Annotated in this window: 57 protein-coding genes (2 of these 57 running past the window's edge); 33 read left to right on the plus strand and 24 right to left on the minus strand. The window is 70.0% G+C overall.

Annotation, left to right across the window (positions count from 1 at the left end; translation table 11 throughout):
- The 7 genes in view from OG883_RS11470 to OG883_RS11500 are tightly spaced (each overlapping or abutting the next) and all read left to right on the plus strand, a layout consistent with a single transcriptional unit that may run on beyond the window.
- Positions 1–29, plus strand: the 3' portion of a protein-coding gene (locus OG883_RS11470; RefSeq protein ID WP_266538601.1) for an HAD family hydrolase. Its footprint begins 1,891 nt before the window's first position; only the last 29 of its 1,920 coding nucleotides appear in the window; its start codon lies beyond the left edge, outside the window; it ends in the stop codon at positions 27–29.
- Positions 8–235, plus strand: a complete 228-nt coding sequence (locus OG883_RS11475) for a phosphopantetheine-binding protein (protein WP_266538604.1) — start codon at positions 8–10, stop codon at positions 233–235. Before OG883_RS11470 ends, OG883_RS11475 begins: the two co-directional genes overlap by 22 nt.
- Entirely contained in the window at positions 232–1,083 is an 852-nt protein-coding gene (locus OG883_RS11480) for a 2-oxo acid dehydrogenase subunit E2 (RefSeq protein WP_266538607.1), read from the plus strand. The genes OG883_RS11475 and OG883_RS11480 overlap by 4 nt, the downstream gene beginning before the upstream one ends.
- Positions 980–1,846 (plus strand): 4'-phosphopantetheinyl transferase superfamily protein, encoded by an 867-nt coding sequence (locus OG883_RS11485; protein ID WP_266538609.1) that lies wholly within the window; start codon positions 980–982, stop codon positions 1,844–1,846. Before OG883_RS11480 ends, OG883_RS11485 begins: the two co-directional genes overlap by 104 nt.
- Positions 1,843–3,093 carry an FAD-dependent monooxygenase gene (locus OG883_RS11490; RefSeq protein ID WP_266538612.1) on the plus strand — a complete coding sequence of 417 codons (1,251 nt, stop codon included), beginning with the start codon at positions 1,843–1,845 and terminating at the stop codon, positions 3,091–3,093. Before OG883_RS11485 ends, OG883_RS11490 begins: the two co-directional genes overlap by 4 nt.
- Positions 3,090–4,208 (plus strand): alpha/beta hydrolase, encoded by a 1,119-nt coding sequence (locus OG883_RS11495; protein WP_266538616.1) that lies wholly within the window; start codon positions 3,090–3,092, stop codon positions 4,206–4,208. Before OG883_RS11490 ends, OG883_RS11495 begins: the two co-directional genes overlap by 4 nt.
- Positions 4,205–4,708 (plus strand): DUF4260 family protein, encoded by a 504-nt coding sequence (locus OG883_RS11500; RefSeq protein WP_266538622.1) that lies wholly within the window; start codon positions 4,205–4,207, stop codon positions 4,706–4,708. Before OG883_RS11495 ends, OG883_RS11500 begins: the two co-directional genes overlap by 4 nt.
- Positions 4,709–4,720: 12 nt before the next feature.
- Here OG883_RS11500 and OG883_RS11505 read toward each other — a convergent pair whose 3' ends face one another.
- Entirely contained in the window at positions 4,721–5,920 is a 1,200-nt protein-coding gene (locus tag OG883_RS11505) for a cytochrome P450 (RefSeq protein WP_266538625.1), read from the minus strand.
- Between the two features lie 135 nt (positions 5,921–6,055).
- On the opposite strand from OG883_RS11505, the gene OG883_RS11510 reads away from it, so the two are divergent.
- On the plus strand, positions 6,056–6,661 hold the full coding sequence (locus tag OG883_RS11510; RefSeq protein ID WP_266541437.1) for a DNA-binding response regulator: 606 nt from the start codon (positions 6,056–6,058) through the stop codon (positions 6,659–6,661).
- 12 nt (positions 6,662–6,673) lie between these two features.
- Here OG883_RS11510 and OG883_RS11515 read toward each other — a convergent pair whose 3' ends face one another.
- The 3 genes from OG883_RS11515 to OG883_RS11525 all read right to left on the minus strand — a co-directional run bounded on the left by OG883_RS11515 (position 6,674) and on the right by OG883_RS11525 (position 10,656).
- Entirely contained in the window at positions 6,674–7,918 is a 1,245-nt protein-coding gene (locus OG883_RS11515) for a sensor histidine kinase (protein WP_266538628.1), read from the minus strand.
- 97 nt (positions 7,919–8,015) lie between these two features.
- Positions 8,016–10,289: a TOMM precursor leader peptide-binding protein gene (locus OG883_RS11520; RefSeq protein WP_266538631.1), complete on the minus strand. Its 2,274-nt coding sequence runs from the start codon at positions 10,287–10,289 to the stop codon at positions 8,016–8,018.
- 7 nt (positions 10,290–10,296) lie between these two features.
- Positions 10,297–10,656 carry a hypothetical protein gene (locus OG883_RS11525; protein ID WP_266538634.1) on the minus strand — a complete coding sequence of 120 codons (360 nt, stop codon included), beginning with the start codon at positions 10,654–10,656 and terminating at the stop codon, positions 10,297–10,299.
- 277 nt (positions 10,657–10,933) lie between these two features.
- Between OG883_RS11525 and OG883_RS11530 the strand changes: the two genes are divergently transcribed.
- The 3 genes from OG883_RS11530 (at position 10,934) to OG883_RS11540 (ending at position 13,550) form a co-directional block, all read left to right on the plus strand.
- The gene (locus OG883_RS11530; RefSeq protein ID WP_323180897.1) at positions 10,934–11,776 is read left to right on the plus strand and encodes an AfsR/SARP family transcriptional regulator; all 843 of its coding nucleotides are present in this window, start codon (positions 10,934–10,936) and stop codon (positions 11,774–11,776) included.
- Between the two features lie 116 nt (positions 11,777–11,892).
- Positions 11,893–12,660, plus strand: a complete 768-nt coding sequence (locus OG883_RS11535; protein ID WP_266538637.1) for a thioesterase II family protein — start codon at positions 11,893–11,895, stop codon at positions 12,658–12,660.
- Positions 12,661–12,695: 35 nt separating this feature from the next.
- Positions 12,696–13,550 (plus strand): AfsR/SARP family transcriptional regulator, encoded by an 855-nt coding sequence (locus OG883_RS11540; RefSeq protein ID WP_266538640.1) that lies wholly within the window; start codon positions 12,696–12,698, stop codon positions 13,548–13,550.
- A 73-nt stretch (positions 13,551–13,623) separates the two neighbouring features.
- Here the strand turns inward: OG883_RS11540 and OG883_RS11545 are convergent, their stop codons facing one another.
- Together OG883_RS11545 and OG883_RS11550 are read right to left on the minus strand one after the other, a co-directional pair.
- Positions 13,624–14,862 carry a hypothetical protein gene (locus OG883_RS11545; RefSeq protein WP_266538643.1) on the minus strand — a complete coding sequence of 413 codons (1,239 nt, stop codon included), beginning with the start codon at positions 14,860–14,862 and terminating at the stop codon, positions 13,624–13,626.
- Positions 14,863–15,061: 199 nt separating this feature from the next.
- Entirely contained in the window at positions 15,062–16,141 is a 1,080-nt protein-coding gene (locus tag OG883_RS11550; protein WP_266538647.1) for an IS110 family transposase, read from the minus strand.
- A 480-nt stretch (positions 16,142–16,621) separates the two neighbouring features.
- Between OG883_RS11550 and OG883_RS11555 the strand changes: the two genes are divergently transcribed.
- The 6 genes from OG883_RS11555 (at position 16,622) to OG883_RS11580 (ending at position 20,230) form a co-directional block, all read left to right on the plus strand.
- Entirely contained in the window at positions 16,622–17,875 is a 1,254-nt protein-coding gene (locus OG883_RS11555; protein ID WP_266538650.1) for an aldehyde dehydrogenase family protein, read from the plus strand.
- Positions 17,876–18,035: 160 nt separating this feature from the next.
- The gene (locus OG883_RS11560) at positions 18,036–18,374 is read left to right on the plus strand and encodes a TcmI family type II polyketide cyclase (RefSeq protein ID WP_266538653.1); all 339 of its coding nucleotides are present in this window, start codon (positions 18,036–18,038) and stop codon (positions 18,372–18,374) included.
- Positions 18,371–18,631: an acyl carrier protein gene (locus OG883_RS11565; RefSeq protein ID WP_266538656.1), complete on the plus strand. Its 261-nt coding sequence runs from the start codon at positions 18,371–18,373 to the stop codon at positions 18,629–18,631. The genes OG883_RS11560 and OG883_RS11565 overlap by 4 nt, the downstream gene beginning before the upstream one ends.
- Complete coding sequence (locus tag OG883_RS11570) at positions 18,628–19,389, plus strand: SDR family NAD(P)-dependent oxidoreductase (protein ID WP_266538659.1); 762 nt, start codon at positions 18,628–18,630, stop codon at positions 19,387–19,389. The genes OG883_RS11565 and OG883_RS11570 overlap by 4 nt, the downstream gene beginning before the upstream one ends.
- Positions 19,389–19,769, plus strand: a complete 381-nt coding sequence (locus OG883_RS11575; RefSeq protein ID WP_266538663.1) for a SchA/CurD-like domain-containing protein — start codon at positions 19,389–19,391, stop codon at positions 19,767–19,769. The genes OG883_RS11570 and OG883_RS11575 overlap by 1 nt, the downstream gene beginning before the upstream one ends.
- Before the next feature lie 5 nt (positions 19,770–19,774).
- Entirely contained in the window at positions 19,775–20,230 is a 456-nt protein-coding gene (locus tag OG883_RS11580) for a DUF1772 domain-containing protein (RefSeq protein ID WP_266538666.1), read from the plus strand.
- 124 nt (positions 20,231–20,354) lie between these two features.
- Here OG883_RS11580 and OG883_RS11585 read toward each other — a convergent pair whose 3' ends face one another.
- Both OG883_RS11585 and OG883_RS11590 read right to left on the minus strand, forming a co-directional pair.
- Positions 20,355–21,773 carry a multicopper oxidase family protein gene (locus OG883_RS11585; RefSeq protein WP_266538668.1) on the minus strand — a complete coding sequence of 473 codons (1,419 nt, stop codon included), beginning with the start codon at positions 21,771–21,773 and terminating at the stop codon, positions 20,355–20,357.
- Positions 21,774–21,783: 10 nt separating this feature from the next.
- Positions 21,784–22,170 carry a SchA/CurD-like domain-containing protein gene (locus OG883_RS11590; RefSeq protein ID WP_266538671.1) on the minus strand — a complete coding sequence of 129 codons (387 nt, stop codon included), beginning with the start codon at positions 22,168–22,170 and terminating at the stop codon, positions 21,784–21,786.
- A gap of 183 nt (positions 22,171–22,353) precedes the next feature.
- Between OG883_RS11590 and OG883_RS11595 the strand changes: the two genes are divergently transcribed.
- From OG883_RS11595 to OG883_RS11645, 11 genes are all read left to right on the plus strand, one after another.
- A complete protein-coding gene (locus tag OG883_RS11595; protein WP_266538673.1) occupies positions 22,354–22,788 on the plus strand; it encodes a cupin domain-containing protein in 435 nt (144 codons plus the stop codon).
- Positions 22,785–24,062: a beta-ketoacyl synthase gene (locus OG883_RS11600; RefSeq protein WP_266538676.1), complete on the plus strand. Its 1,278-nt coding sequence runs from the start codon at positions 22,785–22,787 to the stop codon at positions 24,060–24,062. The genes OG883_RS11595 and OG883_RS11600 overlap by 4 nt, the downstream gene beginning before the upstream one ends.
- Positions 24,063–24,064: 2 nt before the next feature.
- Positions 24,065–25,300, plus strand: coding sequence for a ketosynthase chain-length factor (locus OG883_RS11605; RefSeq protein WP_266538679.1), 1,236 nt, complete (start codon positions 24,065–24,067; stop codon positions 25,298–25,300).
- A 36-nt stretch (positions 25,301–25,336) separates the two neighbouring features.
- Complete coding sequence (locus OG883_RS11610; protein WP_266538682.1) at positions 25,337–25,810, plus strand: SRPBCC family protein; 474 nt, start codon at positions 25,337–25,339, stop codon at positions 25,808–25,810.
- A 4-nt stretch (positions 25,811–25,814) separates the two neighbouring features.
- The gene (locus tag OG883_RS11615) at positions 25,815–26,276 is read left to right on the plus strand and encodes a DUF1772 domain-containing protein (RefSeq protein WP_266538685.1); all 462 of its coding nucleotides are present in this window, start codon (positions 25,815–25,817) and stop codon (positions 26,274–26,276) included.
- 19 nt (positions 26,277–26,295) lie between these two features.
- Positions 26,296–27,048, plus strand: a complete 753-nt coding sequence (locus OG883_RS11620) for an SDR family NAD(P)-dependent oxidoreductase (protein ID WP_266538688.1) — start codon at positions 26,296–26,298, stop codon at positions 27,046–27,048.
- A complete protein-coding gene (locus tag OG883_RS11625; protein WP_266538690.1) occupies positions 27,048–27,392 on the plus strand; it encodes an antibiotic biosynthesis monooxygenase in 345 nt (114 codons plus the stop codon). The genes OG883_RS11620 and OG883_RS11625 overlap by 1 nt, the downstream gene beginning before the upstream one ends.
- Positions 27,382–27,693: an antibiotic biosynthesis monooxygenase gene (locus OG883_RS11630; RefSeq protein WP_266538693.1), complete on the plus strand. Its 312-nt coding sequence runs from the start codon at positions 27,382–27,384 to the stop codon at positions 27,691–27,693. The genes OG883_RS11625 and OG883_RS11630 overlap by 11 nt, the downstream gene beginning before the upstream one ends.
- Before the next feature lie 182 nt (positions 27,694–27,875).
- The gene (accA, locus tag OG883_RS11635; protein WP_266538696.1) at positions 27,876–29,573 is read left to right on the plus strand and encodes an acetyl-CoA carboxylase carboxyl transferase subunit alpha; all 1,698 of its coding nucleotides are present in this window, start codon (positions 27,876–27,878) and stop codon (positions 29,571–29,573) included.
- A gap of 41 nt (positions 29,574–29,614) precedes the next feature.
- Positions 29,615–30,142 (plus strand): biotin/lipoyl-containing protein, encoded by a 528-nt coding sequence (locus tag OG883_RS11640; RefSeq protein ID WP_266538699.1) that lies wholly within the window; start codon positions 29,615–29,617, stop codon positions 30,140–30,142.
- Entirely contained in the window at positions 30,139–31,488 is a 1,350-nt protein-coding gene (locus OG883_RS11645) for an acetyl/propionyl/methylcrotonyl-CoA carboxylase subunit alpha (RefSeq protein WP_266538702.1), read from the plus strand. Before OG883_RS11640 ends, OG883_RS11645 begins: the two co-directional genes overlap by 4 nt.
- Positions 31,489–31,596: 108 nt before the next feature.
- On the opposite strand, the gene OG883_RS11650 is transcribed toward OG883_RS11645, so the two are convergent.
- From OG883_RS11650 to OG883_RS11660, 3 genes are all read right to left on the minus strand, one after another.
- Positions 31,597–32,283 carry an SDR family NAD(P)-dependent oxidoreductase gene (locus OG883_RS11650; RefSeq protein WP_266538705.1) on the minus strand — a complete coding sequence of 229 codons (687 nt, stop codon included), beginning with the start codon at positions 32,281–32,283 and terminating at the stop codon, positions 31,597–31,599.
- A gap of 149 nt (positions 32,284–32,432) precedes the next feature.
- Positions 32,433–34,031, minus strand: a complete 1,599-nt coding sequence (locus OG883_RS11655) for an FAD-dependent monooxygenase (protein WP_266538707.1) — start codon at positions 34,029–34,031, stop codon at positions 32,433–32,435.
- A gap of 45 nt (positions 34,032–34,076) precedes the next feature.
- A complete protein-coding gene (locus tag OG883_RS11660; RefSeq protein ID WP_266538710.1) occupies positions 34,077–35,093 on the minus strand; it encodes a methyltransferase in 1,017 nt (338 codons plus the stop codon).
- Positions 35,094–35,301: 208 nt separating this feature from the next.
- On the opposite strand from OG883_RS11660, the gene OG883_RS11665 reads away from it, so the two are divergent.
- Together OG883_RS11665 and OG883_RS11670 are read left to right on the plus strand one after the other, a co-directional pair.
- Positions 35,302–36,921, plus strand: coding sequence for an FAD-dependent monooxygenase (locus OG883_RS11665; protein ID WP_266538713.1), 1,620 nt, complete (start codon positions 35,302–35,304; stop codon positions 36,919–36,921).
- A gap of 14 nt (positions 36,922–36,935) precedes the next feature.
- Entirely contained in the window at positions 36,936–37,967 is a 1,032-nt protein-coding gene (locus tag OG883_RS11670) for a methyltransferase (RefSeq protein WP_266538716.1), read from the plus strand.
- 15 nt (positions 37,968–37,982) lie between these two features.
- Here OG883_RS11670 and OG883_RS11675 read toward each other — a convergent pair whose 3' ends face one another.
- A complete protein-coding gene (locus OG883_RS11675) occupies positions 37,983–38,444 on the minus strand; it encodes a MarR family winged helix-turn-helix transcriptional regulator (RefSeq protein WP_266538719.1) in 462 nt (153 codons plus the stop codon).
- A gap of 114 nt (positions 38,445–38,558) precedes the next feature.
- Between OG883_RS11675 and OG883_RS11680 the strand changes: the two genes are divergently transcribed.
- Together OG883_RS11680 and OG883_RS11685 are read left to right on the plus strand one after the other, a co-directional pair.
- On the plus strand, positions 38,559–39,089 hold the full coding sequence (locus tag OG883_RS11680; RefSeq protein ID WP_266538722.1) for a hypothetical protein: 531 nt from the start codon (positions 38,559–38,561) through the stop codon (positions 39,087–39,089).
- A 94-nt stretch (positions 39,090–39,183) separates the two neighbouring features.
- Entirely contained in the window at positions 39,184–40,497 is a 1,314-nt protein-coding gene (locus OG883_RS11685; RefSeq protein WP_266538725.1) for a cation:proton antiporter, read from the plus strand.
- A gap of 106 nt (positions 40,498–40,603) precedes the next feature.
- Here OG883_RS11685 and OG883_RS11690 read toward each other — a convergent pair whose 3' ends face one another.
- The 5 genes from OG883_RS11690 to OG883_RS11710 form a co-directional block, all read right to left on the minus strand.
- Complete coding sequence (locus OG883_RS11690; protein WP_266538728.1) at positions 40,604–41,461, minus strand: LLM class flavin-dependent oxidoreductase; 858 nt, start codon at positions 41,459–41,461, stop codon at positions 40,604–40,606.
- 176 nt (positions 41,462–41,637) lie between these two features.
- The gene (locus OG883_RS11695) at positions 41,638–42,657 is read right to left on the minus strand and encodes a methyltransferase (protein ID WP_266538730.1); all 1,020 of its coding nucleotides are present in this window, start codon (positions 42,655–42,657) and stop codon (positions 41,638–41,640) included.
- The gene (locus OG883_RS11700) at positions 42,654–44,204 is read right to left on the minus strand and encodes a peptide MFS transporter (RefSeq protein ID WP_266538733.1); all 1,551 of its coding nucleotides are present in this window, start codon (positions 44,202–44,204) and stop codon (positions 42,654–42,656) included. Before OG883_RS11700 ends, OG883_RS11695 begins: the two co-directional genes overlap by 4 nt.
- The gene (locus OG883_RS11705; RefSeq protein WP_266538736.1) at positions 44,201–45,604 is read right to left on the minus strand and encodes an NAD(P)/FAD-dependent oxidoreductase; all 1,404 of its coding nucleotides are present in this window, start codon (positions 45,602–45,604) and stop codon (positions 44,201–44,203) included. Before OG883_RS11705 ends, OG883_RS11700 begins: the two co-directional genes overlap by 4 nt.
- 113 nt (positions 45,605–45,717) lie before the next feature.
- Entirely contained in the window at positions 45,718–46,008 is a 291-nt protein-coding gene (locus tag OG883_RS11710) for a hypothetical protein (RefSeq protein ID WP_266538737.1), read from the minus strand.
- Between the two features lie 279 nt (positions 46,009–46,287).
- Here OG883_RS11710 and OG883_RS11715 point away from each other — a divergent pair, with 279 nt between their 5' ends.
- The gene (locus tag OG883_RS11715; protein WP_266538740.1) at positions 46,288–46,824 is read left to right on the plus strand and encodes a glyoxalase/bleomycin resistance/extradiol dioxygenase family protein; all 537 of its coding nucleotides are present in this window, start codon (positions 46,288–46,290) and stop codon (positions 46,822–46,824) included.
- A gap of 56 nt (positions 46,825–46,880) precedes the next feature.
- Here OG883_RS11715 and OG883_RS11720 read toward each other — a convergent pair whose 3' ends face one another.
- From OG883_RS11720 to OG883_RS11750, 7 genes are all read right to left on the minus strand, one after another.
- Complete coding sequence (locus OG883_RS11720) at positions 46,881–48,095, minus strand: FAD-dependent monooxygenase (protein WP_266538743.1); 1,215 nt, start codon at positions 48,093–48,095, stop codon at positions 46,881–46,883.
- Positions 48,096–48,220: 125 nt separating this feature from the next.
- The gene (locus tag OG883_RS11725) at positions 48,221–50,350 is read right to left on the minus strand and encodes an MMPL family transporter (protein ID WP_266538745.1); all 2,130 of its coding nucleotides are present in this window, start codon (positions 50,348–50,350) and stop codon (positions 48,221–48,223) included.
- The gene (locus OG883_RS11730) at positions 50,347–50,574 is read right to left on the minus strand and encodes a ferredoxin (protein WP_266538747.1); all 228 of its coding nucleotides are present in this window, start codon (positions 50,572–50,574) and stop codon (positions 50,347–50,349) included. The genes OG883_RS11725 and OG883_RS11730 overlap by 4 nt, the downstream gene beginning before the upstream one ends.
- Before the next feature lie 10 nt (positions 50,575–50,584).
- Positions 50,585–51,787: a cytochrome P450 gene (locus tag OG883_RS11735; RefSeq protein ID WP_266538750.1), complete on the minus strand. Its 1,203-nt coding sequence runs from the start codon at positions 51,785–51,787 to the stop codon at positions 50,585–50,587.
- A gap of 40 nt (positions 51,788–51,827) precedes the next feature.
- Positions 51,828–52,496, minus strand: a complete 669-nt coding sequence (locus OG883_RS11740) for a TenA family protein (protein WP_266538753.1) — start codon at positions 52,494–52,496, stop codon at positions 51,828–51,830.
- A 15-nt stretch (positions 52,497–52,511) separates the two neighbouring features.
- Complete coding sequence (gene asnB / locus OG883_RS11745; protein ID WP_266538756.1) at positions 52,512–54,362, minus strand: asparagine synthase (glutamine-hydrolyzing); 1,851 nt, start codon at positions 54,360–54,362, stop codon at positions 52,512–52,514.
- A protein-coding gene (locus OG883_RS11750; protein WP_266538759.1) for a nucleotide disphospho-sugar-binding domain-containing protein crosses the window boundary here: on the minus strand, positions 54,350–55,458 show its 3' portion. It continues 79 nt past the right edge of the window; the window shows 1,109 of its 1,188 coding nt (coding positions 80–1,188); its start codon lies beyond the right edge, outside the window; its stop codon occupies positions 54,350–54,352. The genes asnB and OG883_RS11750 overlap by 13 nt, the downstream gene beginning before the upstream one ends.

Here is a 55,458-nt window from a genome sequence, read left to right on the forward strand (position 1 = left end):
TGGAGGAATGCATACCGTCGTCGATCTGATCTCTCTCGCCAACGAACATCTGGGCACCGATCTGGAGCCCGGCGACGCGGCACGCGACCTGGCCGAGGTCCCTTGCTGGGACTCGGTCCATCTGCTGCGTCTGGTCTCCCTGCTGGAGAGCGAGCTGGGCCGGCCGGTGCCGGTCGCCGAGGTGCTCGAGGCGCGCAGCCTCGACGAGATCTGGACCGCAGCGGTGGGGGCATGACCATGTCCGGGGACCGGGCCAGGCGCCATACGCGCTACTTCCTGAACTGGGCGCGCGCGGCAGCCCCCGTACATCTGGGCGCCGATGTCGACATGACCCGCGTCGAGGAGCACCGGGCCGCAGGGCGCGAAGCGGGCCGGCGGTTCTCGGTCGTGAGCTATCTGCTGTACGCCGCCGGGCGGGTCGTCGCCCTGCACCCCCAGGCCCGGGCCATGGCACGGGGCGGCCTGTGGCCGCGCACCGCGCCGCTGGCGCATGTGGCGGCCAAGCTTGCCCTCGACCGCAGGGCCACGGGCGGCGAGCGTGTGGTGCTCACCGCCGTACTGCCGCGCATGGACACGGCGACGCTGACCGACATCCAGGATGTGGTGGACCTGTGCCGCGAGAGCGACCCGTACGACCTTCCCGGTGCCGCGGCGGTGCGGCTGCTCAATCGGCTTCCGCCACCCCTCGGGGAGTTGGCCTTCCGGCTCGGAGTACGCAGTCCGGGCACCAGGGACCGACGGCTGGGCACCTTCGCGGTGAGCTCGCTGGGGCACCGTGCCGTCGATGTCTTCCACTCCTACGGCGGCACGGCGGTCACCTTCTGCGCGGGGCGGGTGGCCGACCGTGCCGTGGTGCGTGGAGGGCGGGTGGCGGCAGCGCCGGTCATGCGCCTCGGGCTGACCTTCGATCACAGAGTGCTCGACGGAGCTGCCGCGGCGGACGTACTCGACGCAGTGGTGAAGCGGCTGGAGGACTGGCATGGTGATCTTTCCGGGACCCGTGGCGAACCCCGCGACGGAGCAGGGATTCGCCCGGCCCGTACGGGTGACCGGCCCCGAGGGACCCTGGGAACAGGTCCGTGACGCGGTACGGGAGTACGGCAGCGTGGTCGTCCACGCCCAGCTCGACGACTGGCTGCCCGGCGACCTGGACGCGCCGGAGCTGCGCCCGCTGCTGGGCCGCGACTACCCCCGCTTCGCCGCCATGACGCACTATCAGATCCGGTCCCGTTTCGTGGCGTCCCGGCTGCTGCTCAAGCATGTCGCGTGCGCGGTCATCGAAGCCTCCCCGCAGAGCGTCGAGCTCGCCTACAAGCCGGGCGGCCGCCCCTACCTGCGCGGCCTCGACCAGATCGACATCAGCCTCAGCCACACCGAGACGCTGCTGCTGGTCGGGCTGACCCGCAAGGGCTGGATCGGTGTGGACGCCGAACTCCGCGACCGGCCGATGCTCGGACTCGGCACCGAGAACCAGGTCTGTACGCCGCACGAGCGTCATGCCCTCGCACAGATCGCCGACGAACGGCGCAACGGCGCACTGGTGCGGCTCTGGACGCTGAAGGAGGCGTACAGCAAAGCGATCGGGCAGGGCATGCGGTTCCGTTTCACCGAGTTCGGCTTCGGGCCGCAGGAGCGCCGGGTGCAGGTCCTCAGACCGGACGGATCGCGGGGGACCGGCGACGAATGGACCTTCCACACCTGCCTGGTGGACCGCCGGTACACGGTGAGCGTGGCGCTGTTCGACGCGGGCTTCGGGGACACCAGCGACACCGCGGCCTCCACCATGCTCGACGCCGGCCTCCTGGAGGCGCTGGCGAACACCGGACAGGACGAGGCGCCGAAATGACGATCACCACGGAGGTCTGCGTGGTGGGAGGCGGGCCCGGCGGCCGGGCACTGGCCCTCGCGCTGGTACGCCTGGGACGCCGGGTGGTGCTGCTGGAGCAGCGCACCGGCGGCGCCCGCGCCTTCCGCGGCGAGTCCGTCTCGCCCGACGGGGTGCGTCTGCTCGCCGGACTGGACGTCCTGGAGCAGGTACGGGAACACACCCACGAGGTGCACCGGCTGGAGATCGCCGACGGGGGCGCGCGTGTCCTGGACGTCCGCTTCGACACCTTCCCGTACACTTACCGCCATCCCGTGGAACTCGCCCAGCCCGTGCTGCTGTCCGCGCTGGCCGAGGCCGCCGAGAAGCACGGCGGCTGCACCGTCCTCGAACCCGCCACCGCGGTCGAGCTGCTCCTGGACGGCGGCATGGTCCGCGGAGTGCGCGCCAGGACCCCCGACGGGCCGGTCGGGATACGCGCCGAGGTGACCGTCGGCGCGGACGGCCGCTACAGCTCCGTACGCCGCCTGTCCGGCACCGGCCACGGCGCCCGGCGCACCCCGCTCGAGCGGGACGTGATCTGGATGCGGCTGCCCTTCCCGGCTGCCTGGGACCGGCGCGCCTATCGCGTACGGATCAGCTCCGGACGTCACGGTCTCTTCCTGCCCAGCACCGACGGCACCCTGCGGGTGGGTCTCAACATCCCCAAGGGCGGCCTGCGCGAACTGCGTTCACGCGGTCTGGGGCAGCTGCACGCCCGGCTCGCCGAACTCGCTCCGGAACTGGAGAAGGAGGCGGCCGAGGGCATCCGCAGCTGGTCCGACACCACCCTCCTGGACATCTTCACCACCGATGTACGGCGCTGGTCGGCCCCCGGAGTCGTCCTGATCGGGGATGCCGCGCACACCCTCTCGCCCATCCTCGGCCAGGGCGTCAACCACGCCCTGGCGGACGCGGTCGCCCTCGCCCCGCTGCTCGCCCGCGCCCTCGAAGCACCTCGCGGCGGCCGCCCGGCAGCGCTGGCCGCCGCCGTGCTCGCCTTCCAGCAGTCGAGGGAAGGGGCGGTACGGCGCTCGCGCGCTCTGCAGCTGCGCCAGGAACGGATGTTCAGCCTCTCCGCACCGCCGGCGGCCGCGCTGCGGCGCACCGTGTACCGCGCGCTGAACGCGAGCCCCGCACTGCAGCGCCGGGTACTCGCCCCCGCCTACTTCCCCGGCCGGCGCTCCGAGCCGGCCGCCGGCCCCGGCAGAACGGAGCAGCGGACATGAGCGAGGGGCCAGGACCCTCACTGGACGAGCTGCGCCGGTACGCGCGGCTGCACGCCCGTGCCCAGGGACTCGCCCCCGCCCGGTGCCGGGAACTGCTGGCCAAGGTGGCGGTCGCGCACGGGGACGGCCGCGACTCCTGGGCCACGGTCTGGAGCCGTGCGGGGGACGGTCTCGCCGGGCGCGGCAGACATCTGGAGGCGTGCCGCCACTACGGCCTCGCCCGATTCCCGTATGCCGCGGACGGCGACGCCGTACGTATCCGTGCCGGCCGGCGGTGCGTCGAGACCTTCGACCGGTGGCGCCGGCAGCAGCGCGGCATCCAGCGGCTCGAACTCTCCCTGCCCGACGGCCGCTTCGCCTGCTGGACAGCCGGGCTGTCCGCCCGCGAACCACGCCCGCTGATCGTCGTCATGGGCGGCATCGTCAGCGTCAAGGAACAGTGGGCGCCGATCCTGGCGCGTGCCGACGCGCTCGGGGTGGCGCTGGCCGTGACCGAGATGCCCGGGGTGGGCGAGAACACCCTGCCCTACCGCGCGGACAGCCACCGCATGCTCAGTGCGGTGCTCGACCAGGTGGCGGACCGCGCCGACACCGGGCGGACCAGCGCGATCGCCCTCAGCTTCGGCGGTCATCTGGCCCTGCGCGCCGCCCTCGTCGACGACCGGGTCCGGGGCGTGGCCACGGTGGGTGCCCCGCTGCGCCACTTCTTCCTCGACGGGAACTGGCAGCGCCGGGTGCCGGACACCACCGTCCTCACCCTCGCGCACCTCATCGGCTGCAAGCGGGACGACGTCTTCGACGAGGTACGCGCATGGGCGCTGAGCGAGCGCGAGTTGAGGCGGCTGCACATCCCGGTGACGTACGCCGCGGCGCTGCGCGACGACATCGTGCCGCTCACCGAGACGGGCGAGCTGCTGCGTGACCCGGCGGCCCTGCGGGAGGTGCTGCTGCTCGACGACGAACACGGCGCTCCGGCCGAACTCGCGCGGGTGCGCGTGGCGCTGCTCCGCGCCGCGCTCCGCGCGGTGGGCGCGCATCCCGTGCGCAGAGGCCTGCTGGCCGCTGCGAGCGGCACGCAGCGCCTGCTGAGCCGGAGAGGACGGCTGGCTGTATGAACCTCATGAAGCCCATCAACCCGATGAACCGCATGGACCGCCTCGACTTCACGGACCCCGTCGACTTCACGGGCGGAGTCCGGGGGAGAGCGGGGCGCGGGGCCCCGGGTGGAGCCCCGATCGCGGAGAGGACGCCGGGCTGGAGCTACCACCACCCCTGCGGGCGGGCCCTCAGCGGTGTCGTCGGCGCGGCCGCCCTCGTCGTCGGCGCACGGATCGGCGGGGCCCGCAGCCGGGTGCTATGGACCACGGCGTTACTCCCCGACATCGCCCTGCTGTACGGCATCGCCGCCGCACCCGGCTTCGAGCGCCTGCCCTCCTACGCCGTACGTCCCTACAACGTGCTGCACTCGCCCGCCGTACCCGCCGCGCTGCTCGCCCTCGCGGCCGTCATCCGCAGCCGGCGCACCGCCGTGGCCGGGCTCGGCTGGCTCGGGCACATCGCCGTCGACCGCGCCTTCGGGTACGGGCCCCGCAGGCCCGACGGGCTGCGCTACTGAACTGCCGCCCTGTCAGGACCAGTTCACCGGCAGCGACTCCAGCCGGTTGACGAGCAGCCCGGTGCGCATCCGGACCTCTTCCACCGGCACGGCAAGGCGCAGCGACGGGAAGCGACGGGCCAGCGCGGACAGTGCGATCTGCAGCTCGGCCCGTGCCAGGGGCGCACCCAGGCAGTAGTGCGGGCCGTGCCCGAAGGCCAGATGCGGGGCGCCCCGCCGCCCCGGCTCGAAGCGGTCCGGGTCCGGGAAGCGGCTCTCGTCCCGGTTGGCGGAGCAGATCGCACCGATCACCGCGCTGCCCGCCGGAACGGCGGTGCCCGCCACCTCGATCCCCGCCGTGGTGACCCTGAGCGGGCCGCCGTCCCCGATGGGGTTGATCCGCAGCAACTCCTCGACGGCAGCCGCCAGTTGCTCCGGTTCGTCCGGCACGAGGCCCATGCCGCCGTTGTGCCGCAGCAGGGTGAACACCGAGGTCCCCAGCACCCCGACCGTCGTCTCGTGCCCGGCGATCAGCAGCGTCATCGCCATGGTGATCAGCTCGTGTTCGGTCAGCGGTCCTTCCTCGTCCCGGACCCGGACGAGCGCGCTGAGCAGATCGTCACCCGGCTGCTTGCGCTTCTCCGCGACGAGTTGCTGGAGATGGCCGACGAGCGCCAGCTTGCGCTCCAGCATCTGCTCCGGGGTGTGCGCGGTGAGCGAGAGGACCGCGTCGGACCACTCCCGGAACATCTCCCGGTCCGCGAAGGGCACGCCCAGCAGCTCGCAGATGACGGCGACGGGATAGGGGAACGCGAAGGCGTCGTTGAAGTCGACCGGCCCGCCCCCCTGCGCCATGTCCTCCAGCAGAGTGTCCGCAAGCTCCTGGATGCGCGGTCGCAGCAGCTCCACACGGCGGGCGGTGAAGGCGCTCGAGACGAGTGAACGCAGCCGGGTGTGCCCGGGCGGGTCCATGGTGAACAGGCCGCCCGCGTCGAAGGGCACGGCGGTGAGCTTCGGCGACTCGGGCAGCACCGTCGCCGCCCTGCTGCAACGGGCGTCGGCGAGCACCGTACGGACATCGTCGTAGCGGCTGAAGAGGTACGCTCCGTCGCCGCTCGGCATGACGACCTCCGTCACCGGGGCTTCACTGCGCAGCCTCGCGTAGTCCTCGGGGAGTTCGGTCGCCGAGCGGCGAGGGGGCGGATAGCTGCGCACGGCGGATTCCTGAGGCATGACGACACCGTCCGACCTGCTGCTCGGGTTGTGGTCGAGCGGGTGTCCAGAGTCACAGAGGGAGGTATTCTCGCCTTCCGCCGACACGGGGTAGGCGTGCAGGGGAGGGGCCGGGTGTCAGGGGGAGCGTCACGCATCATTCGGGTGGTTCTGGCCGAGGACATGCATCTGGTCCGGGGCGCGCTGGTCGCCTTGCTGAACCTCGAACGTGACATAGAGATCGTGGCGGACGTCGGCTCGGGGGACGGCATTCTCCCCGCGGTTCTCGAACACTCTCCCGATGTGGCGGTCGTCGACATCGATCTGCCGGGAGTCGACGGTCTGACCGCCGCCGCCCAGGTGCACGCGCGGAGACCGCAGTGCCGGACGCTGATCCTCACCGGCCTCGGCCGGCCGGGAAATCTGCGCCGCGCGCTCGAGGCACAAGTGTCGGGCTTCATCCTCAAGGACGCGCCGCCGAGCCAGCTCGCCGACGCGATACGCCGCGTGGTCGCCGGCGAGCGGGTGATCGACCCCCAGCTCGCACTGGACGCCTGGTCGGCGAGGGACAATCCGCTCACCGCCCGGGAGGCCGAGGTGCTGCGGATGGCGGCGGACGGCGCGGAGGCGCCGGACATCGCAGCCCAGCTCTATCTGACCGTGGGCACCGTACGGAACTATCTGACGATGGTGGTCACCAAGCTGGGCGCGCGGAACCGGGTCGACGCCATCCGCATCGCCAGGGAGCAGGGCTGGCTCTGAGGGGGCCTGCGTTCAGACGGCGCTGCGTGCGCCGTCGGGTCGGTCCACCTCGCGTGCGATCCGCAGCGGACGCACCGGTTCCGGGCCCTGCGCACGGAGCGGCACCTCGGCCACCAGATGGAAACGGCCGTCCTTCCGCACACCCGCGACCAGCCTGCCGCCGACCGCGGAAATACGGGTGCAGAGATTTCCGATTCCGGAGCCGCCGTCCACAGAATGCGGACGAGAGCTGTCGTCCACCCCGTCATTGACGACATGAAGTACCGCGGTGCCGTTGTCCGTCTTCTTTGCGGTGACGGTGCAGTGGCGTACGGCGCTGTGCCGGAGGATATTGGTGATTCCTTCTCGCAGCACTGTGGCGAACACCGTGCTCACCTGCTCCGGCAGTTCCTCCAGGGTGGATTTCACCTCGATATGAATGCCGGCGGCGTGGAATACGGATTTCGCTGATTCGAGCTCGGTGGGGAAGGAGAGATCGCGGTAGCTGCGGGCCACCGCGCGCACATCGGCCAGGGCCTGGCGGGAGATTTCCAGAACGGTGGAGAGTTCTTCCGCGGCCCGGCCCGGCTGCTGGTCGATCAGGCGCAGGGTCAGCTCGCCGCGCAGGGTGATCGCCGACAGGCTGTAGCCCAGCAGATCGTGCAGATCGCGGGCGAAGCGCAGCCGCTCCTTCTCCACGGCGAGCCGGGCGATCTCCCGCTGCGCGGAGCGGAGTTGTACCACCATCTCGGCCAGCCAGGTGAGGCCGTAGATGGTGGTGGTGAGCAGGAGGCACGAGACTCCGACATAGGCGACCTCGAGCGGTGCCATGCCGTGGAAGTAGGCCAGGCCCATCACGGAGGACAGGACCAGGCCGGCTGTCAGCCAGGACCAGGGCGGACGGAACGACAGCAGCAGCGTTCCGGAGAGGAAGCCGGGCAGGCCCACCCAGATCGGCCCCAGCAGCAGCACGGGCACATACGTCAGCAGCGCCTGGACGGCCAGGATCCAGTAGGTGTGACGTCTTCGCAGCCGGGTGCTGCGCGGCACCGACCGGATGACCTGGACGACGAAGATCGCGACGAGCGCCGATCCGCCGACGACCAACTGCACCAGGCTTTCGCGCACCATGAGCAGATGCAGCGTCGCGGCGCCCAGATAGCTGGCCAGAGCCACCACGAGAATGGCGAGGGCGATCCTGGAGGCCAGCTCCTCGTCGCCCCCGCCACGAAAGGGTATCGATGGCTCGATCTGCTTGCGACTGTTCAATGTTGTCACTTGTGCGTGGTCCGCATTCAGCATGCGTCTCCCCGTTGCACCCGCATGAAAGTGGCTTGATCCTAGGGGAGATGCGGCGCGTGTGCGACTGCCATAACTAGACAAAGAGCGGGATCGGATTGATCTCTTCATACGCAATCGGGACGTTCCGGCGCCCGAGCCGTACCGGTACGTCGAAGAGTCTGCCGGGGGCATATCGCGCCCAGAAGTGCCGCAGCCCGGGCACGATCACCTTGACCACGGGGATCTGGATGTCGGGCCGGGTCTGGTCCAGGACGAGAAGCTCCATGCCCCGTGCCCTGACGAGCCGCTCGGCTGCGTTGATGTCGTCCAGGAGGTCCTCGCGGGGTGTGTAGTCGTAGTCCGTGCGTCTGCGTGCCGGCGCCCCCGGATCGGGCGTCAGATAGGGCTGGTTGGCCAGGGTCTTGCGCAGGCACCAGTCCAGCAGCGTGGGGTCGTCGAAGGCGTAGCCCTCGCCCGGCGCCGTCTCCGTCATCGCGGGCAGGAGCTGGTTCATCTCCGTGAGCGCGCGGCGCAGCGCCAGGGCCGGATCGAAGTGGCTGCCGAACCCGAACACGATGTTCTCGTACGGTCCCTTCGTGCACCGGGACACCGCCGCCATCGTGGGGATGCCCAGGTCGGCCGTGAGATCCAGTACCCAGAACTCCCTGTGCAGCTCCGCGTACCAGCTCCTCATCTCGTCGAACCAGGGGTCGCCGAAGGAGTCGAGATCGACGCCGGGCTGACGGGTCCGGTTGTACCACCACAGGGCGACCGAATCGCGCTCGACGAGCTCGAAGAAGCCCTGGAGCACCGCGTCCTCGAGGCTGCAGCCCGCGGCGTTGCCGTTCGAGTCGGCCCGGGCGTAGTTCGCCCCGGCCGGTTGCGGGGCGGCGTAGTACAGCATCGAGGTGGGCACCATGCGGTGGTTGCCGTGGGAGACGGACCAGACCGGGGTCCAGTCGATGACCGTGTTCTCGTCGAACGGATCGCAAACATGCTGGGGGAAGGGCTGCACGGCGTTCCAGAGATGGCGCTGGGCGAACTGGCGTTCGTGGTAGAGCTGGCTGAGATTGGGGTGCAGGGCGGTGCCACCCAGCTCGGCGAAGCTGGACCGGACACGCGGCTCATCACCGTGGAAGGTGGCCGAATATCGCTCTAGTGCCTCGCACAAGGCGCCCACTTTGGCGTCCAGTTCGGTGACGCCCTTGCCTCCGCTGTGAATCCGCAGCCCGGAGCGCATGGCGGCCATTCCTGTGCCACGAAGGGCTGGATTGGCCCCGGATGTATAGGAGTTCAGGCTCTCCGGACATCGCGGGTCGGGTTGCAGCGTGCTGACGACCCCGGTGATGCCGCTGACCAGGTGTTCGTAACGAGCCAGCACCTGGCGGGGAGTCAGAGTCCGGTGACCACCGCCGGTGCGGGTCTTCTTCAGCCGCGAGGACAGCGGCAGCGGCTGCCAGGTCCGGGCACCCATCAGACCGGGATCGCCGCACTCGGGACACTGAGGGCGGCGCTCCACCCGGTGGTGCGTGCCCGCCATGCGCAGCGAGTCGAGGGTCCACACGGCCCCCTGGTTCTCGTGCCGGTACCCGCAGAGCCACTTCGCCGACTCCATCGCGACCAGTTGCAGAGCGAGCGAGCGGCTTGCGGCGGTGGCGGCGGGCGGCGGGGCGAGCGGCTCGCCCAGCCCCAGCACCGCTCCCGCGTGCTGCTCCGCCTGTCGGTGATGGCGCAGCCGATAGGCCAGACAGCTCCAGCAGGCGCCGGAGCCCGGCTGGAACACCGGGCCCGTCCACACCTCGACGCCGTGCGGCTTGGTCAGCAGCCAGGGGCGCCCGCTGCGGCGGTGCTGCCGGTCGATCTCCTCGAGCTCCGCCGCGAGATAGTGCTCGCACAGCACGACGGTGAGCTCACTGCGGTCGTCGGGGCCGATCCGTACCCCGGAAGATGCGAACGCGTCCCGGACGGCACGGTCGGCGATCGACGTGAGATTGACCAGGCGCACACTGCCCGACTCCAGCAGGTACGCCTCGCGGACCGGCTCGAGCCCGGCGGACTCCCAGAACGCCGCCGCCGCGGCACCGTCCTGGGAGTCGGCCTGATGGGGCGCCGGGTACTGGCGTACGAGATTCTCCTCCGTGAGCCTTCCGAGCAGGCTGCCGAGCTGGGCGGGTGACAGCAGCCCCTGAGTGTCACGGACCAGCGCGGGAATGTCCCGGCTGCCGTCCAGTAAGGGGGCCAGTACGGACAGGGCGTCGCTCGCGATGGCGGTGACACCCTGTTCGGAGACGAGATACGTCGCATCACCGGGTACGACGGCGCTGGCAAGATGGCGCCGGAACCCGACCCGTGGCCGGTCGGAGGACATCAGCCCGTCAGACGGTCTCGACACGGGGCCGGCCGCCGGCCGTGGCGGCGTCGGCGGTCTCGGGGCCCGGCGAGGAGCCGCACACGATGCAGGTGAAGGACTCCGTGGAGCGGTGCGTCTTGAGGGACGTCAGACTGATGATGGTCATCTCCTGAGGCGCTTCCGTGGGAAGAGCGGGGATGACGGTGTCGGGACCGGTGGTCATGCCGAACTCGGCCAGTACGGTCCGCGGTTCCAGTGCATAGCGCAGTGCCAGATCGGGCTGAAGGTAACTCCGCGCGACCAGCTCGGCGAATCGCCAGTCGTGGTCGATGTGCGTGCGCCCCGTTGTGTGGGTTGTCTTTCCCGTAAACGCGTAACCAGACATCGTGCTGCTCCCGGTTTGATGTGAACGTATCAGGGAGATACGAGGGTTTGCGTGTGGGGGTGCCTGCCGTGCATGCGATAGCAGTCTGCGCACCTCGCCCGGGTGTCGAACAGTGGAGACGTCACCACCCTCGATGTGAAGATTTCACGGTCTGCGCCTCGGTGATCTACACACCAAGGTCGTGATGTGGTCACTTTCTTCGCAACCTTCAGGCGTGCAAGTCTTCACCAACGGTTTCTCGCCCAGAGAGGCCGGCGGATCGGGTGAGGAATTGGTCATGCCACACAGGGGGCACCGCGTGCGCATCGACGTACTGGGAACTCTCCACGGTGAAGCCGTGGGAGTCTCGGTGCTGCCGAGTGCCTCGAAGCCGAGGCAGATTCTGGCTCTTCTCGCCCTGAACGCGCAGCACATCGTGCCCGTCCCGGTCCTCATGGAAGAGCTCTGGGGAGCAGGCCCCCCGCGCAGCGCGCCCACCACACTCCAGACGTACATTCTCCAACTGCGGCGCAGACTGCGGTCGGTGATCCCCGAGAGCACAGGAGTGTGGGACAAGGACGTGCTGGTGACACGGCACGGCGGCTATCTCCTCGACGTGGAGCCGGCGGATGTCGATGCCCTGGAGTTCGACCGGCTCACCGGCGCGGGGCACACCGCCTTCGAGGTCGGCGACATGGCGGCCGCATCGGGCAATCTCACCGCGGCCCTGGAGCTGTGGCGCGGCCCGGCACTGGCCGACGTACCGCATGGGCGGCATCTCGGCATCGAGGTGACCCGGCTGGAGGAGAGCAGGGTCGGGGCGCTGGAGCGGCGCATCGGCGCGGATCTGCGGCTCGGCCGGCACCGTGAAGTGCTCGGTGAACTCTGCGCCCTGTGCGAGCGCTATCCCCTCCACGAGAGTTTGCGGGCGTTGCAATTGCTCGCGTACTGCGCGGACGGCCGCTCCTCCGATGCGCTGATCGCCTACAAGCGGCTGCGTGAAACCCTGGTCGAGGAACTGGGCCTCGAGCCCTCTCCCCGAATCCAGCGGCTTCACCAGGCAATCCTCCGAGGTGAGGAAGCCATGGAAGCGTGGAACGGCACCGGACGCCCGGGTGGCAGCGGCGCGCTCATCGGCTGACGCCCCCGCGCTCCACCTCCCCCCACCACACTCCAGCTCCGGTCAAGCGGCCTTCCAGCGGTGGTCGTGACGATCGGTGCCCGCTAGTCGAAACCGGTGCGGTGTGAGGAGGCGGCGTGACCCACTATCTCGCGGTGTCGCCCGGAATTCCGGAGTTGCCCCAGCCGACTGTCCGGCTGTTCTGTTTCCATCACGCGGGCGCCGGGGCCCTGACGTTCGCCCGGTGGCGTCCGCGCTTCCCGTTGGATGTGCAGGTGCTTCCGGTACGACTGCCGGGCCGCGAGACCAGACTGCGGGAGCCGCGCATCACCGACTCCGGGCAGCTGCTCGCCGAACTCGACACACACCTGGGCCCGTTGCTCGAAGGACCGCATGCCTTCTACGGGCACAGTCTCGGCGCCCTGGTCGCCTACCGGTTCGCGCTGCACCGTGCCCGGGCCGGGCACCGCCCGCCCCTGCTGGTCGGCGTCGGCGCCTGCGCCGCACCGCATCTGCCCACCGCGCTCGTCGAGCAGGCGGATCTGCCCGACGAGGGACTGCTGGCCGTGCTCGCGCGGTACGGTACCCTGCCGCCCTATCTTCTCGAGCGGCCCAAGTGGCTGAGCATCCTGCTCTCCACCATGCGCGACGACCTCCGGCTCGCACGAAGTCTCAGGGAGGGACCGGGCGAACGGCTGCCCGGCCCGCTGTACGGCTTCGCGGGCACCGAGGACATGGTCGCCACCGTCCCGGCGGTCGCCGCATGGAGCCGCTACACCAGCGCCGCCTTCGATCTGCGGACGGTCGCCGGCGGCCACTTCTTCGTCCGTGACGCGGAACTGCCCGCCTTGCTCGCCGCAGAACTGCGCCTTCTCTCCCCATCACATCCGATCACCAGAACCTGAACGCCAGCCTGAACGCCTCGAAGGGAGTAGCGGATATGGACATCAGCGTGCTGGGGCCGTGCCGGGTCGTCCAGTCGGGGGTTTCCGTTGTCCCCACTGCAGTCAAACCACGCAAGGTCCTCGCCCTGCTCGCCATGCACCCGGACCAAGTCGTCTCGGTGAACACACTGGTGGAGGAGCTGTGGGGCGAAGCCCCGCCTCGCAGCGTCCAGACCACCCTCCAGACGTACATTCTGCAACTGCGCAACCTCATCGCGGCCGCCATCGGCGGCGTACGCCGGCCCGAACTGCCCAACGGGGCCAAGAGCATCCTCGTCACCGAGTCCGGCGGCTATCTGCTCGACACCCAGGGCGGTGTCGTCGACGTCTGCGAGTACGAACGGCTCGCCGGTACCGGGCACCGTGCTCTGGAGAGCGGCAACTGCCCGGTGGCTTCCGACTCCTTCCGCAGGGCGCTCGCCCTGTGGCGGGGTCCCGCACTCGTCGACGTACAGTGCGGAGCGCTGCTGGAGATAGAGGCCACCCGGCTCGAGGAGTCACGCCTCAGCATTCTCAACCAGCGCATCGAGGCGGACCTGCGGCTCGGACGCCACCACGAGCTGGTGGGCGAGCTGTCCGGGCTGGCCGCCCAGCATCCGATGCACGAGGACACCCAGGGGCAGCTGATGCTCGCGCTGTACCGCTCCGGGCGGCGCGGCAACGCCCTGGAGGTGTACCAGCGGCTGCGCACGGTGCTCTCCCAGGAGCTCGGGCTCGACCCGTCGCCGCGACTCCAGTACCTGCAGCGCGCCATGCTGGAGTCCGCGCTCGAGCTGGAGATCCAGTCCGGGCCGGCCCGCGCGGGAGTGGGTGTGGGAGCGGGCGTGGAGCGCGCTCTGAGAGCGCGCTGAACGCAGACGCCGGAGCTGCCGCGGGTCGCGGGCCTGAACCGCCGGCCCGCGCGGGGCCCGTTTCCCCTTGTCGTCACCCTTCCCCGTGCTCGCCCCGACCGGTCCGGGCGAGCACGGCGCTCTCCGCCGCGCCGGCCGAGCCGCGGCCGCCGGCGGTGACGAACCGGGCCGAGCACCCACCCGGCCGGTCGCCGAAGAGCATGGGGCTCAGTACGGGGACGACCTCGGCCGGCACGGCATTTCCGGTGAAGGCAGGGGCCCCGTCGGCGAGTTCGAGACGACAGGTGGCAGGCTCGACATACTGCTGGACGACACTGTCCTCGGCAATGAACGCCGCTTCCACGGCGCGCTCCCAGTCGGCCTGCGCGCTGTCGCGGCCGATGAGGGCCTGGTACTCCGTCGTGCCGATGGCCTTCTTGAGGACGAACCGCTCCGGCCGGCCGAGGAGAAGCTCGGAGAGTTCGTGCTCCCCGCCCTGCCACTGGGTGCGGCCCGGGAGTGTGATGCGGGTCCAGGGCAGATGGCGCTCCGCCAGGCGGCGTTCGGCACGGGTCATCCAGGGACGGCCCTCCGAGACGAGCGCGAGAGCCTTCCTGTTGGCGAGCAGACCGCTGCTCTGCGGCGGGAGAAGGAGGAGCCCCGCGCGCTGGGCGTCCCGTACCGGGTCCCTGCCGATCCCGCGCCGGGTCCGGTCGGCCGGGGTGAAGTGGCGCAGCGCGAGCGGATACCGCAGATTTCCGGGTCTGCCGAGCGCGTCGGGCAGCCGCTCGGGTTCGAAGAAGTCGGCGGTGAAGCCGCAGCGGCGGAAACGGTCCAGCATGAGTTCCCGGAAGCGGATGTCCGCATCGTCCTGAAGGCCGCCCGGACTCCCGATGACCGCGACCGCCCTGGGGAACCCGCGGCTCGCGCACACATCCTCCAAGGCGCGCACCCGCGCGGCCAGTGGGTCGTGCCCGAAGAAGCGCTCCCGGTGCGTGTGCTGCCGCACGGCCGCCGGACCAGGCGTCCTGACCGGTCCACCGAAGGCGCCGCCGAGTCGGAACGCGAGCAGCTGCGGGCCGTGTTCGCCGATGACGATGTCGGACCGGGCCGTCATCGAGCAGTACGCGGTCTCGGTGTTGTCCTGCCCCGACAGCAGTGCGTAGTCGTCCGGATCGGCGCCGAGCGCCTCGGCCCGGGCGGGCCATCCGGTGCCGAGGGCGAGGACCGCGCGGCGTACCAGAGCGAGCAGCGTACGGGTGACGTCGAACAGCTCGTCGTAGGACTGCCGGGGCACTACGAGGGTCCGGCCGTTTGTCTCGGTGCTGTCCATCTCCGGCTGACTCCTTGTTCTGCTGGGGAGGGGAAGAGAAGGTGCCGCCTGTAGATTTCGGAACACCCCGGGACGTGCATGCGTCGGTCAATGCACAGAGCGGATCGAGGAATGTGCCGGCGGGATGCAAAAAGGCGCACCGGGGCGCCCCACCTGCCCCTTCGTCAGCGGCGAAGGGGTGGGGATGCTCTTATGGATGTCAAGCGGCGGTTGTGAGGTGACTCGGGGCCGCTGCTGTGGCGTTGGTGGTGGTCAGGACGTGGAAGATCTCGCGGGCGATGAACCGCTTGAGGCAGCGGATGATCTCCTTCTTCGAGAGGCCTTCTTTGGTGCGTCGTTCCATGTAGGTGCGGGTGCGCTGGTCCCAGCGCAGCCGGCAGAGAACGATTCGGTAGAGGGCGGCGTTCGCGGCGCGGTCGCCGCCCCGGTTGAGGCGGTGGCGGTGGGTGCGGCCGGATGAGGCCGGCAGTGGGGCGACGCCGCAGAGCATCGCGAACGCGGCCTCGGAGCGGAGCCGGCCGGGGTTGTCGCCCGCGGTGACCAGCAGTTGGCCCGCGACGTCCGGGCCGACGCCGTTGAGCTCGCTCAGGACCGGGTTGATCTCCTGGGTGAGTGGGGCTATGAGCTCGTCCAGTTCGTCGATCTCCTGGCCCAGGTCGCGGTGGCGGCGGGCGAGGGAGCGCAGGGCGATCTTCGTCGCGGTGACCGGGTCGCCCGCCTGGCCGGGGCTGGGGCGGAATGCCGCGCAGATGGTCAGCAGGTCCTTGTCCTTCAGGTGCCGCAGCATGGTGCGGACCCCTTCCGGTGCGGTGATGATCAGGGTCTTGATCTGCCGGGTGACGTCGGCCCTTTGCTGGACCGCGCTGCGGCGGGCGACCCGCAGGGCCCGCAGGGCCTCGACGCGGCCGTCACGAAACTTCGGGGTGCCGGTGCGGCGTTCGGCCAGCGCGGCCCGGGCCGCTGCCTCGGCGTCGACCGGGTCGGACTTGCCCTGCCAGCGACGGGTCTTGCGGTCCGGGCGGTCGATCTCGACCACCGTCACGTCGTGTTCACGCAGGTGGCGGGACAGGCCCGCGCCGTAGGCTCCGGTGCCCTCAACTCCGACCAGGACCAGGACGCCGAAGGAGCGGAGCCAGGTCAGGAGCTTGCGGTATCCGAGCGCGGAGGCGGGGAACTGGGCCGAGCCCAGGACCCGGCCGGCCGCGTCGACCGCGGCCGCGGTGTGGGTGTCCTTGTGGGTGTCGACGCCGCCGGTGACCTCGACCTCATGCTGTGCCATCGTGGATCGTGCCGTCCTCTCCATTCGACCGGGCAGGATGGCACCCGTCGGCCGGGAGGGCGGACAAGACAGTGATGGGGCCTCTGGCCAGGCTCTTATGAAGTCACGCCCCCCGGTCCGGCGGATGCACGCGAGCGCCCCCCGGCCGGAGCCGACAAATCCCGTTGAGGACCCGAAGTCAGTCAGTCGGTGGGTCAGACCCCGCCGGGGAACGCTCACGTACATCCTCACTGTCAGTCGGCGAAGCCGCCCCCTGGGTATTCCTCCGCTCCTCTCCCTTTCCCCTGATGTTCCTGGACACGAATTCCGTCTTGTGTTTACCTGATATTCATCGCTGCACCGGGCTGAGTTGCGGTCTCTCGTGCCCAAGAGCCGCAGAAAATTTAGTCGCAGGGTCTCGAGCGCTGCTGGAGACCTACGGCAGTCACCGGCTTCCGCCGCCACTGCCCGGCGTCCCCCGTGCCGCGAGGAGACAGCTCGATGAGCAATCCGTCCATGCCTGTCCTGGAGTCGTTCACCCGCATCTGGCCCAACCTCGAAGCGGCGCACGAGAAGGCGATGAGGTCGGCCTCCGCACTGCTGAGCTGCCGCGACGATCTGCTGGCGCTGCTGACCCGGGTCGCCACCTACAGCAGCGCCCGCGATGAACTGCTGCGCTCCATAGGGGCGTTGACCGGAGCTCCCTGGGAGCTGGCCCGTAACCGCCCGCCCCAGCTGGCACGGCTCTCGGTGTTCCTGCCGTCGAACAACATCCTCTACTCGTACGCCCTGTTCGGCCTGATCCCCGCGCTCTACTGCGACCAGGTGATCATCCGGCCGTCGGCCCGGTTCCGGGACACCGCGTACGCCGTGCACAAGCTGATCGGCAGCCGCCTCGACCCCGACCTCGCCCAGCGGATCAAGATGATCGAGATCTCCCGGCGGCAGTTCAGGCCGGTCTGTGCGGAGTCCGACGCGGTCGTCTTCACCGGCCGGCCCTCCCAGGCGTACGACACGATGAACGACGTCGGCGACCGGCCGCTGTTCCTCGCCATCGGCTCCGGGCCCAACCCGCTGATCGTCGGCCCCCGCACCGACCCCGGCGCCGCCTGCCGTGCCATCCTGCGCGCCCGGCTGCACAACTCCGGCCAGGACTCCCTCTGCCCGGACGTCATCTTCGTCCACCGGCTGCGGCTCGACGCCATCGTCGAGCAGCTGCGCGCGGAACTGTCCGTACTCACCGTCGGCGCACGCAGCTGGCCCGACACCGTACTGACGCCGCTGGTCCACGACGACGCCGTGAACAGCGCCGCCGAGTTCCTCGCCGCCAACGCCGACCATGTGGTGAGCGGCGGTGAGGTCGACCCGGAGCGGCTGCTGGTCGAGCCCTCGCTGCTGGTCTTTCCCGAGGGTGCCGGCTTCCACCCGCCCGAACTGTTCTCACCGGTCTTCTGCATCGTGCCGTACGAGGACCCGGAGATGCTCCGCGAATGGGCCCGCAGCCCCGAGGAGCTGGAGCGGGGCATGTACGTCGCGGCGCTGGGCGAGCCCCGGCTGACGGGGGAGACCCTGGGCACCGCCGTCATCAGCCGCAACGCCACCGCGCTGGACGTGGAGGACGGGAACCAGCCGTTCGGCGGGTACGGCGTCCACGCCAGCAGCATCCGGCGCGACGGACGGCTGATCGGGCGGCCTCTGCTGCTGTCGGCGGAGGCCGGGCTGCGGCAGTCGGTGATCACCGGGCCGCTGCGATGAGCGTCGCGATACGGGAGTACGGCGCCGGCCCGAAGCCGGGGAAAGCTCCGCAGGTCATGTTGGACGGCGGATCGAGCGGCACTCCAGCGTCGCCTGTCACGGTTCTGGCAAGCCCGCCAACCGCAGGGCTTCCCAGCACATTCCACGAAGGAGGCCGACGGTGGCACACCGGACGCTCATAGTGGCTCGGATGGAGCCGGGCAAGGCCGGCGACATCGCCAAGATCTTCGAGGATTCGGACTCGAGCGAGCTGCCCCACATGATCGGTGTGGCGAGGCGGTCGCTGTTCACTTTCCACGACCTCTACTTCCATCTGGTGGAGGCCGACGAGGACATCAGCCCCCGCCTCTACCAGGCCCGCAGCCACCCGCTCTACGACGACATCAACACCCGGCTCGCCGAGTGCGTCTCGCCGTACGACCCCAACTGGCGGGAGCCCAAGGACGCGATGGCGCAGTCCTTCTACATCTGGACCAAAGAGGGAGGACGGATCCAGTGAGCGAGTTCACCCTGGCGGAGCTTGCCGGCAAGCTTCGCGAATGCGCGGGCGAGTCCGAGGGCATCGACCTCGACAGCGACGCGGTACTCGACGTTCCCTTCATCGACCTCGGCTATGACTCGCTGGCGCTGCTCCAGGTGACCGGAGTCATCAAGCGGGAGCACGGCGTCGAGCTCTCCGACGACGCGGTGGTGGAGGCCGAGACGCCGCGCATCCTGCTCAAGATGATCAACGCCAACCTCCCCGAGACGGCATGAGCACGGTTGTGGAAGACGCCATCACCTCGGGTCTGACCGGCAAACGCGTGCTCGTCACCGGAGGCACCCGCGGCATCGGACGGGCGGCGGCGCTGGCCTTCGCCCGTGCCGGGGCCCGGGTGGTGGCGGGACACAGCAAGGACGGCGAGGCGGCCGATTCGCTCGCACGGGAGCTGGACGCGCTCGGCCCCGGACATCTGACCGTTCGCGCCGACGTCACCACCACCTACGGAGCCGGGGCGCTCGCCCAGGCCTGCCAGGAGCGGCTCGGCGGGCTCGAGGTGCTGGTGAACAACGTCGGCATCGACGGCCACGCGAAGTTCGGCGATCTGGACGCGGCGGAGTGGCAGCGGCTGTTCGACCACAATGTCACCTCCGCCTATCTGGTCACCCAGTCCGTGCTCGACCTGCTCTCCGAGGGCGCGTCGATTGTCAACATCGGCTCCTCGGTCGCCCTGCGCGGCCGGCCTTTCAGCGCCCACTACTCCGCCTCCAAAGCTGCCCTCGTCGGCCTCGGCCGTGCGCTGTGCAAGGAGCTCGGGCCGCGTGGCATCCGCGTCAACACCGTGGCCCCGGGAGTCACCGAGAGCGAGAGGGGCGGAGATCTGCCGCCGCAACTGCGGGAGCGGATCGCCGCGATGACCGCCCTGGGCCGGCTCGGCCGGCCCGAGGACGTGGCCGGAGCCGTGCTCTTCCTGGCGGGGGACGCCTCCCGCTATGTCTCCGGTGCCACGATCACCGTCGATGGAGGAATCTGATGCCGTACGCAGCGATCACCTACCGGGTCAAGCCCGGGCACGAGGACGAGATCGCGGAGATCTTCGCCCACTTCACCCGCGTCGACACCCCCGACTACCGGGCCGACGACGGCGCGGCCGCCGGACGGCTCCTGGGCACCGGGGTGTTCATCAAGGACGACGTGATGGTCCGCGTCATCCACTACGAGGGCGACTTCGCCGCCATCGGCCGCCACATGGCCACCCAGAAGGGGGTCCACATCCTGGAGGAGAAGCTCCAGCCCTATCTGGCCGAGGAGCGGGACACCTCCTCGCCGGCCGGCTTCGCGGCGTACTTCCGCAACGCCACGATGCGGTCCATCGCCCAGCTCACCGTCGACTCCCACCCGGCCGGGGCGTAAGTGCCATGACCGAGGTGCTGGGGACGGCTGTTCTCCTCGGCAGCGGTGTCACCGCGGGGGTGCTCTTCGCCGTCGCGCTGAGTGTGCTCCCCGCGCTCTTCGCGATGGAGACGGGCACCTACGTGTACGCGCACAAACTGCTGGGCCGCAACTGGGACCCGACCATGCCGGTCGTCGTCCTCACCTCCACCCTGCTGACCGTGGTACTCGCCGTCATCGCCGACGACAGTGCCGCACAGGTCCTGTTCGCCGTCGCCGCGGTGCTGCTGCTGGGGGTCTCCGCCGTCTCGCATCTGTGCAACGTGCCCATCAACCGCAGGGTGAAAGCCGTCGAGAACCCCGACGAGCTGCCCACGGACTGGCAGGACCCGCGCCCACTCTGGCGCCGGTGGCACCTGCTGCGTACCTGGCTCGCCGTCATCGCGCTCGTGCTCAATGCCGCGGCGGTCACCGTGATCTGACACGGTGACCGCCGCGGCGGTTCTGCTGTGTACCGGGCCGTGTACGGGGTGGCGTGCGGGGCAGTGTGCGGGGCGGTGTGCGGGGCTGCTTACGGGAGGGGCACACCCGCCCGGTACGTACCCCTCAGCGCACCATCTCCATCTGACCCATCATGCCCATCGTCAGATGGCCCATCAGATGGCAGTGGAACATGTACAGCCCGCTGTACTCCGTGAACCTGATCTTTATTCGGGCACTCTCGCCGGGCATCACCGTGACGGTGTCCTTCAGCCCCGCCTCGCTCGGCCCGGCCGGTTTGCCGTTGCGCTCCACCACCTGGAAGTGGTCCAGATGCGGGTGCAGAGAGTGCGGGATGGTGAACGCCACGTCCTTGTTCTCGATCGTCCAGATCTCCGTGGTGCCGAGCTTGGGCCGGAAGTCGACGCGGTCGACGTCGAAGGCCTTGCCGTTGATCAGATGCTGCTGGGTCTGCGGGTCGAAGGACATCGCGAACTGCCGCTGCACCGTCGGCGTACCCAGGTCCGCCACCGGCCGCAGCCGGCCCGGCACACTGCTGGGGTCCGGCGCCGTGCGCACCACATCGAAGCGCAGCACCTCGGGCGCCTCACCGGGGAACGTCATCATCGTCTGCAGCACGATCTTCGAACCGACCGGGTACCGGGAGAAGTCGACGACGATCTCCTGCCGTTCGGCCGGCCACACCTGCAGGATCCGGCTCGGCACCGGAGCCGGCAGCAGCCCGCCGTCGGTGGCGATGTGCGTGAACTCGTCGCCCTCGCCCAGCCGCAGTACGAAGGCCCGCTCGTTGGAGGTGTTGACCAGCCGGAAGCGGTACTTGCGGGCCGCCACCTCGAAGTACGGCCTGGGCGAGCCGTTCACCAGGAACGTCGGCCGGTCCTGGAACCCGTGCAGGTCGTACACGAGCGTGCCGTTCTCCTCGATCTTGGCGTCGCGCAGCTGCAGCGTGACGTCGTACTGCCCCTTGGGAAGCGGCAGCCGGTCCTCGGCCGGGTCGGTCAGCACATAGGTGGCGGCGGCGCCGCGGTAGATGTTCTCCGCGTGCGCGTGGTGCGAGTGGTCGTGCACCCACATCGTCGAGGCGAGCTGGGTGTTGGGGTAGTGAAACAGCCGGCGCCGGCCGGGAGCCACCTCGTTGTCGGGGTGCCCGTCGGAGTGCGCCGGGACATGCCCGCCGTGCAGATGCATCGAGAACGGCACGTTGAGGGCATTGGCCTGCTCGATGACCACCGGCCGGCCGCGGCGCGCCACGATCAGCGGGCTCAGCGCCCCGTTGAACGTACGGACCCTGGACGTCGTCCCGGGCAGGATCGCCACGTCGGCTTCCCGCGTCGTCAGCCGGTAGAGGTCGTAGTCGGCCAGCCGGGCCGGGCGCAGCGGCGCCGGCACCCTCAGCGGCACGGTGAACGGGGTGGTGGCCGCCGCGGCGGGCCTGGGCTGCGCCCCGAGAACCAGACCAGCGGGTACGGCGGCCAGAACACCGGCCGCCGTACCCGCCTTGAGCAGACTTCTGCGGTTCAGCACGGAATCTCCCTCAGTTCGTGGACTGCGTTGTCGCGTCGCGTACGGACATCTGCGCCATGCAGGTGAGCAGGCTCCGCTCGAAGGTGGCGACAAAGCCCTCGATGGTGTCCGTCGCACGGGGCCTGGTCAGATAGGGGGCGAGCTTCTCCTCGACCTCGCGCACACCCGGCTGCACCGCCATGTGCCGGGCGATGGCGCCCAGATCCCCCTGGTACTCGATGACGCGGACCATGGTGTCGTCGCGGATGAAGACGGCGGTGGCCAGGATGCGCGCGGTCTCCTCGCCCGCCTCGCCCTTGACGACGGGGGAGCCCACCCTGCGGAAGCCGGTGAAGATCTCGGTGATCTCCTTCTCGTAGCCGGCCTTGATGTCGTACGTGATGGCGGCGAAAGGCATGGCTGCTCCCTCGGTGAAATGAACCCCTGCGACGAAATGGCGCACCACGGAGCTCGCCGCGGGCTCGAGCGCGAGTACACCGGACCGTGGTGCAGGCACATCAACGCCGCTTCGAGCCGGTCTGTAGGAACGGCTGCGACGGTTCGGGCCACTGGACGGACCAGGTCGTTGAGGAGGCGGGCAGTGACCACCGAGATCACGCGCACCGTGCGGGTGCACGCTGACGACGTCGAGGCCAACACCCGGCGCGGCGGCGACATCCGGACGACGCTCAGCCCCAGGACAGTGGGGTGCACTTCCGGATTCGGCGGTGTGCTGACCCTGGAGCCGGGCGACTTCGTAACCGAGCACTACCACCCGTATTCCGAGGAGTTCCTGCATGTCGTCTCCGGTCAGCTGGAGATGACGATGGACGGTCAGCCGATCACGCTGGGTCCCGGCGACTCGCTGCTGGTGCCGATCGGCGTACGCCACCGGCTGGTCAACACCGGCACCGAGACGGCGAGCGGAGCGTTCCACCTCTCACCGCTGGCACCGCGCCCCGAGCTCGGGCATGTGGACACCGAGAAGGTCCAGCGGCCGCAGGAGTCCAACCCCCAGGTGGGCGGTGCCCAGTGAGCCGCAGGGCTGTCATCACCGGTATAGGTGTGGTGGCGCCGGGCGGGGTCGGCAGGGAAGCCTTCTGGGATCTGCTCTCCGCGGGACGCACCGCGACCCGCCGGATCACGCTCTTCGACCCCGGCGCCTTTCGTTCGCAGGTGGCCGCCGAAGCCGACTTCGACCCGGTGACCGCCGGGCTGAACCCCCGCCAGGTCCGCCGGATGGACCGCGCGGCGCAGTTCGCGGTGGTCAGCGCGCGTGAGGCCGTCCAGGACAGCGGCCTCGACTTCGCGAACACCCCGCCCGAGCGCATCGGGGTGAGCATCGGCAGCGCCGTCGGCTGCACCATGGGACTCGAGGAGGAGTACGTCCTGCTCAGCGACGCCGGCAAGCACTGGCTGGTGGACCACACCTATGGAGTGCCGCATCTGTACGGCTACATGGTGCCCAGCACCCTGGCCGTCGAGGTCGCCTGGGAGGTGGGCGCGGAAGGACCCGTCGCCCTGATCTCCACCGGCTGCACCTCCGGACTCGACTCCATCGGGCACGGTGCCCAGCTCATCGAGGAGGGCACCGCCGATGTCGTGCTGACCGGTGCGACCGACGCCCCGCTCTCCCCGATCACCGCCGCCTGCTTCGACGCCATCAAGGCGACCTCCCCCAACAACGGCGACCCCGAGCACGCCTCCCGGCCCTTCGACCAGGACCGCGACGGCTTCGTCCTCGCGGAGGGGTCCGCCGTCCTCGTCCTGGAGGAGAAGGAGGCCGCGGAGCGCCGCGGCGCCCATGTCTACGGCGAGCTCGTCGGCTTCGCGGGGCGCAGCAACGCCTTCCACATGACCGGACTGAAGGCGAACGGCCGTGAGATGGCCGAGGCGATCAAGGTGGCCCTGGACCGTGCCCACCTCGCCCCCACCTCCGTCGACTACATCAACGCCCACGGCTCGGGCACCAAGCAGAACGACCGGCACGAGACCGCGGCCTTCAAGCGCACACTCGGCGGCCACGCGTACAAAGTGCCGGTCAGCTCCATCAAGTCGATGGTCGGCCACTCGCTGGGTGCCATCGGCTCCATCGAAGTCGCGGCCTGCGCCCTGGCGCTGGACCGCCAGGTGGTACCGCCCACCGCGAATCTGCGCACCTCCGACCCGGAGTGCGACCTGGACTATGTGCCGCTGACCGCCCGGGAGCACCGGATGGACGTGGTGCTCAGCGTCGGCAGCGGCTTCGGCGGCTTCCAGAGCGCCATGCTGCTGGCCCGCCCCGGCGCGGTCGAGTACGGGAGGAGCTGACGGTGAGCGCTGCCACAGCACAGGCCGCCCCGGTCATCACCGGCCTCGGCGTCGTCGCGCCGACCGGGCTGAGCGCCGAGGCCCACTGGTCCGCCGTCCTCGGCGGGAAACCGGCCATCGGACGGATCAGCCGCTTCGACCCGTCCGCGTACCCGGTGCGGCTGGCGGGCGAGGTGCCCGACTTCGTCACCAAGGAACAGGTGCCCAGCCGGCTGATCCAGCAGACCGACCGCTGGACCCATCTGGGTCTGTCCGCCGCCGAGGCGGCCATCGTCGACGCGGACGTGAATCCGGCCGAACTGCCCGAGTACGAACTGGCCGTGGTGACCTCCAGCTCCTCCGGCGGCACCGAGTTCGGCCAGCACGAGATGGAGAACCTCTACCAGCACAACCCCGAGTGGGTCGGCGCCTACCAGTCCATCGCCTGGTTCTACGCCGCCACCACCGGACAGGTCTCCATCCGGCACGGCCTGCGCGGCCCGTGCGGAGTGATCTGCTGCGAGCAGGCCGGCGGCCTCGACGCCATCGGCCAGGCCCGGCGGCTGATCCGCACCGGCTCGCGTCTCGTCGTCACCGGCGGGACGGACGCCTCGCTGTGCCCGTACGGACTCACCGCGCAGCTGTCCACGGGCAAGCTCTCCACCGTGCAGGATCCCGCCCGCGCCTATCTGCCCTTCGACACCGAGGCATCCGGCTGTCTGCCCGGCGAGGGCGGCGCGATGATCATCGTCGAGAGTGCCGAGGCCGCCGAGGCCCGCGGCGCCCAGAAGATCTACGGCCGAGTACTCGGCTACGCGGCAGGCTTCGACCCTCCTCCAGGCTCCGAGCGCCCGCCGTCGCTGCGCCGCACCGTCGCCGCCGCACTCGCCGACGCCGGTCTCGAACCCGGCGCCGTGGACGTGGTGTTCGCCGACGCGCTCGGCGTACCGGCGGACGACCTGGCCGAGTCGGAGGCGCTCGCCCAGATCTTCGGCCCGCGGGGCGTTCCCGTCACCGCGCCCAAGACACTGACCGGCCGGCTGTACGGCGGGGGCGCGCCCCTCGACGTCGCCACCGCGCTGCTCTCGCTGCGCGACCAGGTGATCCCGCACACCGTGGGACCGACCGCACCCGCCCCCGGACACGAGATCGACCTGGTGCTCGGCGAACCGCGCCACCAGGAGCTGCGCACCGCGCTCGTCGTCGCCCGCGGGCACGGCGGTTTCAATGCCGCGCTCGTCCTGGGACGCGCGGACTGACCACTGCGCCACACCGACTACCGGCAGGAGGCCGCCATGGCGGGACACACCGACAACAGCATTGTGATCGACGCGCCGATGGGCCTGGTCTGGGACATGACCAACGATCTGAAGTCCTGGCCGCAGCTCTTCAGCGAGTACGCCTCGGTCGAGGTGCTCGAGGAGACGGGAAGGGAGATCACCTTCCGGCTGACCATGCACCCGGACGAGGACGGCAATGTGTGGAGCTGGGTCTCCAAGCGCATCCCCGACCCGCAGGCCAGAACCGTCCACGCCCACCGCGTCGAGACCGGGCCCTTCGAATTCATGCGTCTGTACTGGGAGTACACCCAGGAGGACGGCGGCGTACGGATGCGCTGGGTGCAGGACTTCCATATGAAGCCCGAGGCCCCGGCGAGCGACGCCGGAATGACCGAACACCTCAACCGCAACACCGGCATCCAGATGAACCTGATCAAGCAGAAGGTCGAAGCCGAGTCCGCCCGCCGGACGACGGCGGGCCAGGAGTAGTCAGGTGATCGCCTTTCTGGTCCCCCTGGTCGTCCTGCTCAACGGGCTGGCCGCCGGAGTGCTCTTCGGCACCCAGCTCGGCGGCTGGCCGCTGCTCGCCGCACTGCCGGCCGACCGCTATGTGCACGCGCACGCCTTCTTCGCCACGCGCTACGACCCGGCGATGCCGCTGTGCCTGCTCGGGACGCTGATCGGCGATGCCGTCCTGGCCGTGATCGCCCCGGACGCGGCGGTCCGGGCACTGTTCATCACCGGTGCCGTGCTCGCACTCGGCACCGTCACCATCTCGCTCACCAAGAACGTCCCCGTCAACAAGTGGATGCAGACCCTCGATCCGGACAACCTGCCGGACGACTTCGAGGAGAAGGACCCTCGCCGGCACTGGGGCGCCTGGAACCAACGGCGCAGCGTTCTCACCGTGCTCGCACTGCTCGCCAACTGCTCAGCCCTCGCCCTGCTGCTCTGAACCCTTGTGGAGGAATTCCATGGATCTCGGCCTTACGGGCAAGAAAGCCCTGGTCACCGGAGGTACCCGAGGCGTCGGCCGGGGCATCGTCATGGCGCTGGCCCAGGCCGGCGTCGATGTCCTGACCTGCTATCAGAACTCCAGCGACGCCGTGACATCACTGGAGAAGGAACTCAAGGAGACCGGCGGCAACCACCACGTCGTCAAGGCGGACGTCTCCGACCCCGCCGATGTCGCCGCCCTGCTGGCGCAGGCCAAGGCGCAGTACGGCCGCCTCGATCTCGTGGTGAACAATGCCGGTGCCATCAGCCACATCCCGTACGCGGAGCTGCCGTTCGACGAGTGGCGCCGGATCATCGACACCAACATCACCGGAACCCATCTGGTGATCCAGAACGCCCTGCCGCTGCTGCGCAGGGGCTCCTCGGTGGTCACCATCGGCTCCAAGGCCGTCGAGGCAGGCATCCCGCTGCGCTCCCACTACACCACCACCAAGGCGGCCGTCGTCGGTCTGAACCGGTCCCTGGCCAAGGAGTTCGGCGGCAAGGGCATCCGCTTCAACGTCGTCGCACTCGGCGTCATCGAGACCGAGAACCTGCGCAAGCTGCCCGCGGACCAGCAGCAGCTGATGATCGAGCGGTACAGCGCCAAGACCGCGCTGGGCCGGCTCGGCACCCCCGACGAGGTCGCGGGCGCGATCCTCTGGCTCGCCAGCGATCTGTCCCGGTACGTCACCGGGTCCACCATCGGAGTCGACGGAGGGATCTCCTGATGAGCAACACCACGGGTAACGAGGGCGCGTTCCGGGTCCTTCTCCGGATGGAGATCAACCCGGGCCTGGAGGCCGACTTCGAGAAGGCCTGGCGCGGCAGCACCGAGGCGGTCACCGGCCACCCCGCCTGCCTGGGCCAGTGGCTGTCGAAGGACAACGACGAGGAAAGCGTCTACTTCATCGTCAGCGACTGGACCGACGAGCCCGGCTTCCGCGAGTTCGAGACCAGCGATGCCCATCTCGCCCACCGCGAACGGCTCCACCCCTACCGCGGCAAGGGCTCGTTCAACACCATGCAGGTGGTCGCCCACATCGAGGGCAAGGCGTCCTCGCATGCCGCATGAGGTGCGGGTGCTGGTCCACCAGGCGGCCCACGACGACGAGCAGCTGCACGCGGTACGTGCCGCGTACCACCTGGTCAGCAAGCGGATGGCGGGGGTGCCCGGGATGCTCGGCAACGAGCTTCTGCGCTCCCCGCTGGACCCCACCGCGCTCGTCGTCGTGAGCCGCTGGGCGGATCTGGCCGCCTTCCGGCACTGGGAAGAGGGCGCCGAACACCGCGAGGACACCGCGCCCCTGCGCCCGTACCGCGACACCCGGCTCGCCGCGCCGTTCGGCATCTACGAGGTGGAGGCGGCCTACTGAGGGCCGGGGTCTCTCTTCCGGATCCTGCCGGTCTCGCACGCCCCGGCACGCACCCCCTAGGGGGCCCCACGCCGCGTTGCCGTCAGTCGCCGGCGCTCCGCGTGGACTCTTCCTCCGCCTTGCGATCGCACGCACCAGACCCCGCTCCTGATCCGGCCTGATCCGAAAGAGAGGCCCTGCAGATGACCACCACCGTTCAACCCGCCGGCAAGGCCAACGCCGCCGCCGGCGAGCAGGCGGCATGGGTCTCCTGCTCCGGCTGCCGCTCCCTGGTCTACGGCAAGCGCTACACGCGTCTGCTGCGTGTCTGCCCGGATTGCGGGGCGCACGCCCGGCTCGACGCACCCCGCCGCATCGAGCAGCTCTTCGACCCGGGCAGCACGGAACCGGTACCCGTACCGGACACCCAGCTCAACCCACTGGACTTCGTCGACCAATACCCGTACGCGGAACGGCTGCAGCAGGCCAGGGCGCGCACCGGGCAGCAGGATGCCGTCCTCGTGGTCCGCGGCCGGATCGAGGGGCGGCCGCTCGTCGCCGCCGTCATGGACTTCCGCTTCTTCGGTGGCAGCCTGGGTGTCGCGGCGGGCGAGGCGATCACCACGGCCGCCGAGACCGCGCTGCACGAGCGCGTACCGCTGCTGATCGTCACCGCCTCCGGCGGCGCACGCATGCAGGAGGGCGCGCTCTCCCTGATGCAGATGGCCAAGACGAGCAACGCGCTGGCCGAGCTCGACGAGGCCGGACTGCTCACCGTCACCCTGGTCACCGACCCGACGTACGGCGGGGTCGCAGCCTCCTTCGCGACCCTCTCCGACGTGGTGGTCGCCGAACCGGGCGCCCGGATGGGCTTCGCGGGACCGCGGGTCATCGAACAGACGATCGGGCAGCAGCTCCCCGACGGCTTCCAGACCGCCGAATTCCTGCTGGAGCACGGCCTGGTGGACGATGTCTGGCCGCGTACCGAACTGCGCGCGCGGCTCAGCCGGCTGCTCATGGTGGCCGAGACGCCCGGCCCCGACTGGGGCGCCGGCGAACAGGACCCTGTCGTCCGCGACAGCCAGCTCCTCGACCAGCTCCCGGCCTGGGACTGCGTCCAGCTGGCCCGCGAGGCCGGCCGGCCCACGGCGCTGGAGCACATCGGCTACTGGCTGGACGGCTTCGTCGAACTGCACGGTGACCGGGCGGGCGAGGAATGCCCGGCGGTTGTCGGCGGCCTCGGCCGGCTCGACGGACTGCCCGTCATGGTGATCGGCCATCAGAAGGGCCACACCACCGCCGAGCTCGTCCGCCGCAACTTCGGCATGCCCTCACCGGCCGGCTACCGCAAGACCGCCCGGCTGATGCGGCTCGCCGCCAAGCTGGGCATCCCGGTGGTGACGCTGATCGACACCCCCGGCGCGTACCCCGGCCTCACCGCCGAGGAGAAGGGCCAGTCCAACGCCATCGCGGAGAACCTTCGGCTGATGGGCTCACTGCCCGTGCCGGTGGTGGCCGTGGTGACCGGAGAGGGCGGCAGCGGGGGAGCGCTCGCGCTCGGCGTCGCCGACCGGGTGCTGATGTGCGCCAACGCCACCTACTCGGTGATCAGCCCGGAGGGGTGCGCGGCGATCCTCTGGAAGAACGCGGCGGAGGCCGCCGTGGCAGCCGACGAACTCGCCCTGGACGCCGCCTCCTTGCTGCGTCTGGGCGTGGTCGACGGAGTGATCCCGGAGCCCGAGGGCGGCGGGCACACCAACACCACCGCGATGAGCGACGCCGTGCGCCGCGCGGCCGTCGTGGCGCTGCGCGAACTGCGGGGCGTCACCGTGTCACCCGCCACGCGCCGAAGGCGTTTCCGTGCCTTCGGGCTGGCTCACGACCTGGGATCACGGACGTGACCAGGCACAACGGCAACGGCAGGTACTACGGAGAGAGACCGATGAACGAAGTGACCAAGGAGAGTCTCACCGCCACCAGGACCGGCGATCCGCTCGCCGGCCTGGACTACGACACCAGTGCCCTCGCTCTCACCGACATCTGCCGCAGCATCGCGGACGTGGTACGAGTCGGCTCCCGCCATCCGCGCCGCGTACGGGTCACCCTGGGCGCGGCCAGCATCGAGGTGGAATGGGAGGAGGGACAGGCACCCACCGCCCGCGAGCCCGTCGCCGCACCGGCCGCCGAGGAGGAGTCGGTCGACGGGTACCACGAGTGCGCACCCCTGGTGGGCACGTTCTATGTGGCCCCCTCACCCGGCTCCCCGCCCTTCGTCCGCCCCGGCGACCGCGTCGAGGTGGGCCAGCAGCTCGGCATCATCGAAGCGATGAAACTGATGAACCCGCTCGAGGCCACCAGGGCAGGACGGGTGGTCGAAGTCCTGGCCGGCGACGGCAGCCCGGTGGAGTACGGCCAGCCGCTCGTGCTCCTCGATGCCGAGGAGCCCACGGGCCGGGCCGGGGAGGAATGACCGTGGTCTTCGAGACGATCCTGGTGGCCAACCGGGGCGAGATCGCCCTGCGGGTGATCAGGACCTGCAAGGAGATGGGCATCCGCACCGTCGCCGTGCACTCCACCGCCGACAAGGACAGCGCCCATGTACGCGCCGCCGACGCGGCCGTGCAGATCGGCCCCGGCATGCCCCGCAAGAGCTATCTGTCCGCGCCCGCGGTGATCGAGGCGGCACTGCGCACCGGGGCGGACGCCATCCACCCCGGTTACGGGTTTCTGTCCGAGGATCCCGACTTCGCCGAGATCTGCGCCGACAACGGGCTGGTGTTCATCGGCCCGCGGCCCGAAGTGCTCGCGCGCCTCGGCGACAAGTCCGTGGCCAGGGAACTGATGACCGACGCCGGACTGCCCGTACTGCCCGGCAGCCCCGGCACGGTCGACAGCGCCGCCGAGGCGACGGACCTTGCGGCCCGGATCGGCTTCCCGCTGATCATCAAGGCCGCCGCGGGCGGCGGCGGGCGCGGGATGACCGTCGTACGCCGGCAGAGCGAACTGCTGCCGGCCTACCGTCAGACCAGGGCCACCGCCCAGGCGGTCTTCGGCGACAACCGCGTCTATCTGGAACGCTTCTGCGACAGCGCCCGCCATATCGAGGTCCAGGTCCTCGCGGACGGCCACGGCAGCGTGCTGCACCTCGGCGAGCGCGACTGTTCCGTACAGCGCCGGCACCAGAAGCTCATCGAGGAGAGCCCGGGCCCCGGACTGCACAAGGAGCTCACGGCCGCGATGGCCCGCGCCGCCGTGCGCGGCGCCCGGGCCGTCGGCTACACCGGTGCGGGCACCTTCGAATTCCTCGTCCACGACGAGGGGTTCTCCTTCATGGAGATGAACTGCCGTATCCAGGTGGAGCATCCGGTGACCGAGGCCGTCTTCGGCGTCGATCTCGTACGCGAGCAGATCCTGGTCGCCGCCGGCCGGGCCCTCGGCTTCGCCCAGGAGGATCTCGTACCGCGGGGCGCGGCCGTCGAATGCCGGGTCAACGCCGAGGACCCGGCGCGCAACTTCGCGCCGTGCCCCGGCACGCTGGAGGAGTTCGTGCCGCCCGGCGGCCCCTTCGTCCGGGTGGACACCCACGGCTACGCGGGCTGGCGGGTGCCCTCGCAGTACGACTCCCTGCTCGCGAAGGTGATCACCTGGGCGCCGGAACGGGACCAGGCCCTGGACCGGATGGACCGGTCGCTGGCGGAGTTCCGGATCGCCGGGCCCGGGGTGCACACCACCATTCCGCTGTTGCGGGAGGTGCTCGCCGATCCGGCCTTCCGCAACGGCAAGCACGACACCTCGTTCCTCGACACCCGCCCCTGAGACCGAAAACCCCGGCGGGCCCCGACAGCACGCTGTCGGGGCCCGCCGGGGTGTGCTCGGCTCACTCGGGCGACTCCCTCGCGTGGCGGTGTGCGGTCAGGACTCTCCTCACCAGCCGACGACACTGTCGCGGCGGAAGAGAACCCCGGAAGGCCCGTCGTCGGGGAGGCTCGCCGCATGGGCGACGGCCTCGGCCGCAACCTCGGGGGACTGCTCGGCCTCCGGCCGCATCCGGGTGCGCACCAGCCCGGGGTTGACCGCGTTGACCAGGACGCCCGTGCCCTCCGTCTCCTTGGCCAGCATCACGGTGAGGGCGTTCAGCGAGGCCTTGGAGACCGAGTACGCAGGGCACTGAGGGGCGATGCCGATGGTGAACGTGCCGGTGCCGCTGGAGACGTTCACGATCCGGCCCCAGCCGCGCCGGACCATCGCCGGCACATACGCCTGCGCGACCCGCCAGGACCCCAGCAGATTCACCGCGAGGGTCTGCTCCACCAGGTCGAGAGGGATCGCGGAGGGGGTGTTGCCCCAGTCCAGCTGTACGCCCGCGTTGTTGACCAGGATGTCGACCGGGCCCGTGCCCGCGGCGGCGCGTGCCACCGAGTCCGGGTCGGTGATGTCCAGGGCGACACCGACGGCGCCCTCGCCCAGTGCGGCTGCGGTCTTGCCGGCCGCCTCCTCCTCACGCGCCGCGACGAGGACGCGATGGCCCCGAGCGTGCATCAGGGCCGCGACCGCGAGCCCCAGTCCACGATTGCCGCCGGTCACCAGCACGGTGCGGGAAACAGTGGCCATGACAGATGCCTTCCGGGAGTCGGGTCGGTGTGCGGGCCGAGAGTGGCAGCGGCTGCTGGAAGGGGACTCGAGACCCGGCAGGCGCATGGGACGGCGCCAGACGAGGGCCCGGCACCCCGGGGCAGGGGTGCCGGGCCCGTGGAGCAGTTTCAGGCAGTACGGGAAAGCAACTGACGTACTGCAGAGGTCAGTTCGCCCTTGGGATCGGTGGTGGAGCCCGCCGAGCGCCAGGCGACGAATCCGTCGGGCCGGACCAGAACTGCTCCGCCGCTCTCGATGCCGTATGTCTTGGCCACCCCGTTCCCGGGTGCGGTGAGCTCCGCGCCCGGACCGCCGATACGGTGCGCGGCGAGTGACACGCCGAGGTCGTCGGCGACGGAGCCCGCCGCATCCACCCAGGCCTGGCCGCCCTCGGCAGTGATGACCACCGGAGTCCGGCCGTAGAGATCGAGTGCGGAGATGCTCCTGCCGTTGCGCTCCAGCTCCAGATGTGGGGCCCGCGTGCCCGGCTCCCCGCTGAGCTGCTGCGGCGGCACGGGCGGTCCGGCGCTGTAGCGGTAGCCGAACACCGTGGTGCCGTAGGCGTCCGCCTCGTCCTGGGCCTCCCCTTCGTCGCCCGTACGCTCCTGCATCATGCCCAGGGCCTGCTGGAGCGTCATCCAGGCGACCGGGTGCCGCTCCGCCTGGTACGTGTCGAGCAGTTCGGGACCGGCCTCGCCGTCGAGCACGGCGGCCAGCTTCCAGGCCAGGTTGCCGGCGTCCTGGATGCCGAGGCTGGCGCCGAACCCACCGGTGGGCGGCACCAGATGGGCCGCGTCACCGACCAGGAAGACCCGGCCCTTGCGGTAGTCGCGGGCCACCTGCGCGCCGATGACGAAGCTGAGCCACTTCGCCCCGCCGGCCGGCAGCTGCGCGATGATGCCGACGTCCAGATCGGGCTCCCCGATCGCGGCCCGCACCAGTTCGACGGCCTTCTCCTCGGTGATGTCGTCGAGGGTGTCCCCCGGCGGCATCCCCGTGGCGAAGATCCACCGCTTCCTGCCGTCGTGCGCGAACAGGATCGTCGAGGGTGCCGGCTTGTCCAGGTAGCAGACCCCGACCGGACGGCCCCTGGCAGCCTTGCTCAGATCTGCCTCGAAGAGCACCGACACGGTGGTGGCGAACTCGCCGGGCCCGTCGGACTCGATACCCAGTGTGGTGCGGATCGGACTGCGACTGCCGTCGGCCGCCACCAGGTACTTGGCGCGTACCGTGCGCTCGGCCCCGGTGCCGGTGTCCTTCAGCACGGCGGTGACGCCGTCGTCGTCCTGCTCGAAGGAGACCAGCTCGGTGGAGAACGCCAGCTCGGCGCCGAGCTCCCCGGCCCGCTCACGCAGCAGGTGCTCCAGCCGGTCCTGATCGATCGGCGCCCACTCGCACGGGCTGACCGAACCGCTCGGGTCGGGCTGGTCGGTCGGTCCGCTGAACATCTCGGGACCCGCCAGGGTCTCGGCACGGATCATCTGCAGTTTGCTGAAGTCCGTGGCGAGGCTTGCCTCGGACCAGATCCGGTCCTCGAGTCCGACCTGCCGGTACAGCTCGACCGTACGCGGATTGACGCCGCGCGAGCGAGGGTGGCTGAGAGTGTCCGGGTGCCGCTCGACCACCAGCGAACGTATCCCGTGCCAGCCGAGGAAGACCGCGGTCGACAACCCGGTCACCGCACCTCCGACGACCAGGACCGGGACCTCCTGCGGGGTCTTGCTCATGGACGGATTCCTTTCCTCGGGTCCTGACTGCCGGACAGGCCGCGCTCAAGCGGCCTTGCGGCAGATGACGACCGTGTCGTAGTCGCTGAGCGGGGAGACCTCGGTCGATGCGAAGCCTGCGTTCTTGGCGTGCTCGAGGAGTTCGGAGGTCGGGTACTCGGAGCCGCCGTCGGTGACGAGCAGCATGTCCAGGCTGATCACCAGGTTCTCGACGTGGTTGGGCTCGTCGTCGAGCATCCGGTCGTAGGCGATCAGCGCACCACCGGGGTTCACCGCCTCGAACGCCTTGGCCACCAGGTCACCGCGCTGCTGCCGGTCCCAGTCGTGCAGCACATGGCCGAGCATGACCACATCGGCGGTGACGGGCAGCGGGTCGGTGAAGAAGCTGCCGCCGTGGAAGTGGACCTTCCCCGTCAGACCGTAGTCCGCGACCTTCTCGTCGAACAGCGGCTCCATCTGCGGCAGGTCGAAGACATGGCCCTCGAGGTGCGGCGCGTGCTTCACCACGATCGAGCAGAGGTTGCCGCGGCAGCCGCCCACGTCCAGCACCGACTTGTAGCCCGTCCAGTCGAACTTGCCGGCCAGTTCGGGGCCGACGACATGGGTGAGGGCGTCCATCATTCCGACGAACTGCCGCAGGATGTGCTGGTTCTTGATGACCTCGTCGAAGTGACTGCCGGACTGCTGCTCCCCGGTGCGCAGGGCCTCGCTGAGCCGGCCCCAGGCGGGGTACAGATTACGGTTGGAGCGCTCGAGGAACCCGCCGACGTACTCGCGTGCGCCGCGCACCAGATAGGCGTCCGAGCCCGCGGCGTTGGCGTATCCGCCGTCCCTGCGGACCAGCAGACCCAGCGCCGCCAGCAGGTTGAGCCAGTCACTCAGGCCCCGCCCGTGCAGTCCCAGCTCCTTGCGGATCTCCTCCTCGCTGGAGGCCCCCTTCTCGTGCAGCGTGGTGAACAGTCCCAGTTCGACTGCGGTCAGCAGTGCCTTGGCGTCGCAGAACGCGTTGCTCAGCCGGATGATTCCGGCCGGCGTGCTGACATCCGGGCTGGTGTGCGTCATGCGCAGGACTCCTTCCAACACGGCGCATGGCCTGGTGCCAGGCCGCTGGGGCGGAGAATCCACGCCCCGGGTTGAGGTCACCTCAAGAGGGACTGGGGTACCCCGGCCACCGCCGCATCTCCACTGCCTCTCAAGTCGAAGTGGCTACTCATCAGGGGTGCCGTGGAGGGATCCCGGCGGAAGCCCAGCTTGCCCAGAGGGGATATGCATGTATGACGTGAAGATCCCGGTGCTGATCGTCGGTGGTGGTCCCGTCGGCCTTTCCACTGCACTGTTCAGCGGCCGACGTGGAATACGCACGATGCTCCTGGAGAAGAGGGACAGCACCTCCATGCTCCCCCGTGCCCCGGGCCTGCAGGCCCGCACCATGGAGCTGTTCCGCGCGGCGGGACTCGGAAAGGACATCCGCGCGCTCGAGATGGGTGACTCCCACGCCTACTTCGAGGGCGGGATCATCAAGGTCGAGACCTTCTCCGACATCGACAACGCGGAGCTGCTGGAGTCGCCGTCCCTGGACGGCGAGACGGTGAGTCCCGAGCGTGTGATGGGCTGCGGCCAGGACCGGTACGAGAAGGTACTGGTGGCCAAGGCCAAGGAGTACGGCGCCGATGTCCGCTTCAACACCAAGCTCATCTCGTTCGAGCAGGACGCCGACGGCGTCACCGCGATCGCCGAAGAGGGCGGGACCGGAAAGCGGCTCACCATCCGCGCCGACTACCTCGTGGGCGCCGACGGAGCGGGCAGCCGCATCCGTGAGGCGCTCGGAGTCAAGCGGGTCGGCCGCGGCACGGTGTTCAACGCCCTGAGCATCTACTTCCGGGCACCCGAACTGGAGACGCTGCTCAAGGACACCAAGTTCATCCTGTGCTACGCCTCCGCGGGCGGCACCCTGATGGGGCTGTCCCGGCTGCACGGCTGCGACCCGTGGCTCGCCGCGCCCATCTACTTCCCGGAGAAGGGCGAGAAGCCCGAGGACTACACCGACCAGCGCTGCATCGACATCGTCCGCCGGGCCTCCGGCAAGGACATCGACGTCGAGATCATGGACAAGGTGCCGTGGCAGGGCGCCCAGCTCGTCTCGGAGACCTTCCGGGCGGGACGGGTGTTCCTCGCCGGGGACGCCGCCCATGTGCACCCGCCGGCCGGCGGGTTCGGCGCCAACACCGGTATCCACGACGCGCACAACCTGTCGTGGAAGCTCGCGGCCGTACAGCACGGCTGGGGGACCGAGGCGCTGCTGGACACCTATGACGCCGAGCGCCGCCCGCTCGGCACCGCCATGTCGGAGCAGGCGCTGGTGCGCAACCGCATCCGGCACGGCTACTCCACCGAGCAGGACCGGGCCGACTTCGTGGACGACGTGATCATCACGCTCGGCTACCGGTACCGCTCCACCTCCATCGTCGGCGCCGAGGGTACGAAGGTGCTCACCCCGGACCTGGAACTCACCGGCGAACCGGGCACCCGGGCCCCGCACGTCTGGCTGAAGCGGGGTGACGAAACCATCTCCACGATCGACCTGTTCTGGGACTCCTTCGTGCTGCTGACCGGCCCCGACGGCGGTGCCTGGGCCGAGGCCGCGGTACCGATCGCGGAGAAGCTCGGCATTCCGCTGCGTACGCACACCATCGGACAGGGCCAGGAGCTGAAGACCACCGACCGCGACTGGGCGGAGGTCTACGGAGTGGGCCGTGGCGGCGCGGTACTGGTGCGGCCGGACGCGTTCGTCTCCTGGCGGAGTGCCGGGGGAGCCGACGATCCGCACGGTGTGCTCGCGGATGTACTCGCCCGGGCCTCGGGCGTCGAGGCCGCCGTACCGGCGCCGTGAGAGGAGAGGCTCGGATGACGGGATACGAAGCAGGTGCTGCCGTGCATCCCGGTGCCGTACTGGCGCAGGCGATGGCCTTCCAGCCCGCGCGTCTGGTGCTGACGGGTATCGAGATCGGGCTGTTCACGGAGCTGGCGAAGAAGCCGGCCACCGAGGACGCGATCAGGGAGAGGCTGGGTCTGCACACCCGGGGCACCGACCACTTCCTGGCCGCGCTGGTCGAACTCGGCTTTCTGGAGCGCTCCGGGAGCGGCGAGTTCAGCAACTCCCGGGCGGCGCAGCAGTTCCTGGTCCCCGGTGACGAGGGGTATCTGGGTGGCTTCCTGGGGATCGCGGGCCAGGTGATGTACCCGGCGTGGGGCAAGCTGGGCGAGGCGCTGCGTACGGGCGCCCCGCAGGCTGCCACGTACACCGGCGAGGACATGTTCGGTGAGCTCTACGAGAGCGACGAGAAGAAGGGCGGGCTCGTCGGCATGGCGGAGGACGCCAGCCGTCCGCTCATCCCCGCGCTCACCGAGTCGTTCGGCTGGGCGAAGTACTCATCGGTCCTCGAACTCGGCGGCTGCCGGGGCAATGTGCTGGCCGGTCTGGTCAGGGCGCATCCGCATCTGGACGCGTGTGTCTTCGACCTGCCGCAGCTCCAGGGGGATTTCGCGACCCACATGTCGGCCATCGGCATGGCGGGCAAGGTCCGCTACCACGGTGGTGACTTCTTCGCCGGACCGCTGCCGCAGGCTGATGTGCTCATGATCGGGCATGCGCTGGTCGACTGGAACGACGAACAGCGCAGGCAGCTGGTGAAGAACACCTTTGCCGCCGTGCGTCCCGGTGGGGCGTTCCTGGTCTGGGATCCGGTGATCGTCGATGACGACGAGAGCTATCTGCGCAATCTCATCCGGAGTCTGAACCTCCAGCTCATGACGCCGCACGGCAAGGGCTACCGGTTCGAGCAGTGCGCAGAGTGGATGCGGGAGGCCGGCTATGCCGAGGTCACCCACACCTCACTCGGGCACGACGTGACCCTGGTCGTCGCCCACAAGGACTGAGAGGTCCCGTGGGGATCACGACCGGATCCGGTCGAGGTGCCGCTCCTGGAGCTCGCGGCTGCTGCGCAGGAAGTCCAGCAGCAGCTCGAGCTGCTCGGCGCTGTAGCGCGCGACATGCCGGAAGCCGTCCTGCGCGAGCGGGCCGAAGAGCTCCTCGACGGCCCGTACGGCTTCCGGCGTAGGCCTCACCACCGACTTGCGCCGGTCCTTGGGGTCGGGGGAGCGGGTCACGTAGCCGAGCCGGTCCAGACGGTCCAGCAGGGCAGTGACACTGCCTGTGGTGAGTCCGAGCGCCGCACCCAGTTCGCTGGGTGCGGCGCTTTCGCGCTGCATGAGGACGTCCAGGCAGTGCAGATCGGTGCGATTGATCCCCAGCCGCTCGGCGGCCGCGGCGTCGAAGGAGTCGACCGCCGTCTGGAGCGCGCGGATCTCGGTGCCGAGCTCCTGCTGAAGATTCTTTCTGGTATCACTTGACATCCAAGTAACTCGACCTTCAAGATAAATGCATCGATAGCTTGGCTATCAAGATAGTCGGGCTCCAAGAGAAGTCAAGATCGGGTCGTTGCCCGGGTTCCAGGAAGGAACACTGCGATGAACACCCAGCACACTGTCTCCACGGTCAAGACCGGCAAGGCCGGCACCGCTCGGCCGGAGGAAGCCGCACAGGTCGAGGCGTACTACACGAATGTGAAGCGCCTGGGTCACTGGACCGCCTCCCGCGCCGTCGAGGTGACCGCCCGCCGCAGCTCGGTCCAGGTGGACCTGCGGTCCGCGCAGATCCCCGAGGGGGACCTCGAGGTCCGCATCGCCGGCGAGCGCTCCATCCTCAAGATCCTGGTGCCGGACGGCACCGTCGTCGACGAGTCCGAGCTGGAGTGCGTCGGCCGCTCCACGGTCAAGGACCTGCAGCGGCACAGCGCCTCCGGCGGCCGCCGGCTGAAGCTGACCGGCGTCCTGCGGCGCAGCGAGGTCCGCATCGTCCGCGGCGGTGTGGCGACACTCACCGCCATGTTCTCCCGCGAGTTCGTCGACGACTGCCGTACGGCACACAGCGACGGCACTCTGCCCACCGTCCACGCCCCCGAGAGCGTCCACGAGGGAACCCCGAGGGGTGCCCTCTGATCCTTCAACAGGGCCTTGAGTGCGCCCCCTTAGCTTCGTGGCAGCTGCTGCCGGGCTCCTCCGGCAGCTCTCCGCAGGCTCAGGGGGCGTGCGTATGACACCTCATCAGATCGAAGCACTGTTCATCGGACTCGCGGCCATTCTCGTACTCAGCCGGGTCCTCGGCGCCGGTGCGCGCTATCTGGGGCAGCCACCCGTGGTCGGCGAGATTCTCGCCGGGATCCTGGTCGGGCCCTCGCTGTTCGGCGGCGCCGTCGCCGACTTCCTCTTCCCTGCCGACATCCGCCCACTGCTCACCGCACTGGCCAACCTCGGCCTCGTCCTTTTCATGTTCGTCATCGGATACGAACTCGACCTGGCCCTGCTGCGCGGCAAGGAGAAGGTCGCGGCGAGCGTCTCGCTCTGCTCGGTCGTCCTGCCGTTCTCCCTCGGCGTGCTGCTCGCTCTCCATCTGAGCAACAGTCACCACACCGCGAACCGCACCGGGTTCGTACTGTTTCTCGGCGCGGCGATGTCCGTCACCGCCTTTCCCGTACTCGCCCGGATCCTGGCGGACAGCGGCCTCGGCCGGACCAGAATCGGCGGGATCGCCCTGGCCAGCGCGGCCTTCGACGACATCGTGGCCTGGTCGCTGCTGGCCGTCGTGGTGACCGTCTCGGGCGGCGGCGGACAGTGGGCGATGCTGCTCGCGCCGGTCTATCTGGCCGTGATGTTCTTCGTGGTCAGGCCGGGGCTGCGGCTGCTGTTCGACGAGAAGAGAGGCAGCAGCCGCATCACCGCCGACCGGCTCATCGTCGTCCTGGGCGGTCTGATGCTGTCCTGCTGGGCGGCCGAATGGCTCGGGGTGCACTTCGTCTTCGGCGCGTTCCTGTTCGGTGTCGTGATGCCCCGCACCACCTCCGAGCTGGTCCGCGTCCAGGTCGTCGACCGGTTCGAACACCTCAGCCGGCTGCTGCTGCTCCCCGCGTTCTTCGTCGTCGCGGGTCTGAAGGTCGATCTGTCCCAGACCGGCCTGAAGGGGCTCGGCGAGCTCGGGCTCATCCTGCTCGTCGCCATCTCGGGCAAGTTCATCGGCGCCTTCGTCGGAGCACGGGCCAACGGTGTGCCCGCGCTGCAGAGCGGTGTCCTCGCGACCCTCATGAACACCCGAGGACTCACCGAGATCGTCATCCTCACCATCGGACTCCAACTGGGCGTCCTGGACGCCGGGTTGTATGCCCTGATGGTGGTCATGGCCCTGGTGACCACCGCGATGGCAGGACCGCTGCTGCATCTGTTCAAGCGGCGCGCGGGCAGCTCCGAGGCCATCGGGGACTACGCCGAGGCCGTTCCGGAGGCCGAGGGCGAGACGGTGGGCGGGGAAGAAAAGAAGCCGCCCGTCGCGTCCGCCGGCCGGCCGGGGGGCTGAGCGCATCGGCAGCACACAGCACACAGCACGCAGAAGGAAAGCAAAGGAAAGCAGGAGGGTCCGTCGGCCTCGCCGGCGGACCCTCCTGTGTGCGGCGCCCGGTCCCTCAGCCGAGCGTCGCCGCCGCCAGCAGCTCCAGCTGCTCCGCCCGTGCGGAGCAGGGGAACACCAGCAGCTCGTCGCAGCCCGCCGCCTCGTACGCCGCCGCCGTCTCCCGCAGCCGCGCCGCATCGGTGATGACCGCCTTCGCCGCCATCTCCGCCTTCGGACCGATGAAGGAGTAGTACGCCCGCAGATACGACTCGGCGGTCTCCCCGGCGCCCGGGCCCAGGCACGCGTACACCAGCGCCACCAGCCGGGGTGCGCCGCTGCGGCCCCGGGCCTGCCATGCCTCACGTGCCTGGCGGGCCAGCTCCGCGTAGGCGGTCGCGGAGCTGCCGCCGGCGATCCAGCCGTCCGCGAACCGGGCCGCGCGGGCCATCGCCGCAGGCGTGTGGCCGCCCACGATGATCTCCGGGCCCTCGCCGTGGGGGAACGGTCCGATGCCGGGAACCGGGCCCTTGCCGCCCCAGACCTCCCGCAGCTCGGTGAGGATGGCATCCAGACGCTTCCCGCGGTCACCGTAGGGCGCGCCGGTGGCCCGGAAGTCGTCGTCGCGGCCCCCGGCCGCCACCCCGACCGTCAGCCGGCCGCCCGAGATCTCGTGGATCGTGGCGAGCTGCTTGGCCAGCAGCGGGGTCCCGGGACGGTAGGCGGCGAGCAGGATGGACGTCGTCAGCCTGATCCGCTCGGTCACCGCGGCCGCCGCGGCGAGCGAGGTCAGCGGCTCATAACTGTCGTACACCAGACGGTCGAGCGTGCCGAGGCTGGAGAACCCGTGGTTCTCCGCCATCCGCGCCCAGTCGACGAGCCGGCGCCCGTCGATGTCCGGCACTGTGGTGGGCAGGCCCACTCCGATCTCCACGGGGTCTCCTTGATCGTCGGTTTGTTCGGGGGCTCCGCCCCCGAGCCCCCGCGCCGCCATCTCCCCCCGGACCTCGTCCAGGGGGATCCCCGCGGGGCTTGAGGTTGCCGGTCCGTCAACTCAAGCCCGTCCGGCGATGGACACGGCCGAAGTCCGTACAGGTCCGAGAGCTCAGGTCAGCGCTGCTTGCGGCCGGTCACCAGGGTGTTGCCGAGCGGCAGTTCGTGCTCGGTGATGCCGGTGAAGCCCGCCTGCAGCATCCACTGGCCGCAGTCGCCGGGGTGGTAGCCCGCACCGGCCGGCGTCATCACCAGCATGTGCAGACTCGCGACCAGGCTCGCCAGATCGGGCTTGTCGCCGGGCATGGGGTCGTAGACGAGCAGCGCGCCGCCCGGCCGTACTGCCGTGAACGCCTTGTCGATCAACCGCTTGCGCTCCTGAAGCGAGAAGTCCGCCAGCACATGGCCGATCACCACGACATCGGCCTCGGGCAGCTCGTCGGCGAAGAAGTCCCCGCCGGTGAAGGCCAGTCGGTCCGCGACGCCGAGGGTCCGCGCGTGCTCGGCGCACGGCGCCGCGTTCTGCGGCCGGTCGAAGACCCGGCCGCGCAGATGCGGCTGGGCGCGCAGCAGCAGCCCGGCGAGATTGCCCCGCGCGCCGCCGACATCGGTCAGGGTGCTCCAGCCGCTCCACTCCACGGCCCCGAGGAGATAGGGAACCAGGGGAGCACTCAGCGAGTCCTGCATCGCCAGGAAGACCCGCTGCGCCGCCGGATCGCTGAGCATCGCCTCGAAGTCGCCCTCGGCCTGCGGAGCACCGGTGCGCAGCGCCTGCGTCAGGCGTCCCCAGGCCGGGTACAGGACGAAGTTGGCACCTTCGAGGAAGCCGCCCGCGTACTGCTCCCCGCGTACGAGATACCGCTGCGCAGCCTCGCTGTTGCGGTAGCGGCCGGCCGAGCGCTCGAGCAGGCCGAGCGCGACCAGGGCATCGAAGAAGTCGGTGGCGGCCCGCGGGTGCAGCCCGAGGGCCGCCCTCAGCTCCTCCACCTCCGCCTCGCTGTCCGCGGTCTCGGCGAGCGTGCTGAACACCCCGAGTTCCAGGGCGGTCAGCAGCAGCTTCGAGGAAGCGAACCCGAGCCCCAACTGGCTGATACCGAAGGGGTCCTTGGGGTTTGTCGCCGTATGGGTGGTGGTCATGCCGGGCTGTCCTCCTTGACGGTCGTGTCGTCCGTGTCGTCGCCCGGTATGCGCTCGTCGTCGCCGGACAGGCCCCGCACGATGGCGTGCCGGTTCAGCGCCATGGCGCCGCCCATCGCCAGCGCGAACACCGCGAGCATCAGGTAGTAGACGGACTCGGGGATGACGTCGATGAGCCGGACCATGCCGCTGCCGGCGCCGCCGCCGAGCGCGGCGAAGAGCCACAGCAGTCCGAGCATGTGGGCGATGAACTTCCGGGGCAGTACATCGGCGACCGCCGCGATACCCACTGCGGCGACGATCAGCTCACCGCAGGCGTGCATGAGATACACCACGAGCAGCCACACCGGCGAGACCTTCTCGTCGCCCGAGGCGAGGGCCGCGGCCAACGCCATGATCAGGAAGCTGACACCGGTGAGCATCAGTCCGACGGAGAACTTCACCGGCACCCCGCCGCGCCTGCCGCCGTACTTCAGCAGCGCCCAGGCGAACACCGGGGCCAGGATCAGGATGAACAGCGGGGTCGCGGACTGCAGCCAGCTCACCGGCACGTCGAAGCCGAGGACATGACGGTCCGTCGACTCCTTGGCGAACAGGGTGAGTGAGGAGCCGTCCTGCGCGATCATCGACCAGAAGAGCGTCGAGCCGAGGAAGATCCACAGAAAGGCGCGCAGCCGCCGACGGTCACCCGGGCTCAGCTCACGGCTGCGGTAGAGCACCAGGTAGGCGGCCACCGGGGCGATGATGCTGGCCGTGCCGACCAGACCAATGGCGCCGCCCGGTCCCAGACCGCCGGACGCCACGCCGCCCGTGACCAGCAGGACCACCACGGCGGCGGTCGTACCGATCAGCCGGAACGCGCGCCGGGACTCCTCGGGGTTCAGCGGCCGCCCGGGAGCGTTCCCGACCTCCTTGAACTGGTGCTGGCTGATCCAGAGTTGGATCGTGCCGAGCAGCATGGCCGTACCGGAGACGGCGAAGCCGAGGTGCCAGTCGACACGCTCGCCGAGGAATCCGGCGATCAGCGGCGAGAGCAGGGCGCTCACCTGGATGCCGACGTACATCAGCGAGATGCCGGCCTCGCGCCGGCCGCTGTCCTTGCCGAACATCAGGTTGAGCATGGCCTGGTGGTTCGGCTTGTACAGGCCGAGGCCGAGCGCCAGGAGGATCAGCCCGAGGGGCGTCGTCCACAGCCACGGCGAGGCCAGTGCGAAGTGGCCCACCGTGGTGACGCACGCCCCGATGACCAGGGTCCGCCGGGGGCCGAGCAGCCGGTCGGCCACCCAGCCCCCAGGGAGGCAGAGCATGAAGGCGAGCCCGATCCACGCGCCGAACAGCGCCGCGGAATCGGCCTTCGCCAGCCCCAGGCCGCCCTCCGAGCGCGGGGCGACCGCGTACAGGACGAGGATGGCCTGCATGCCGAAGAAGCCGAAGCGCTCCCACACATCGCTCATGAAGAGCGTGCGGTACCACGGCGGCCAGCTTCTGACGGACCGGGTGCCGGCTCCGCCGACACCAGGATCCTGATCAGCGCGTGCGGTGGTCATGTGGTGCGCTCTCCCTCCGTACGCGCAAGGTGCAGGCGGGGCCGGAAGGAGAGATACAGTCCGCCGACCGCGTTCTGCGGGTTCATCGGCGCCTGCTTCTGCTCGTGCACCTTGTTCAGGTTGGCCAGCGGGTTGGGGTCGCCGCTCTCCGCACCGTTGAGGTGGGCGTGCACCCGCGAGTACACGTCCTGCGCGTCCTCGAGGTCCGCGATGCCGGTCACGATGCGGTCGAAGGCGTCCTGGATGCTGAGGCCCTCACGTTGGGCGCTGGTCAGCTTCTGGGCGTTGTAGAAGTGGTGCTCCTTGCCGCGGTAGCTCTCGTAGAAGACGGAGACGAGCACCAGCAGCCGCTCGTACGCGTGCCGGTAGACCGTGTTGTAGAACTCCCAGGCCTCCTTCTCCTCCACCTCGCCGCGCAGCACGCTGGAGACACTGGCCGCCGCGAGCATGGCGCTGTAGGTGGCCAGGTGCACACCGGTGGAGAGCAGCGGGTCCAGGAAGCAGGCGGCGTCGCCACTGAGGAGATAGCCGGGGCCGCCGAAGCTCTCCGAGGTGTACGAGTAGTCCTGCTCGACCTTCATGCCGGAGACCTGCTCGGCGCCCTCCAGGAGGGGGAGCAGGTGCGGGCATTCGGCGATGGCCTTGTCGTAGACCTGCTGGATGCCGCCGAGGGAGTTCTTCTTCTCGTTGAAGATGTCCCGGCCGGTGACCAGGCCGATGCTGGTCGTGCCGTTGTGCAGCGGAATGTTCCAGAACCAGCCGTCGGCCGAGGACAGGACGGCGATCGCGCCGTCGGGCCCACGGTCCAGCGGCTTGACGTTCTTCCAGTACGACCAGGCCGCGACATTGCGGAAGATCTCGTGGTACTCGCGGTTCTTGAGGTGCCGGGCGGCGAAGACCCCGCCGCGGCCCGAGGCGTCGATGACATAGTCGAAGGCGATGCGGCCGCTGTGCGCAGCGTCCTTGGTGCCCGCCCACAGGGCCGCCACCGGGCGTTCGCCGTCGAACTCGAGTTCCTTGACGGTGATGTTCTCGACGACCTCGACACCGAGTTCGGCCGCGTGCCGCAGCAGCAGCTCGTCGAACTCGGAGCGCACGACCTGCCAGGCGTTGGCGCCGTCGTCGCCGAGGCTGTTGAACCTGACCTCCCACTCCTCCGGACCCCAGAAGAAGTAGGCGCCGCCCTTGGGCTGGAAGCCGTGCGACTCCACCTTGTCCCAGACGCCGAGCAGTTCAAGGATGGGCCGGCACGAGGGGAGGATCGATTCACCGATGTGGTATCGCGGGAACTGGTCGCGCTCCAACAGCGTGACCTGGAAACCTTCCTTGGCCAGCAGGCCGGCGGCGGTGGAGCCCGCGGGCCCTCCCCCGATGACGAGGATCTGGGTGGAACCACGCATGTATTTTCTCCAATCCTCCGGAGCTCGCGAACGGGTTCTGACCGTCCGCTGCACCGTGCACCGGGCCGCCGGAGGAGTGCTGGAGAAGAACTCGATGCCCGCTCCGGTCCGGCTCAGCCGGCCTCGGCGTACCCGGCCACGCGGCGCGGCATCGCCTGCGCCACCAGCGCCACCACCACGAGCCCGCCGATCGTGAACCAGCTGAAGCTGCGGAACGCCTCGACGAACATGTCCGCGCGAGCCTGCCCGGCCGCGTCCCTGAGCGGCGCGAAGAACAGCACGCCGAGCAGGGGCACCCCGGCCGCGTTGCCGGTCTGGAGCGCGGCGCTGAGGGTGCCGGAGGCCGCCCCGGCGTCGCGCGCCTCGACCGAGGCCCCGGCGACGGCGAAGGCGGGACCGAACACACAGCCCCTCCCGATCCGCTCGCCCTGCCCCGCTCGCCGGCCGGGAAGAGGGCGTACACGGGCGCCATGATCTGCGGGATCATCGCGGCAGCGGCCGGGCCCTGCAGTGTGCTCCGTTGTCCTGTTCCGGTCGGTGGTCGTCATACGGTGCCTCGCCACCTGTGCGCACATCGGGAGCCGGGGCGAGTGTGACGGACCGGAGTCGAGCGTCGCTCGAGCGAGACCCTGCCGAGATCTGGCTCAGTAATGGCCGGATTCCATCGAGCAAGGGAGAGCCAGATGGCTGCACGTACCGCCCGGATGTGGGCGGCCGGCACGACGGTGAGCGCGCTGCTCGCCGTGAGCCTGGTCGCGGCCGGCACCACCGCCGGGGCCGAGACCACCAGGCCCAGGCCCCAGCCGACGCTCACGGCGGCGGAGGAGGTCCGGTACGGCCAGACGACGCTCTACACGACCAACGTCGACACGCTGCTCAACTTCTACCGGGACGCTCTCGGATTCACCGTGCTGTACCGCTTCCCGGAGACAGGTCCCGCGGCGTTCGGCACGGTCCTGCTCGGCCCCGACTACTACATCACCTTCGCCACGTACGACACCGTGCGTCAGGCCACGGGAATTGCGGGCATCGGCCGGTCGAAGGTGCACCAGTCCGAGGTCGTGGTACTGACCCCGGACGTCGATGCTCTCTTCGCCCGCGCGAAGAAGGCCAGGGCGAAGGTCCTCATGCCGCCCAAGGAGCAGCCCTGGGGGGAGCGGTCCGCCTACGTGGCCGACCCCGAGGGCAACTTCGTCCAGATCTCCACGCACAGGCAGTAGCCGACCGGCCGTTGCCGCAAGTGGTGCACTGAGGCACGCGCCCGAGGGCGCGTGCCTCAGCCTGTGGCAGCCGCGACGGACGCCGGGGTGACGGGCGCGTCCCAGTCGACGCGGTACGAGTAGACGGGGTGGGTGGCCTTGACACCGAGCTTGAGGAAGAACGGCAGCACCAGGTCGCGTACGGTCCGCTGGAAGTTGTTGGAAGCCGCCTTCTGGTTGCCGGTCTTGCGCCCCTCCTTGATGATCTTCTCCACCCGCTCCTTGCGGAGCGCCTGGAAAGCCGCGAACGCCTGCTGCGGATCGGGCAGATCGCGCAGGCACTTGGTCAGGACGATCGAGTCCTCCATCGCCATCGACGCGCCCTGGCCCACATGCGGAGAGGTGGCGTGCGCCGCGTCCCCGACCAGGCAGACCAGATCCTTGTGCCAGGTCGGGATGGAGAGCATGTCGTAGATCGGGTAGCCGAGGATGCCGCTCTGGGTGGATTCGATGATCGCCGAGATGGGGTGGTGGTCCTGGCGGTGCTTGGCGAGGAGCTTCGGCTTCCACACCTCGTGCGGAGTCCGGTCCAGCTCGCCGCGCTCCGGCTCCTTGGCCTGGTGGTAGTTCTCGAACCAGTAGATCTCGCCGGACGGGAAGGTCTGGTAGCCGAAGAAGCCCTCCAGGCAGAACGACATCCGCATCACACCGTCCGGGCCCGCCGCCTGGTCGCAGCGGGTGTAGCCGGCGGTGCCGATCACCCCGGTGTACTGGGGGTGGGGCGCGTCGGGCAGCACCGTGTACCGGGTCTTGGAGTGGATGCCGTCGCAGCCCACCAGGAAGTCGCCCTCGGCGGTGGAACCGTCCTTGAAGCGGGCCACGATCCCGTCGCCGGTGTGCTCGACACTCTCGAAGAACTTGCCGAACTCGACCTGGATGCCCCGGGCGACGGCCGCCTCGCGCAGCCCCTTGGTGAGCAGTCCGCGCCTGATCAGCAGAGTCTCGGCCGGGTTCAGACCCAGCTGCTTGCCCTTGTGGTTGAGGAACGCGGTGCTGGTGGTCTGCGTGCCGTACTTCTCGACCTCCGCGCGGATGCCGAGCGTGTCCAGCACGGCAAGTCCGTTGGGGGCCAGGTTCAAGAACGCCCCGACCTCGTCCCGGGGCGCATCGATCCCTTCGTAGATCACGGCGGTGACGCCGATCCTCTGCAGGTACATCGCCAGTACGGGGCCTGCGATGCCGCAGCCGATCAGCACGGCCCTCCGCGTCCCTGCTGCTGCTTCGTTGCCCATGCTCAGTCTCACTTCCTGTGTGGTTCCTGTGCGGTCGTATGGCCCCTGGCTCCGGCAGGGGCCGGATCCAGGGGCCTGGAGCCGGCCCGTCCGAGGTAGGGCGGGCCGGCCGTTGCGGTGAGTGGTCAGCGGGGGATGTGTTCCCCCTGGGGGCGTGCCGTATCGGCGGGGGAGTCGGCAGAGTCCGCGGGTGCTGGCGGGTCGCCGCCGCTCAGACGGCGGTGCAGCGAGCCGGGCCACCACATGGCCTTGCCGATGTCCAGGGAGAGGGCCGGTACCAGGACGGTGCGCACCAGGAAAGTGTCCAGGAGGACGCCGAGGCCCACCAGTACGCCGAGTTCGGCCATGGTCACCAGGGGGAGCGAGACCAGGATCGAGAACGTGGCGGCCAGCACCAGACCCGCGCTGGTGATCACCGCGCCGGTACTGGCAAGACCGGACTGCACTCCACGCACATGGCCCAGCAGACCTACCTCCTCGCGGACCCGGGTCATCAGGAAGATGTTGTAGTCGATGCCCAGTGCCACCAGGAAGACGAAACCCAGCAGCGGCAGGGAGTGATCTACCCCGGTCCAGTCGAATGCATGCTCGAAGAGCAGGCTGCTCGCCCCCAGCGCTCCGAAGTAGGAGAGCACCACGGTCGCCAGCAGCACCAGAGGTGCAACGAGCGCCCGCAGCAAGGCGATCAGCACCAGCAGTACCACGGCCAGCACCACGGGGATGACCAGTTTGCTGTCCCGTGAGACGGCCCGCTGGGTGTCCAGCTCGCTCGCGGTCGCCCCGCCCACGAGGGCGTCCGCGCCCTCGATCCCGTGCACCGTGTCCCGCAGCCGGTCGATGGCGCGCTCCGCGGCGGGGGAGTCGGGATCGTCCTCGAACACCACGGGGACATGGACGAGTCCGCGGTCGCGCGAGAGCTCGGCCGGCTGGACCTCGGCCACGCCATCGAGTCGGCCGACGGCCTCCACGACCCGCTTCTGGGACGAGGCCTTCGCGATGACATCGGCGGGCGCCGACGAGCCGCCCGGATAGTGCGCGGCCACCAGCCGCTGACCGGCGACCGATTCGGGAGTCGTGGTGTACATCTCCGACTGGGTCAGCCCGAAGCTGATGCCCGCCGCCCCCAGTGCCAGCGCCCCCATGACGACCGTGGCCGCCAGCCAGGACAGCCGGGGGCGACGCCCCACGGCAGCGCCGACGCGAGCCCAGCCACTGTGCTCGGCCCGCTGCGCCTGCCCGAAGCGCGGCACGAACGGCCAGAACACCCAGCGCCCCAGGATGACCAGCAGGGCGGGCAGCACGGTGACCATGGCGAGGAAGCCGCACAGCACACCGGCCGCGCCCACCCAGCCGAGACTGCGCGAGGAGTTCAGGTCGGCCAGCAGCAGACAGAGCAGCCCGATGACGATCGTCCCCGCCGACGCGAGGATCGCGGGGCCCGAACGGCGCAGCGCGATCTGCATGGCGCTGTGCCGGTCCTCGTCGCGCGTCAGCTCCTCGCGGTAGCGGGCGATGAGCAGCAGCGCGTAGTCCGTGCCCACTCCGAAGACGAGCACGGTCAGCAGGCCCGAACTCTGGCCGTCCACCGGCAGACCGGCGAACTTCCCGCCCGCGTACGTGACCACCTGGGACAGCACGGCGGCGAAGCCCACCGAGATCAGCGGCACCAGCCACAGCACCGGGCTGCGGTAGATCAGCAGGAGCAGCAGGGCGACGACGATCGCGCTGCCGAGCAGCAGCGTCCCGTCCAGCTCGTCGAAGACGTTGATGGTGTCCTGGAGCGCGCCGGCGGGCCCGGCGACCTTGACCCCCAGATCGGCCGGCACATCCTTACCGGCGACATCGCGCGCCTTGTTCACGGTGTCGGAGAACTCGTCGCTGTACGGGACGGGCACGGTCAGCAGCAGCGCCTTGCCGTCCTTGGACGGCGCCGCCGCCTCGATCACCCCGCCGGGGACGAGCGGGGCGAGCTCCTTGCGGTCCGCCTCCGCCTTCGCCCGGTCCGCCGTCGTGATGCCGCTGTCGCGCACATAGACGATGACCGCGGGGATGACCTCGTCGGTACGGAACTCCTCCAGCCGGTCGTTGACCAGGGCGGCTTCCGCATTGCCCGGCAGATAGGCGTTGGCGTCGTTGTCCTCGACGTCGGCGACCTTGCCCGCCAGTGGACCCAGAGCCATCGCGATGATCAGCCAGGCGGCCAGGAAGAGCCACTTGGCCCGTCTGCCGCCCGGGGCGGTCGCCAGACGCTTCATCCGGCCTCTCCCGGTACGTTCGCGGTCGCCGGTTCCTCGACGACTCGGATGGACTTCGTCGGGCAGCCGCGGGCCGCCCGGCGGATCTCCTCGTGCAGGCCCTCGGCCGGCGACTCGTCCAGGACGAGCACGAGCCCGTCCTCGTCCTGGTCGAAGACCCCGGGCACGCGGTAGACGCACAGACTGCTCACCGCGCAGGTCTCGGAGTTGGCCGTCACACGCATCGGGCTCTCCTCACCATTCGACCGGGATCTCGGTGAAGCCCTCCATGAACCCGCCCAGTGCACGCGGCAGTTCCTCGGCGGGCGCCGCCAGCCTGATGTTCGGGAACCGGCGCAGCAGCGACTCCGTGGCGACCTGGAGCTCCATCCGGGCCAGCGCCGCGCCCACGCAGTAGTGCAGCCCCGCGCCGAACGTCATGTGGTGGTTCTCGGTGCGGCGGATGTCCAGCTCCATGGGGCAGTCGAAGACCTCCGGGTCCACGTTGGCGCCCTCCTCGGAGAGCAGGACGCTGGTGCCCTTCTTGATGACGGAGCCGTCCGAGAGCGGGATGTCGTCGATGGCGTACCGCATCGTGCCCACCGACGAGCCCATGATCTGGGTACGCAGCAGTTCCTCGACGGTCGACGGCACCAGCGAGAAGTCCTCCCGGATGGCGCGTACGAACTCGGGGTGGTGCAGCAGCACGGCCGTGCCGGTGCCGATCTGGCTCGCCGTCGTGACATAGCCGGCGATCAGCAGACCCTGCGTCCAGAAGTGCAGCTCATGCTCGTTGAGCCGGCTGTCGTCCTCGTCGTCGCGCACCCGGATCAGCTCGCTGACCAGGTCGTCGCCCGGGTTCTCGCGCTTGGAGTCGATCAGGTCGCCCAGGTACTTCCACAGGTTCTGCCGGCACTGCCCGACCTCCTCCGGCGGCAGCTTGGTCACCGACAGGAAGCCGTCGACGTACGCACGGAACTGGTCGCGGTCCTCCGCCGGCACGCCGAGCAGCTTGCAGATCACCATGATCGGCAGCGGGAAGGCCAGCGCCTCGTTCAGCTCGACCGGCTGGGGGGCGGCCTCCATCTCGTCCAGCAGCTGGTCGGCGACCTGCTGCACATAGGGCCGCAGCGCCTCGATGCGGCGGGCCGTGAACGCCTTGGTGACCAGCGAACGCACCCGGGTGTGCTCCGGCGGGTCCGGGTCGATGTTCGGATCCATGAACAGGTCGTTGTCCTTGGAGATCCGCGCGCAGTCGGGGCGGGCGATATTGCGGGAGAGCCGCTTGTCGGCGAAGAGTGCCCGCACATCCTTGTAACGGGTCACCAGTGTGGCGACGTCCCCGCTCGGCAGGGTCACTTCCATCGCCGACGTCTTGTGTATGTTCCGCAGCGCCTCGGGAACCTGCATGGGCGGGGTCCACGCGAACGGATACCTGGGCGGGGTCTGGGTGCTCACGGCAGTCCCTTCCGATCAGTGTGTATGGGTGGGTGTAGCGTCAGAAGGGCCAGGACGGCCGGGACCAGGCGGCCTCGGCGAAGGCCCACTCGTAGCGGGTGCTGACGGCGAAGTGGTCGACGAGCTCGGCGCGTTCGGCCCCGGAGAGCTCCTCGCCCAGCCGGTCGGCGGCGCCCATGAAGGCCTTCACCGCGTAGCCGTAGCCCTCGCCCGGGTGGTAGATCTCGATCCAGGGCGCATAGCGCGAGCCGGGCGTGTGCCGCTCCAGCAGGTCGTTGGAGACCTGGTGGTTGAACCAGACCATCGGCAGCAGCGCCCCGAACCCGGCGGCGAAGGACGTCGCCGAAGCCGCCTGGAAGAACGAGCAGTGGGCGTGGGCTGCGGGATCCACGGCCGCGTCGGGTACCAGCGCCGGGGCGCCCAGCTTCCCGGCGATGTCTCCGTACGCCTCGCGCAGCTTGTCGCGCGCCTCCAGCGTGCCGGTGACCGACCGCCCCAGCAGCGCGACGTACTGATCGCCGCGGGCGCCGGCGGCCGTCCGGGCGAGACCGCGGGCGTAGGCGGGCAGCAGATGCCCCGTGTCCTGCTGGACGAAGTGGGCGAGCGACGCACCGGGCAGCGACCCGTCCCGCAGCCCGTTCCAGAACGGATGCGCCTTGACCTTGTCCAGGACCGGCGCGGCGAGCTCCTTCAGCTCCTCTTGCAGCATGAGCTCCTGCCCCTCTCAGATCTCGAGTCGTACGCGGTAGTGCCGCAGCCATGCGTCCAGTTGGAGGACCATCTCCACGTTCCGCCGCTCGCCCCAGCCGTCCACCGCGATCGGGCGGTCCTCCCTGGCGAGCTCGGCGCAGGCCGGGCCGTCGAGGAGCGGACGCACCGGGCTTGACGGGTCGCCGACGACGGCGTTGAAGCGGCTGCGCAGCACCTCTCCGTAGTGTGGGTCCTGCGTGACCGGGAAGGGGCTCTTGCGGCGCTGTGTCACCGAGGCGGGCAGCAGATCGGCGACCGCGGAGCGCAGCACGCTCTTCTCCCGGCCGTCGGCCGTCTTCATCGCCCACGGGATGTTGTAGACGTACTCGACGAGCCGGTGGTCGCAGTACGGCACCCGCAGCTCCAGGCCCACGGCCATGCTGAGGCGGTCGTCGCGGGAGAGCAGCAGCGGCAGCCAGCGCGACAGATGCGCATGGCCGACCACCCGCATGGTGTGCTCCTGGCCGGACTCGCCGGGCACCCGCGGGACTTCCGCGACCGTCTCGGCGTACCGCTGGGCCGAATACCCGGGTACGTCGATCTTCTTGAGGAAGCCGGGGTCGAGCAGTCCCGTGCTCATGCCGTGCGGGGCGACCCGCAGCCCCATCGTGACCCAGGGGAAGTTCGCGGTGTCCACCAGCGTGGGATCGCGGAACGACTGGTAGCCGCCGAAGAGTTCATCGGCCACCTCGCCCATCAGAGCGACCGTGGAGCGCTGGCGTACGGAGCGCAGCAGCAGATACAGGGAGCGGTCCATGTCCGGAATCGGGCGCGGCAGATCCTGGGCGCGCAGCGCGGCCGCGTCGACCACCGGGTCGGCGAGGTCGGCGGTGCGCAGCACCACCGGCTCATGGTCGGTGCCGACATGGCGGGCGACCTCGGCGGCGTACGGGGCATCCGGGTCCTCGTGCCAGAAGTCCTTCCGGAACCGCTCGGTGTGTCCCTCGAAGTCCACGGCGAAGGTCTTGGGACGGCTGCCGTCCGTGACGGACCGGGCGGCGAACGCCGCGATCGCGCTGGAGTCGACACCGCCCGAGAGCAGCGTGCACAGCGGGACATCGGAGACCAGATGGCCGGCGACGGCCTCCCCCAGCAGGCCCCGCACCGTGTCCACCGTGGTCGCGAGATCGTCGGGGTGCTCGTGGTGGGGCAGCGTCCAGTAGCGGGACTCGGTGAGCGAACCGTCCCGTACCACCGTCACATGGCCCGCGGGGACTTCGCGCATCCCGCGGTAGACGGCATGGCCCGGGGTGGCGATGTACGCGAGCAGCTCCGCCATGCCCTCCGTGTCGACGACGCACGCGACCGACGGATGGGCGAGCAGTGCCTTGGGCTCGGAGCCGAAGACGAGACCCCGGCCGGTCTGCGCGTAGTACAGCGGCTTGATGCCGAGCCGGTCCCGGAACATCACCAGCTTGCCGGCGCGCGGGTCCCAGACGGCGAAGGCGAACATGCCCTCGAGCCGCTCCGCGCACCGCTCGCCCCACTCCAGATAGGCGCGCAGCACCACCTCGGTGTCCCCGGCCGTACGGAAACGGTGGCCGAGCGACTCCAACTGTGCCCGCAACCGGCGGAAGTTGTAGATCTCGCCGTTGTGCACCAGCACCGCGAGGGTGCGGCCGTCCTCCTCCGCGACCATCGGCTGCGGGCTGCCGTCCACATCGATCACGGCGAGCCTGCGGTGGCCGAGAGCGGCACGGTCATCGGTCCACACGGCCTCGTCGTCCGGGCCGCGGTTGGCGAGCGTCCCCACCATGGTGCGTACCGTGGAGGCCTCTTCCCTGAGGCCGCGCTCGAAGTCGACCCACCCCGCTACGCCGCACATGCGACCACCCTCGACTCGATCTCGGCGACCAGTGCGGCCGGGGACGGCAGGCTCAGCATCTGCTCGCGCAGCTTGTTCGCGGCGGCGCGGTGCGCGTCGCCGGTGAGCAGCTTCTCCGCCTCGGCGCGCAGCCGCTCGGGCGTCGCCTCGTCGCGGGTGAGCACCTCGCCGGCGCCGGTGGCCAGCACCCGGCCCGAGTGACCGAGATGGTCGGGCAGCTGAGGTACGAGCAGCAGCGGCACACCGGCCCGCAGCGAGGTCAGCACCGTGCCCGCACCACCGTGCGCGACGACCAGATCGGCGTCGTCCACCAGCAGATGCAGCGGGATGTCCTCGACCACGCGTACGTGCCCGGCGGCCTCGCCCGCCACCTCGCCGAGCAGCGCACGCTGCCCGGCGGTGACCGCGAGGACCACCTCGGTGCCCGGACCGGCCAGCGCGGCCGCGACCTGCCCGGCCAGGAACCTCTCCGGAGCCAGTCGCGCCATCGTGTGGCCCCAGGTCACCACCACGCGGCGCCCGGTGGTCCCCGGCGGGCCGAGCGGGGGACGAAGCGGCCCGCCGGGGCCGTTGAAGGGGACGTACTGCATGGCGAGGCGCGGATGCTCGACCGGCACCTGGAAGTCGTCCGGGCACGGGTCGACGGTGAGCAGGCCGAACGGATCGAAGTCGCCGACTCCGTTGCGCTCGGCCAGCGGCGCGAGCACCTGCGGCAGCAGGCCGCGGGCCCGCGCCATCAGATCGGTGCCGTACAGCAGACGTACGGCGGGGATGCCCGCCGCGGCGGCCGCCAACGGACCGGCCAGCGCGGTCGGTTCGAAGACCACGGCGTCCGCACGCCAGTCGCGGGCGAGCGCCGCCAGATCGTCGGTCATGGAGTCGGCGTGGGCGTAGAACATCTGCATCGCGCGCGGTCCCTTGCCGCTGCGCGGCGCCTGCCCGCCGCCGTCGCCCGCGTCGTTCACGGTGGGGAGAACGTAGCCGCGCACCATCCCCACGGCGTCGACGTCCGTACCGACACCGGCGCCGGGCAGACCGGTCCTGGCCGTCTCCTCGCGCAGGGACGGCTGGCTCGCGACCAGCACGTCATGGCCCG

The sequence above is a fragment of the Streptomyces sp. NBC_01142 genome (genome assembly GCF_026341125.1).
Classification (GTDB): Bacteria; Actinomycetota; Actinomycetes; order Streptomycetales; family Streptomycetaceae; genus Streptomyces.

Bases quoted from the DNA above. Each gene is read 5' to 3' on its own strand.
- asnB (WP_266538756.1), bottom strand. From the start codon at position 54,362: ATGTGCGGCGTAGCGGGGTGGGTCGACTTCGAGCGCGGCCTCAGGGAA.
- OG883_RS11610 (WP_266538682.1), top strand. From the start codon at position 25,337: ATGGCGGGACACACCGACAACAGCATTGTGATCGACGCGCCGATGGGC.
- OG883_RS11740 (WP_266538753.1), bottom strand. From the start codon at position 52,496: ATGCTGCAAGAGGAGCTGAAGGAGCTCGCCGCGCCGGTCCTGGACAAG.
- OG883_RS11715 (WP_266538740.1), top strand. From the start codon at position 46,288: ATGGCTGCACGTACCGCCCGGATGTGGGCGGCCGGCACGACGGTGAGC.
- OG883_RS11655 (WP_266538707.1), bottom strand. From the start codon at position 34,031: ATGAGCAAGACCCCGCAGGAGGTCCCGGTCCTGGTCGTCGGAGGTGCG.
- OG883_RS11530 (WP_323180897.1), top strand. From the start codon at position 10,934: ATGCCACACAGGGGGCACCGCGTGCGCATCGACGTACTGGGAACTCTC.
- OG883_RS11475 (WP_266538604.1), top strand. From the start codon at position 8: ATGCATACCGTCGTCGATCTGATCTCTCTCGCCAACGAACATCTGGGC.
- OG883_RS11725 (WP_266538745.1), bottom strand. From the start codon at position 50,350: ATGAAGCGTCTGGCGACCGCCCCGGGCGGCAGACGGGCCAAGTGGCTC.
- OG883_RS11575 (WP_266538663.1), top strand. From the start codon at position 19,389: ATGCCGTACGCAGCGATCACCTACCGGGTCAAGCCCGGGCACGAGGAC.
- OG883_RS11480 (WP_266538607.1), top strand. From the start codon at position 232: ATGACCATGTCCGGGGACCGGGCCAGGCGCCATACGCGCTACTTCCTG.
- OG883_RS11685 (WP_266538725.1), top strand. From the start codon at position 39,184: ATGACACCTCATCAGATCGAAGCACTGTTCATCGGACTCGCGGCCATT.
- OG883_RS11590 (WP_266538671.1), bottom strand. From the start codon at position 22,170: ATGCCTTTCGCCGCCATCACGTACGACATCAAGGCCGGCTACGAGAAG.
- OG883_RS11485 (WP_266538609.1), top strand. From the start codon at position 980: ATGGTGATCTTTCCGGGACCCGTGGCGAACCCCGCGACGGAGCAGGGA.
- OG883_RS11660 (WP_266538710.1), bottom strand. From the start codon at position 35,093: ATGACGCACACCAGCCCGGATGTCAGCACGCCGGCCGGAATCATCCGG.
- OG883_RS11570 (WP_266538659.1), top strand. From the start codon at position 18,628: ATGAGCACGGTTGTGGAAGACGCCATCACCTCGGGTCTGACCGGCAAA.
- OG883_RS11720 (WP_266538743.1), bottom strand. From the start codon at position 48,095: ATGGGCAACGAAGCAGCAGCAGGGACGCGGAGGGCCGTGCTGATCGGC.
- OG883_RS11555 (WP_266538650.1), top strand. From the start codon at position 16,622: ATGAGCAATCCGTCCATGCCTGTCCTGGAGTCGTTCACCCGCATCTGG.
- OG883_RS11645 (WP_266538702.1), top strand. From the start codon at position 30,139: ATGACCGTGGTCTTCGAGACGATCCTGGTGGCCAACCGGGGCGAGATC.
- OG883_RS11545 (WP_266538643.1), bottom strand. From the start codon at position 14,862: ATGGACAGCACCGAGACAAACGGCCGGACCCTCGTAGTGCCCCGGCAG.
- OG883_RS11490 (WP_266538612.1), top strand. From the start codon at position 1,843: ATGACGATCACCACGGAGGTCTGCGTGGTGGGAGGCGGGCCCGGCGGC.
- OG883_RS11680 (WP_266538722.1), top strand. From the start codon at position 38,559: ATGAACACCCAGCACACTGTCTCCACGGTCAAGACCGGCAAGGCCGGC.
- OG883_RS11625 (WP_266538690.1), top strand. From the start codon at position 27,048: ATGAGCAACACCACGGGTAACGAGGGCGCGTTCCGGGTCCTTCTCCGG.
- OG883_RS11580 (WP_266538666.1), top strand. From the start codon at position 19,775: ATGACCGAGGTGCTGGGGACGGCTGTTCTCCTCGGCAGCGGTGTCACC.
- OG883_RS11620 (WP_266538688.1), top strand. From the start codon at position 26,296: ATGGATCTCGGCCTTACGGGCAAGAAAGCCCTGGTCACCGGAGGTACC.
- accA (WP_266538696.1), top strand. From the start codon at position 27,876: ATGACCACCACCGTTCAACCCGCCGGCAAGGCCAACGCCGCCGCCGGC.
- OG883_RS11520 (WP_266538631.1), bottom strand. From the start codon at position 10,289: ATGTCCTCCGACCGGCCACGGGTCGGGTTCCGGCGCCATCTTGCCAGC.
- OG883_RS11675 (WP_266538719.1), bottom strand. From the start codon at position 38,444: ATGTCAAGTGATACCAGAAAGAATCTTCAGCAGGAGCTCGGCACCGAG.
- OG883_RS11550 (WP_266538647.1), bottom strand. From the start codon at position 16,141: ATGGCACAGCATGAGGTCGAGGTCACCGGCGGCGTCGACACCCACAAG.
- OG883_RS11505 (WP_266538625.1), bottom strand. From the start codon at position 5,920: ATGCCTCAGGAATCCGCCGTGCGCAGCTATCCGCCCCCTCGCCGCTCG.
- OG883_RS11495 (WP_266538616.1), top strand. From the start codon at position 3,090: ATGAGCGAGGGGCCAGGACCCTCACTGGACGAGCTGCGCCGGTACGCG.
- OG883_RS11500 (WP_266538622.1), top strand. From the start codon at position 4,205: ATGAACCTCATGAAGCCCATCAACCCGATGAACCGCATGGACCGCCTC.
- OG883_RS11730 (WP_266538747.1), bottom strand. From the start codon at position 50,574: ATGCGTGTGACGGCCAACTCCGAGACCTGCGCGGTGAGCAGTCTGTGC.
- OG883_RS11630 (WP_266538693.1), top strand. From the start codon at position 27,382: ATGCCGCATGAGGTGCGGGTGCTGGTCCACCAGGCGGCCCACGACGAC.
- OG883_RS11695 (WP_266538730.1), bottom strand. From the start codon at position 42,657: ATGACCACCACCCATACGGCGACAAACCCCAAGGACCCCTTCGGTATC.
- OG883_RS11525 (WP_266538634.1), bottom strand. From the start codon at position 10,656: ATGTCTGGTTACGCGTTTACGGGAAAGACAACCCACACAACGGGGCGC.
- OG883_RS11640 (WP_266538699.1), top strand. From the start codon at position 29,615: ATGAACGAAGTGACCAAGGAGAGTCTCACCGCCACCAGGACCGGCGAT.
- OG883_RS11700 (WP_266538733.1), bottom strand. From the start codon at position 44,204: ATGACCACCGCACGCGCTGATCAGGATCCTGGTGTCGGCGGAGCCGGC.
- OG883_RS11665 (WP_266538713.1), top strand. From the start codon at position 35,302: ATGTATGACGTGAAGATCCCGGTGCTGATCGTCGGTGGTGGTCCCGTC.
- OG883_RS11650 (WP_266538705.1), bottom strand. From the start codon at position 32,283: ATGGCCACTGTTTCCCGCACCGTGCTGGTGACCGGCGGCAATCGTGGA.
- OG883_RS11540 (WP_266538640.1), top strand. From the start codon at position 12,696: ATGGACATCAGCGTGCTGGGGCCGTGCCGGGTCGTCCAGTCGGGGGTT.
- OG883_RS11705 (WP_266538736.1), bottom strand. From the start codon at position 45,604: ATGCGTGGTTCCACCCAGATCCTCGTCATCGGGGGAGGGCCCGCGGGC.
- OG883_RS11670 (WP_266538716.1), top strand. From the start codon at position 36,936: ATGACGGGATACGAAGCAGGTGCTGCCGTGCATCCCGGTGCCGTACTG.